This window comes from Marivita sp. GX14005 (assembly GCF_023370775.1).
In the GTDB taxonomy this organism is placed as follows: domain Bacteria; phylum Pseudomonadota; class Alphaproteobacteria; order Rhodobacterales; family Rhodobacteraceae; genus Marivita.
This window is the reverse complement of the sequence record NZ_JAMCCQ010000004.1, coordinates 113,914-170,567: the sequence shown is the minus strand read 5'-3', so window position 1 is coordinate 170,567 and position 56,654 is coordinate 113,914. Positions and strand designations below refer to the sequence as shown.

General features: G+C 66.0%; 52 protein-coding genes (2 of these 52 only partly in view). 28 read left to right on the top strand and 24 right to left on the bottom strand.

The window, feature by feature from the left end:
* The 5 genes from xdhC to M3465_RS12830 all read left to right on the top strand — a co-directional run.
* A protein-coding gene (xdhC, locus tag M3465_RS12850; RefSeq protein WP_249502165.1) for a xanthine dehydrogenase accessory protein XdhC crosses the window boundary here: on the top strand, positions 1 to 812 show its 3' portion. 7 nt of this gene lie to the left of the window's left edge; 812 of the gene's 819 nt are visible here — the last part of the coding sequence; the start codon falls outside the window, past its left edge; the stop codon is at positions 810 to 812.
* 74 nt (positions 813 to 886) lie between these two features.
* Positions 887 to 2,491 carry a xanthine/uracil/vitamin C permease gene (locus M3465_RS12845; protein ID WP_249502164.1) on the top strand — a complete coding sequence of 535 codons (1,605 nt, stop codon included), beginning with the start codon at positions 887 to 889 and terminating at the stop codon, positions 2,489 to 2,491.
* A gap of 46 nt (positions 2,492 to 2,537) precedes the next feature.
* Positions 2,538 to 3,836 carry a guanine deaminase gene (guaD, locus tag M3465_RS12840; RefSeq protein ID WP_249502163.1) on the top strand — a complete coding sequence of 433 codons (1,299 nt, stop codon included), beginning with the start codon at positions 2,538 to 2,540 and terminating at the stop codon, positions 3,834 to 3,836.
* 330 nt (positions 3,837 to 4,166) lie between these two features.
* Positions 4,167 to 4,481, top strand: coding sequence for a DUF1127 domain-containing protein (locus tag M3465_RS12835; RefSeq protein ID WP_249502162.1), 315 nt, complete (start codon positions 4,167 to 4,169; stop codon positions 4,479 to 4,481).
* A gap of 76 nt (positions 4,482 to 4,557) precedes the next feature.
* Positions 4,558 to 4,737, top strand: coding sequence for a hypothetical protein (locus M3465_RS12830; protein ID WP_249502161.1), 180 nt, complete (start codon positions 4,558 to 4,560; stop codon positions 4,735 to 4,737).
* A 6-nt stretch (positions 4,738 to 4,743) separates the two neighbouring features.
* Here M3465_RS12830 and mgtE read toward each other — a convergent pair whose 3' ends face one another.
* Both mgtE and M3465_RS12820 read right to left on the bottom strand, forming a co-directional pair.
* Complete coding sequence (mgtE, locus tag M3465_RS12825; protein WP_249502160.1) at positions 4,744 to 6,063, bottom strand: magnesium transporter; 1,320 nt, start codon at positions 6,061 to 6,063, stop codon at positions 4,744 to 4,746.
* Positions 6,064 to 6,170: 107 nt separating this feature from the next.
* A complete protein-coding gene (locus M3465_RS12820; RefSeq protein ID WP_249502159.1) occupies positions 6,171 to 7,073 on the bottom strand; it encodes a dihydrodipicolinate synthase family protein in 903 nt (300 codons plus the stop codon).
* A 147-nt stretch (positions 7,074 to 7,220) separates the two neighbouring features.
* Here M3465_RS12820 and M3465_RS12815 point away from each other — a divergent pair, with 147 nt between their 5' ends.
* From M3465_RS12815 to nagA, 8 genes are read left to right on the top strand one after another with little or no spacing between them, the layout of a single operon-like run.
* The gene (locus M3465_RS12815; RefSeq protein ID WP_249502158.1) at positions 7,221 to 7,949 is read left to right on the top strand and encodes a FadR/GntR family transcriptional regulator; all 729 of its coding nucleotides are present in this window, start codon (positions 7,221 to 7,223) and stop codon (positions 7,947 to 7,949) included.
* Positions 7,950 to 7,998: 49 nt separating this feature from the next.
* Positions 7,999 to 8,961 (top strand): sialic acid TRAP transporter substrate-binding protein SiaP, encoded by a 963-nt coding sequence (locus M3465_RS12810; RefSeq protein ID WP_249502157.1) that lies wholly within the window; start codon positions 7,999 to 8,001, stop codon positions 8,959 to 8,961.
* A gap of 60 nt (positions 8,962 to 9,021) precedes the next feature.
* A complete protein-coding gene (locus M3465_RS12805; protein ID WP_249502156.1) occupies positions 9,022 to 9,501 on the top strand; it encodes a TRAP transporter small permease in 480 nt (159 codons plus the stop codon).
* Positions 9,498 to 10,772 (top strand): TRAP transporter large permease, encoded by a 1,275-nt coding sequence (locus M3465_RS12800; RefSeq protein WP_249502155.1) that lies wholly within the window; start codon positions 9,498 to 9,500, stop codon positions 10,770 to 10,772. Before M3465_RS12805 ends, M3465_RS12800 begins: the two co-directional genes overlap by 4 nt.
* A gap of 2 nt (positions 10,773 to 10,774) precedes the next feature.
* Positions 10,775 to 11,464: an N-acetylmannosamine-6-phosphate 2-epimerase gene (locus M3465_RS12795; RefSeq protein ID WP_249502154.1), complete on the top strand. Its 690-nt coding sequence runs from the start codon at positions 10,775 to 10,777 to the stop codon at positions 11,462 to 11,464.
* Positions 11,461 to 12,369, top strand: coding sequence for an ROK family protein (locus M3465_RS12790; RefSeq protein ID WP_249502153.1), 909 nt, complete (start codon positions 11,461 to 11,463; stop codon positions 12,367 to 12,369). The genes M3465_RS12795 and M3465_RS12790 overlap by 4 nt, the downstream gene beginning before the upstream one ends.
* Positions 12,366 to 13,148, top strand: a complete 783-nt coding sequence (gene nagB, locus M3465_RS12785; RefSeq protein ID WP_249502152.1) for a glucosamine-6-phosphate deaminase — start codon at positions 12,366 to 12,368, stop codon at positions 13,146 to 13,148. The genes M3465_RS12790 and nagB overlap by 4 nt, the downstream gene beginning before the upstream one ends.
* On the top strand, positions 13,135 to 14,283 hold the full coding sequence (gene nagA, locus M3465_RS12780) for an N-acetylglucosamine-6-phosphate deacetylase (protein ID WP_249502151.1): 1,149 nt from the start codon (positions 13,135 to 13,137) through the stop codon (positions 14,281 to 14,283). Before nagB ends, nagA begins: the two co-directional genes overlap by 14 nt.
* Here the strand turns inward: nagA and M3465_RS12775 are convergent.
* Complete coding sequence (locus M3465_RS12775) at positions 14,280 to 15,629, bottom strand: sensor histidine kinase (RefSeq protein ID WP_249502150.1); 1,350 nt, start codon at positions 15,627 to 15,629, stop codon at positions 14,280 to 14,282. The genes nagA and M3465_RS12775 overlap by 4 nt on opposite strands.
* The gene (locus M3465_RS12770) at positions 15,626 to 16,294 is read right to left on the bottom strand and encodes a response regulator transcription factor (RefSeq protein WP_249502149.1); all 669 of its coding nucleotides are present in this window, start codon (positions 16,292 to 16,294) and stop codon (positions 15,626 to 15,628) included. The genes M3465_RS12775 and M3465_RS12770 overlap by 4 nt, the downstream gene beginning before the upstream one ends.
* A 150-nt stretch (positions 16,295 to 16,444) precedes the next feature.
* On the opposite strand from M3465_RS12770, the gene M3465_RS12765 reads away from it, so the two are divergent.
* From M3465_RS12765 to M3465_RS12745, 5 genes are all read left to right on the top strand, one after another.
* On the top strand, positions 16,445 to 17,521 hold the full coding sequence (locus M3465_RS12765; RefSeq protein WP_249502148.1) for a type 2 periplasmic-binding domain-containing protein: 1,077 nt from the start codon (positions 16,445 to 16,447) through the stop codon (positions 17,519 to 17,521).
* A gap of 73 nt (positions 17,522 to 17,594) precedes the next feature.
* Entirely contained in the window at positions 17,595 to 19,625 is a 2,031-nt protein-coding gene (locus M3465_RS12760; protein ID WP_249502147.1) for a tripartite tricarboxylate transporter permease, read from the top strand.
* Entirely contained in the window at positions 19,622 to 20,683 is a 1,062-nt protein-coding gene (locus M3465_RS12755) for an isocitrate/isopropylmalate dehydrogenase family protein (RefSeq protein ID WP_249502146.1), read from the top strand. The genes M3465_RS12760 and M3465_RS12755 overlap by 4 nt, the downstream gene beginning before the upstream one ends.
* A complete protein-coding gene (locus M3465_RS12750) occupies positions 20,680 to 21,765 on the top strand; it encodes a 4-oxalomesaconate tautomerase (protein ID WP_249502145.1) in 1,086 nt (361 codons plus the stop codon). Before M3465_RS12755 ends, M3465_RS12750 begins: the two co-directional genes overlap by 4 nt.
* Positions 21,765 to 22,733 carry a D-2-hydroxyacid dehydrogenase family protein gene (locus M3465_RS12745; protein WP_249502144.1) on the top strand — a complete coding sequence of 323 codons (969 nt, stop codon included), beginning with the start codon at positions 21,765 to 21,767 and terminating at the stop codon, positions 22,731 to 22,733. The genes M3465_RS12750 and M3465_RS12745 overlap by 1 nt, the downstream gene beginning before the upstream one ends.
* On the opposite strand, the gene M3465_RS12740 is transcribed toward M3465_RS12745, so the two are convergent.
* A complete protein-coding gene (locus M3465_RS12740; protein WP_249502143.1) occupies positions 22,705 to 23,724 on the bottom strand; it encodes an AbrB family transcriptional regulator in 1,020 nt (339 codons plus the stop codon). The two genes, M3465_RS12745 and M3465_RS12740, sit on opposite strands and share 29 nt — an antisense overlap.
* 125 nt (positions 23,725 to 23,849) lie before the next feature.
* Between M3465_RS12740 and M3465_RS12735 the strand changes: the two genes are divergently transcribed.
* The 3 genes from M3465_RS12735 to tcuB are packed head-to-tail and all read left to right on the top strand — an operon-like array spanning position 23,850 to position 26,969.
* On the top strand, positions 23,850 to 24,521 hold the full coding sequence (locus M3465_RS12735; protein ID WP_249502142.1) for a GntR family transcriptional regulator: 672 nt from the start codon (positions 23,850 to 23,852) through the stop codon (positions 24,519 to 24,521).
* Positions 24,518 to 25,906 (top strand): FAD-dependent tricarballylate dehydrogenase TcuA, encoded by a 1,389-nt coding sequence (gene tcuA, locus M3465_RS12730; RefSeq protein ID WP_249502141.1) that lies wholly within the window; start codon positions 24,518 to 24,520, stop codon positions 25,904 to 25,906. The genes M3465_RS12735 and tcuA overlap by 4 nt, the downstream gene beginning before the upstream one ends.
* Entirely contained in the window at positions 25,890 to 26,969 is a 1,080-nt protein-coding gene (tcuB, locus tag M3465_RS12725; RefSeq protein ID WP_349305042.1) for a tricarballylate utilization 4Fe-4S protein TcuB, read from the top strand. The genes tcuA and tcuB overlap by 17 nt, the downstream gene beginning before the upstream one ends.
* On the opposite strand, the gene M3465_RS12720 is transcribed toward tcuB, so the two are convergent.
* The 6 genes from M3465_RS12720 to M3465_RS12695 form a co-directional block, all read right to left on the bottom strand.
* Complete coding sequence (locus M3465_RS12720; RefSeq protein ID WP_249502140.1) at positions 26,966 to 28,048, bottom strand: DUF1513 domain-containing protein; 1,083 nt, start codon at positions 28,046 to 28,048, stop codon at positions 26,966 to 26,968. The genes tcuB and M3465_RS12720 overlap by 4 nt on opposite strands.
* A gap of 1 nt (position 28,049) precedes the next feature.
* Positions 28,050 to 29,066, bottom strand: coding sequence for an imelysin family protein (locus M3465_RS12715; RefSeq protein WP_249502139.1), 1,017 nt, complete (start codon positions 29,064 to 29,066; stop codon positions 28,050 to 28,052).
* Positions 29,063 to 30,595 (bottom strand): di-heme oxidoreductase family protein, encoded by a 1,533-nt coding sequence (locus M3465_RS12710; RefSeq protein WP_249502373.1) that lies wholly within the window; start codon positions 30,593 to 30,595, stop codon positions 29,063 to 29,065. The genes M3465_RS12715 and M3465_RS12710 overlap by 4 nt, the downstream gene beginning before the upstream one ends.
* 103 nt (positions 30,596 to 30,698) lie before the next feature.
* Positions 30,699 to 31,964: an imelysin family protein gene (locus M3465_RS12705; RefSeq protein ID WP_249502138.1), complete on the bottom strand. Its 1,266-nt coding sequence runs from the start codon at positions 31,962 to 31,964 to the stop codon at positions 30,699 to 30,701.
* Between the two features lie 136 nt (positions 31,965 to 32,100).
* Positions 32,101 to 32,265: a hemin uptake protein HemP gene (gene hemP, locus M3465_RS12700; protein ID WP_249502137.1), complete on the bottom strand. Its 165-nt coding sequence runs from the start codon at positions 32,263 to 32,265 to the stop codon at positions 32,101 to 32,103.
* Positions 32,262 to 32,423, bottom strand: coding sequence for a hypothetical protein (locus M3465_RS12695; RefSeq protein WP_249502136.1), 162 nt, complete (start codon positions 32,421 to 32,423; stop codon positions 32,262 to 32,264). Before M3465_RS12695 ends, hemP begins: the two co-directional genes overlap by 4 nt.
* A gap of 241 nt (positions 32,424 to 32,664) precedes the next feature.
* On the opposite strand from M3465_RS12695, the gene M3465_RS12690 reads away from it, so the two are divergent.
* The gene (locus M3465_RS12690) at positions 32,665 to 33,288 is read left to right on the top strand and encodes a SurA N-terminal domain-containing protein (protein WP_249502135.1); all 624 of its coding nucleotides are present in this window, start codon (positions 32,665 to 32,667) and stop codon (positions 33,286 to 33,288) included.
* A gap of 9 nt (positions 33,289 to 33,297) precedes the next feature.
* Here M3465_RS12690 and M3465_RS12685 read toward each other — a convergent pair whose 3' ends face one another.
* From M3465_RS12685 to M3465_RS12665, 5 genes are read right to left on the bottom strand one after another with little or no spacing between them, the layout of a single operon-like run.
* Positions 33,298 to 35,433: a phosphotransferase gene (locus M3465_RS12685; RefSeq protein ID WP_249502134.1), complete on the bottom strand. Its 2,136-nt coding sequence runs from the start codon at positions 35,431 to 35,433 to the stop codon at positions 33,298 to 33,300.
* Positions 35,423 to 37,246: an ABC transporter ATP-binding protein gene (locus M3465_RS12680; protein ID WP_249502133.1), complete on the bottom strand. Its 1,824-nt coding sequence runs from the start codon at positions 37,244 to 37,246 to the stop codon at positions 35,423 to 35,425. Before M3465_RS12680 ends, M3465_RS12685 begins: the two co-directional genes overlap by 11 nt.
* On the bottom strand, positions 37,243 to 38,394 hold the full coding sequence (locus M3465_RS12675; RefSeq protein ID WP_249502132.1) for a glycosyltransferase family 4 protein: 1,152 nt from the start codon (positions 38,392 to 38,394) through the stop codon (positions 37,243 to 37,245). The genes M3465_RS12680 and M3465_RS12675 overlap by 4 nt, the downstream gene beginning before the upstream one ends.
* Positions 38,394 to 39,626, bottom strand: coding sequence for a glycosyltransferase family 4 protein (locus tag M3465_RS12670; protein WP_249502131.1), 1,233 nt, complete (start codon positions 39,624 to 39,626; stop codon positions 38,394 to 38,396). Before M3465_RS12670 ends, M3465_RS12675 begins: the two co-directional genes overlap by 1 nt.
* 15 nt (positions 39,627 to 39,641) lie before the next feature.
* Entirely contained in the window at positions 39,642 to 40,874 is a 1,233-nt protein-coding gene (locus M3465_RS12665) for a glycosyltransferase family protein (RefSeq protein WP_249502130.1), read from the bottom strand.
* Positions 40,875 to 41,071: 197 nt separating this feature from the next.
* On the opposite strand from M3465_RS12665, the gene M3465_RS12660 reads away from it, so the two are divergent.
* Together M3465_RS12660 and M3465_RS12655 are read left to right on the top strand one after the other, a co-directional pair.
* Positions 41,072 to 42,694 carry a sensor histidine kinase gene (locus M3465_RS12660; protein WP_249502129.1) on the top strand — a complete coding sequence of 541 codons (1,623 nt, stop codon included), beginning with the start codon at positions 41,072 to 41,074 and terminating at the stop codon, positions 42,692 to 42,694.
* Entirely contained in the window at positions 42,691 to 43,401 is a 711-nt protein-coding gene (locus M3465_RS12655) for a response regulator transcription factor (protein WP_249502128.1), read from the top strand. Before M3465_RS12660 ends, M3465_RS12655 begins: the two co-directional genes overlap by 4 nt.
* Positions 43,402 to 43,407: 6 nt before the next feature.
* Here the strand turns inward: M3465_RS12655 and M3465_RS17085 are convergent, their stop codons facing one another.
* Entirely contained in the window at positions 43,408 to 44,124 is a 717-nt protein-coding gene (locus M3465_RS17085) for a phosphatase PAP2 family protein (protein WP_349305041.1), read from the bottom strand.
* Between the two features lie 86 nt (positions 44,125 to 44,210).
* Here M3465_RS17085 and M3465_RS12645 point away from each other — a divergent pair, with 86 nt between their 5' ends.
* The gene (locus M3465_RS12645) at positions 44,211 to 44,663 is read left to right on the top strand and encodes a hypothetical protein (RefSeq protein ID WP_249502127.1); all 453 of its coding nucleotides are present in this window, start codon (positions 44,211 to 44,213) and stop codon (positions 44,661 to 44,663) included.
* A 12-nt stretch (positions 44,664 to 44,675) separates the two neighbouring features.
* Here M3465_RS12645 and M3465_RS12640 read toward each other — a convergent pair whose 3' ends face one another.
* From M3465_RS12640 to fdhD, 7 genes are all read right to left on the bottom strand, one after another.
* Positions 44,676 to 47,747, bottom strand: a complete 3,072-nt coding sequence (locus M3465_RS12640; RefSeq protein ID WP_249502126.1) for an efflux RND transporter permease subunit — start codon at positions 47,745 to 47,747, stop codon at positions 44,676 to 44,678.
* A complete protein-coding gene (locus tag M3465_RS12635) occupies positions 47,744 to 48,847 on the bottom strand; it encodes an efflux RND transporter periplasmic adaptor subunit (protein ID WP_249502125.1) in 1,104 nt (367 codons plus the stop codon). The genes M3465_RS12640 and M3465_RS12635 overlap by 4 nt, the downstream gene beginning before the upstream one ends.
* A gap of 117 nt (positions 48,848 to 48,964) precedes the next feature.
* The gene (locus tag M3465_RS12630; protein WP_249502124.1) at positions 48,965 to 49,267 is read right to left on the bottom strand and encodes a cytochrome o ubiquinol oxidase subunit IV; all 303 of its coding nucleotides are present in this window, start codon (positions 49,265 to 49,267) and stop codon (positions 48,965 to 48,967) included.
* Positions 49,264 to 49,881: a cytochrome (ubi)quinol oxidase subunit III gene (locus M3465_RS12625; protein ID WP_249502123.1), complete on the bottom strand. Its 618-nt coding sequence runs from the start codon at positions 49,879 to 49,881 to the stop codon at positions 49,264 to 49,266. Before M3465_RS12625 ends, M3465_RS12630 begins: the two co-directional genes overlap by 4 nt.
* Positions 49,878 to 51,956, bottom strand: coding sequence for a cbb3-type cytochrome c oxidase subunit I (locus M3465_RS12620; RefSeq protein WP_249502122.1), 2,079 nt, complete (start codon positions 51,954 to 51,956; stop codon positions 49,878 to 49,880). The genes M3465_RS12625 and M3465_RS12620 overlap by 4 nt, the downstream gene beginning before the upstream one ends.
* Complete coding sequence (locus tag M3465_RS12615; protein WP_249502121.1) at positions 51,946 to 52,878, bottom strand: cytochrome c oxidase subunit II; 933 nt, start codon at positions 52,876 to 52,878, stop codon at positions 51,946 to 51,948. The genes M3465_RS12620 and M3465_RS12615 overlap by 11 nt, the downstream gene beginning before the upstream one ends.
* Positions 52,875 to 53,735: a formate dehydrogenase accessory sulfurtransferase FdhD gene (gene fdhD / locus M3465_RS12610; RefSeq protein WP_249502120.1), complete on the bottom strand. Its 861-nt coding sequence runs from the start codon at positions 53,733 to 53,735 to the stop codon at positions 52,875 to 52,877. The genes M3465_RS12615 and fdhD overlap by 4 nt, the downstream gene beginning before the upstream one ends.
* 121 nt (positions 53,736 to 53,856) lie before the next feature.
* Here fdhD and M3465_RS12605 point away from each other — a divergent pair, with 121 nt between their 5' ends.
* The 3 genes from M3465_RS12605 to M3465_RS12595 all read left to right on the top strand — a co-directional run.
* Positions 53,857 to 56,145, top strand: coding sequence for an FdhF/YdeP family oxidoreductase (locus tag M3465_RS12605; RefSeq protein WP_249502119.1), 2,289 nt, complete (start codon positions 53,857 to 53,859; stop codon positions 56,143 to 56,145).
* Between the two features lie 59 nt (positions 56,146 to 56,204).
* A complete protein-coding gene (locus M3465_RS12600) occupies positions 56,205 to 56,369 on the top strand; it encodes a DUF1328 family protein (protein ID WP_249502118.1) in 165 nt (54 codons plus the stop codon).
* Between the two features lie 220 nt (positions 56,370 to 56,589).
* Positions 56,590 to 56,654, top strand: the start of a protein-coding gene (locus M3465_RS12595; RefSeq protein WP_249502117.1) for an aminopeptidase P family protein. Its footprint extends 1,138 nt past the window's final position; only the first 65 of its 1,203 coding nucleotides appear in the window; it begins with the start codon at positions 56,590 to 56,592; its stop codon lies beyond the right edge, outside the window.

The window sequence follows — 56,654 nt, the reverse complement described above, 5'->3', positions numbered from 1 at the left end:
GGTTCGAACGCTTCCTGGACGCTGCGCCCGATGTGGTGCGGGTGCGGATCGTGTCGGTGCGCGGCTCCACCCCGCGCAACACCGATGCGGTGCTCTATGTGGCGCCGGACGCGGTGTTCGGCACCATAGGCGGCGGGCAGCTCGAATATATGGCGATCGACCGGGCGCGCGCGATGCTGCGCAACGGTGAGGCTAAGGCGCGCGAGGATGTCGCGCTCGGCCCCGATATCGGCCAATGCTGCGGCGGGCGTGTCGAACTGGCCTTCGATCGGTTGAGCCGCGCCGCGCGGCAGGAGGCCATTGCGCGCCAGGCGGCGGAACGGGCGGCGCGCCCCTCGGTCTATATCTGCGGGGCGGGCCATGTCGGGCGCGCATTGGCGGGGTTCTTCGCGCTGCTTCCGGTGCAGGCGATGCTGCTGGACAGCCGCGCCGAAGAACTGGCGCTGTGCGAGGCGGATGTGCGCAAAATCCTGACGCCGCTGCCGGAGGCGGAGATACGCGCCGCGCCGCCGGGATCGGCCTTCATCGTCCTGACGCATGATCACGCGCTGGATTACCTGCTTACTGCCGAGGCGCTGGCGCGGCCCGACGCGGCCTATGTCGGGCTGATCGGATCGGCCACGAAACGCGCGCGGTTCAACAGCTATTTCAAGGCGCAGGGTTGCGCCGGGAGCCTGTCGCGGCTGGTCTGCCCGATCGGCGCGACCGGCAGCGCCGACAAGCGCCCCGAAGTGATCGCCGCCTTCGTTGCATCCGAAGTGATGACCGCGCTGACGCGGCACGAGAACGGAGCCAAACAGCCCGCCGGATAGCGGCGGATCGCTGAAACGCGCCGCCGGAGGAGGGCGGCGCCAAACCCGATAGAACAAAAACGGGAGGGACAGACATGCCTGACACAACCTATCGCTACAACCTGTTCAGCAGGGGCGATTCCAGCGCCTTCTGGGCGCTTTTCACCGATAACCTCGTCAACCTGCTGATCCTGTCGGGGGTCTGCCAGTTCGTCTTCCAGATGCCGGCGGAGATCGTCTTCGGGCGGATCGTGCCGGGTGCCGCGATTGCGATCATCGCGGGCGTTGCGGTCTACACGCTGCTGGCCAAGCGCGCGGCGGAGCGGCTGGGCCGCGATGTGACCGCGCTGCCTTACGGGATCTCGACGCCGGTGATGTTCGTCTATCTCTTCGGCGTGATCGGTCCGATCTACTGGGCAACCGACGATCCGCTTCTGGCCTGGCAGGTCGGCATCGGCGCGGGCTTCATGGGCGGGATCGTCGCGGCGCTCGGCGCGGTGGTCGGCCCGTTCCTCAAGCGCATCACCCCGCGCGCAGGGATGCTCGGCACGCTTTGCGGGATCGCGCTCGTCTTCATCGGCGCCGTGCCGCTGGCCGAGATCTTCGAAAACCCGATCATCGGTTTCACCTCGCTGCTGTTCATCCTCTGGGGGCTGATCGGGCGCTTCCGGCTGCCGGGCAACGTGCCTGCGGGGCTGGTGGCCATCGCCGCCGGCACGATCATCGCGATTTTCCTTGGTAAATCGTCCTTCACCACCGACGGCATCGGGTTCTATCCGCCGGTCCCGTATCTGGGCGACATGATCGCCGGTATCCAGTATCTCTTCGCCAATCCCGAGCTGTTCCTCGTGCTGATCCCGGTGCAAATCTACAATTTCATCGAAACGATGAACAACGTGGAATCGGCCGAGGCGGCGGGCGACAGCTATCCGGTCGGTCTGTGCCAGGTCACGGACGGGGCGGGCACGATGCTGGGCGCGCTCTTCGGATCGCCGTTTCCGACGACGGTCTATATCGGGCATCCGGCATACAAGCGGCTGAACGGTCATGCGGGCTATATCATCGCGGTCGCGCTCGTCATCGGGGCGGCGGCGTTCATGGGGTTCCTGTCCTTCCTCGCCGGTCTCATCCCGATCGCGGCGGCAGCGCCGGTTCTGGTTTTCGTGGCGGTCAGCCTGATCACCAATACCGGCTATGCGGTGAAACCGGCGCATATGGCCGCCGTTGCCTTCGCCATCCTGCCGCATATCTCGGCCTTCCTGATGACGAAATGGGGCTCGATGATGAACGCGCTGCGCAGCGTGGGTGTCGAGGGGCTGCCCGATCTCGGCAATGCCGATCTCACCTCCGCGCTGCTGATGGAGGGCGCACATTACGAGGGGCATCTGGCGCTGAGCCAAGGAGCCATCATCACCGGGCTGGTCTGGGGCGCCATCGTGGCCGATGTGATCGACGGGCGTTTCCGCGTGGCGGGGTTCTTCGCGCTCGGCGCGGCGGCGATGTCCTCGGTCGGGATCATCCACAGCTTCACGCTTCAGGCGCCGCAGCTTGACGGGATCACCATTGGCTATCTCATCACCGGCGCGTTCATGATCTTCTATCCGATGATCGCGCCCGAGGAAGACCTGAAGCATCGCATCATCGTGCCGGACGAGCCGGACATGATCGATGACGACACACCCGCCTTCGACCGGGCCTGAGCGATCACCGCGGCGCCCCGCCTTTCCTTGCCGAAAAGAGCCGAGAATGACACAGACCCTTCTGCGCGGACGTATCCTGACCTTCCACCGCGAGCCGGAGGCGCCTGACGACACGGGCGCGTTCGATTACATCGAGGACGGTGCGCTGCTGATCGAGGGCGGGCGGATCGCCGCTTCCGGGGCTTTCGCCGAGGTGCAGGAACGCGCGCAGGACGCGCAGATCGTGGATCACCGGCCGCATCTGCTGATGGCTGGGTTCATCGATGCGCATATCCATTTCCCGCAGCTTCAGATCATGGCGAGCTGGGGCAGCCAGCTTCTCGATTGGCTCAACGGCTATACCTTCCCGGCCGAAGCCGATTTCGCCGATGCGCAGCACGCGCGCGCGATGGCCCGGCGCTTCTGCGACATGCTGGCGGCGCATGGCACGACCACGGCGGTTGCCTTCTGCTCTTCTCATCGCGCCTCTGCCGAGGCGCTTTTCGCCGAAGCGCAGAGCCGCGACATGCGCATGATCGCCGGCAAGACGATGATGGACCGGAACGCGCCGGAAGCGGTGCTCGACACGCCGCAATCGGCCTATGACGACAGCAAGGCGCTCATCGCCGAATGGCACGGGACGGGGCGGCTCTCCTACGCGATCACCCCGCGCTTCGCCATCACGTCGACGCCCGAGCAGCTTGAGATCGCGGGCGCGCTTGTGGGCGAGCATCCGGGTTGTTTCGTGCAGACGCATCTGTCCGAAAACCATGACGAGATCGCCTATACCGCCGAACTTTACCCCGATGCCCGCGATTATCTCGACGTCTATGAAGCCCGCGGCCTGCTGGGGCCGCGCACGCTTCTGGGCCATGCGATCCACCTCAGGCCGCGCGAGATCGACGCGATTGCCGCCACCGGCGCGCATCCGGTCTTCTGCCCGACGTCGAACCTCTTTCTGGGCAGCGGGCTTTTCGACGATGCCGGGCTGCGCGCGAGCAAGATCCATAGCGGGATCGCCACGGATGTCGGGGCAGGCACCAGTTTCTCGATGCTCCAGACGCTGAACGAAGGCTACAAGATCCTGCAATTGCAGAATCAGACGCTGCACACGCTGCGCGCCTTTCACTGGATCACGCGAGGCAATGCCGAAATGCTGGGCATGGCGGACAGGATCGGCACGCTTGCGGCTGGAACGGAGGCGGATATCGTCGTTCTCGACAGCCGGGCGACACCTGCGATGGCCCTGCGCATGGAGCGCGCGGAAACGCTGGCCGAGGAGCTTTTCGCGTTGCAGATGATGGGCGATGACCGTGCGGTCGTGCAGACCTATATCGCCGGGCGGGCGCAAAAGGCCGATGGTTGAGCCGCCATCGGCGCTTTCGCGCCGAGCGCGCACCGAAGCCGGGGCAGCCCATTGAAAGCCGCGCGGCAAACGGCCATATCAAGGGCATGACGATGTTCAGCCTTCATAAGAGGTTCCTGCGCTTCGCGGGAAATCTACTGAACCGCCGGTAGCCCCGGGCGGGGCAGGCCGTTGCGTGCCGCCTCACGCCTCGGGGTTCTTCCTGATCTCACACGATCACGAACAGACGACGGCCCATGCGCCGTGCCGCCTGCGATGCGCATCCTTGCATTCCGGGCGGCGCAGCGCGGGCGCGGTCGTCATGGCTTCAGTATCTTCATGGAGTATGACATGCATCCTTTCCTCTCCCATCACGATTACCTTTCCGCTTCGCCGGCCCACGCGTTGCCCCGCCATGAGCAGCCCCGCAAGGCGGGCACCCTGCGCCGCTGGCTGGGCCGCGCGTTCCGCCGCTGGCAGAGGCAGCGCATGATCGCAGCCTTCGCCGCAATGGACGACCGCCTCCTGCGCGATATCGGCATCTCGCGCAGCGACATTCCCCGTGTCGTCGACAGCCTCGACGATCGCGAGTTGCGCATGGTGCCGGTCGCGCGGGCGCCGAAGGCGGCGGGAACGATGGACGATCTTTACCGCCGCGCCGCATAGCGCCACGCCGCCGCGCGGGGCTCATCCCGCGCGGCGGCCGATCTTGCGTAGCGAACGATCCGAAGGAGATGGACCCATGATGATCTGCAAGGCCGATTTCGAAGAGCTTTTCCCCCACATCTTCAAGCCTGACATACCGGAGGACGAACCGGAGCAGCCGCGTGCCGCCATGAACGCCGCGCCGCAGGAGCCGGAGCCTTTTCGCGCCGACGATGCGGCCGGCAATGACGATGAGGACTTGCGGCCAGCGGCCTGACGGCGGTCAGAGGTCCAGCAGGGCGGACGCGATGGTGAAATAGATCAAGACGCCCGTCGCGTCCGAGATCGTCGTGACCAGCGGGCCGCTGGCCGTCGCCGGATCGAGCTTCAACCGGCTGAGCAGGAACGGCAGGGACATGCCCACGACCGAGCCGATGAGAACGACGACGAACATCGTCAGCCCGACGGTCATGGCGACATCCCAGCCGCCACGCCACGCGCCGAGCGGCACAACGACCGCCGCCATGGTCGCGCCCAGAGCGGCGGCGACGACCAACTCCCGCACGAGCAGCCGCCCCCAATCCGACATCTCCACATCCCCTGTCGCCAATGCGCGCACCATCAGCGTGGCCGATTGCGAGCCGGCGTTGCCGCTGCTGTCGATCAGAAGCGGCAGGAAGAACACGAGCGAGACATAGGCGAGGATCACATCCTCGAAATGGGCGATCCCCGCGCCGGAAAAGAGGTTCCCGACGATGAGCAGCGCCAGCCAGACGACGCGGCGCGAATAGAGCATCCCGATCCCGGCGTCCCGCATCGTCTGCTTGAAGGGCAGGACATGCGAGATCTTCTGGAAATCCTCGGTCGCCTCCTGCTGCATCACATCGGCGGCGTCGTCATGGGTGACGATACCCACCAGCCGCCCGCCATCGTCGACCACCGGGATCGCCAGCAGATCGTATCGCGCGATCAGCTTGGCGACGTCCTCCTGATCGGTGTGAACCGAAACGGAAACGGGCGCCTCCTCCATCAGCGCGGCGATTGGGGTATCCGCCTCCGCCAGGATCAGCGCGTGCAGCCGGACGGAGCCGGTCAGCCGGTGATGCGCATCGACGACATAGGAGCGGTAGATCGTCTCCGCCCCGGGCGCTTGTTCGCGCAGGGCGTCGATCGCCTCGGCCGCGGAGATTTCGGCGTTCAGGACCGCGTAATCGGAGGTCATGATCGCCCCGGCGCTTTCGCCGGGATGCGCGGCAAGACGGCGGATATCCTCGCGGTCCTCGGCAGGCAAATCGCCGATCAGGCCGTTCTGGTCCTCCGGCGGCAGCGCGCCGAAGAGATCGGCGCGGTCATCGGCATCCATCCGGGTGACGATCCCGGCCAGCACCGCGCCGGGAAGCGCGCGGGCCAGAGCGCTCTGCATATCGAGCGGCAGATGACCGAAAATCCTGGCCTGACGGGCCGGTGCGAGCGGCAGAATGAAGGGCAGCGCGTCCTCGGGTGCAAGGCGCGACAGCCAGACCGCCACATCGACCGGACGGCCGGTTTCAGCAAATCGCCGCGCGGCACCGGGATCGTGCGGGTTGGGGGCGGGATCGGACATGGGAACCTCTCAGAGACCTCATCCGCGCAACATCATGTGCACCGTGCAAGAGACCGAATTGCACGCGGTTTGTCGAGACATTCCAGCCAAGCCGACGCGCGGGCGCGTCAGATCAGCCAGGGCGCGATCTCGGGCCGCTCCAGCACCGCGCGCATCTGCGCCTCGGCGTCGTTTTCGGACATGCGCAGCGCCATCGGCGCGCGGGTGGGGCCGCATTCGATGCCGCGAAGGCGCAGCGCCGCTTTCATGCCGGGAAGAACGCCGGTGTCCAGAAGCGCCTCGACGAAGATTTGCGAGGCCTCCTGCAATTCCTGCGCGCGCGGAAGATCGCCCTGCCGCATCGCCGCATGGAGCGCGACATAGAGCTTGCCCAGAATGTTGTAGGTGGTGCCGATCCCGCCATCCGCGCCAAGCACCGCGCCGGTGGTGTAGATCTCGTCGAAGCCGAAGAAATAGGTCGCCTCCGGGCAGCGGCGGCGCAGCATGGAGAACTTGAACATGTCGGTCGAGGTGAACTTGATCCCCGAAACATTGGGGAAATTCAGGATCCGTTCGAGCGACGGGAGCGGAATGGGCCGTCCGGTGCGGATCGGCACTTCGTAGACGATGAGCGGCAGCTCCGTCGCCGCAGCGAGATCGCGGTAGTAGGTTTCGATTTCCGCATCGCTGAACGGGTAGGAATGGGGCGGCAGCGCCGACAGGGCGTGATAGCCCAGATCGCGGGCGCGTTCGGCAAGGCGGATCGAATCGCGCAGGTTGGGCGCGCCGACATGCGCGATGAGCGTGGTGCCGCGCCCCTTGGCGCAATCGGCGACGATGGCCTGCTGCGCCAGAAGCTCCTCGACATTGAGCAGCCCGGCCTCACCGCTGCTGCCGCCGACATAGAGCCCGGCGAGATCCTGTTTGAGAACATAGTCGGTCAGCCCGCGCTGGCGCGTCTCATCGAAGCCGCCGTTATCCGCAAGCCCGGTCATCAGCGCGGCATACATCCCGGTCAGTGTCTTGGTCATCGCGGTCTTCCCTTTGTCGATCCCGGCGCGGTGTCGGAGTTTGGCCTGACAAAACGCGCTTGTTTTTCGGTCCCACAAATACAGCCGGGGAATTTCGTTTGACAAGAAATTTTTTTGGTAATACCAAAATTGCAGGAGGATGGGCCGATGGCACAGACTGGCATTGCGGAAACCGCCCAGAAGCGCACGCCGGACGTGATTGCGGAGGCGCTGATCGCCGATATCCGCGAGGGCGGCTTCCCGCCCGAGACGCCCCTTCCGACCGAGCGCGACCTTTGCGAACGCTTTTCCGCATCCCGCCCGACGGTGCGCGAAGCGCTGGCCCAGTTGCAGATGCGGGGCTATGCGACCGCAGGCGCGGGCAGGCGGCCGCGCGCGTCATTGCCGTCCATCGCCAGCGTCCTGAAGGGAACGGGCGATCATATCCGCGAGATTCTGGGCGATGCCGAAAGCGGCGCGCATCTCGAACAGATGCGGCAATTCATCGAAACCGGCGCGGCGCGCGAGGCGGCCAAGCGGGCCGACAACGCGCAGCTGGCCAAACTGCAAACCGCGCTGGAAGACAATTTCCGCGCCATCGGCGAGGCGGAGTTCGCCCGCACCGATATCGCCTTTCACCGCGCGCTGGTTTCGGTCGTCGGCAACCCGGTGATCCTGACGCTGCACGATATGTTCGTCAGCACCATGATCGCGCACCGCCCGGCAACGGATGACGCGCTGCGCTATGACCGGATCGCCTATGACGAGCACCGGCAGATCTACCAGGCGATCCTCGATGGCGACGTTCTGGCCGCGACGGACGTGATGGATCGACACCTGATCCGCTCCTATCGCGCGCGGCTTCAGGCACCGGAGCTTTCGCCGGGCGCGGAGTGACACGGCAAAGGGCCGAACCGGCCATTCATCGACAACCAAGGAGGAACCGATGACATTCAAGACAACACTTCTCGCGGGGGCGGCAACGCTCGCGCTGGCCGCGCCGGTGATGGCCGAGCGGGAGCTGACGCTCGGGATGCAGGACAACGAGGCGAGCAACGTCTTTGCCGGCGCGCAGGAATTCGCCCAGACGCTCGAAGACGTATCGGGCGGCGAATTGACGGTTAACCTGTTTCCGTCCTCCACCCTCGGCGATTTCAAGGCGATGGTCGCGCAGCTTCAGGCCGGCGAGCTGGACATGGTCATCACCGGCTATCCCGACATGAGCTACATCATCCCCGAGCTGAACCTGATCGGCGCGCCCTATGTGGCCGATGATTTCGATCACCTTCAGCAGATCATCGCCGGCGATTGGGGTCAGGAGATGGCTGCCAAGTTCGAGGAGCAGGGCGTGCATCTGCTCGACGTCTGGTATTACGGCACGCGCCAGACCACCGCGAACCGCGCCATCGAAAGCATCGAGGACATGGAAGGCCTGCGCCTGCGCACTCCGAACGTGCCTTTCCTGATCGCCTATGCCGAGAATGTCGGCGCGACGCCCGCGCCGGTGGCTTTCGCCGAGGTGTATCTTGCGCTGCAGACCAACCAGGTCGATGCGCAGGAGAACCCGCTGCCGACCATCGACGCGATGAAGTTCTACGAAGTGCAGAGCCATGTCGCGATGACCAACCATTTCGTCGCTTCCGCCGCCGTGCAGATCTCGGACGATCTCTGGGACAGCCTGAGCGATGAGGAAAAGGGCTGGATCGATGAGGCAGTCGCCGCCGGCGGCACCGTCAACAACGAACGCACCGAGCAGGCCGAGCAGGATCTGATCGCGACTTTCGAGGAGCGCGGGCTGACCATCACGCGCCCCGATCTTGCACCGTTCCGCGAGGCGATGCAGCCCTACTACGACACGCTGGAAGCGGAGTTCGGCGAAGGCGCCATCGCCCGCGTGCGCGGCGAGTAAGCCACCCCAGGGCGGGCGTTCGCGCCCGCCTGTCCCGCTCGGATCAGGAGGCGATCCCCGATGAAACCGCAAGGTAAATACAGTGTCGAAGGGATCGTCGCCTCGATCCTCTTCATCGCGTTGATCGGCATAGTGCTGATCCAGGTCTTTGGTCGCACGCCGCTCTTTCGCGGCCCGGTCTGGACGGAGGAAGCCGCGCGCTGGATCTGGGTCTGGATGGCCTTCGTGGCGATTGCCGAGGTCGAGCGGAAGGACGGGCAGCTCAAGATGGCCTTCCTGGCCGATCTGATGCCGGGCAAGGTCCGGCTGGTGCTTTATACGCTGATCGATCTGGTGTTCCTCTGGATCGTCGGCCACCTGATCTGGATCAGCTACAAGACGGTTCTGCGTACATCGAACAACATCACCGTCACGCTGCCGACCGTTGATGCGGTGCTCTATGCCTCCGCGCTGGTCGGGTTCGTGCTGATCCTGCACCGGATCGTGCGCCGCCTCATCTCGCGCCGAGAAGTGACGGTCAAACGGGAGCCGACGCTATGACGCTTGCCGCTGTCGGGATCCTGTGGCTGATCTTCGTCCTGATCGGCGTTCCCATCGGTATCGCGATGATCTTCGTGTCGATGGGGTATTTCTATTATACCGGCATGGGCATCAGCTTTGCCGCGCAGCGGATGGTGGATGGGCTCAACAGCTTTCCCCTGCTCGCCGTGCCGCTTTTCATCCTCGCCGCCGGGGTGCTCAATTCGGCCGGGATCACGAACCATCTCTTCGGTTTCGCCCGTTCGCTTGTCGGGCATATCACCGGCGGGCTGGGGCATGTGAACGTGCTGGCCTCGCTCTTTTTCTCGGGCATGTCCGGCTCGGCGCTCGCCGATGCGGGGGGTCTCGGCAAAATGGAGATCGAGGCGATGCGCAAGGCCGGCTATGACGACGATTTCGCCGGAGCGGTGACCGCCGCGTCGTCGATGATCGGCCCGCTTGTGCCGCCGTCGATCACGATGGTGCTGTATGGCGTGATCGCCAATGTCTCCATCGGCAAGCTGTTCCTGGGCGGGATCGTGCCCGGCGTTCTTTGCGCCATCGCACTCATGAGCATGGTCTGGTTCATCGCCCGCAAGCGCGGCTATCCGACCGACACGCGCAGCAGCGCGGGCGAGATCGGAACGCTCTTCGTCAAATCGCTGCCGGCGCTCCTAACTCCGGTCGTCATCGTCGGCGGCATCTTCTCGGGGCTCTTCTCCCCGACCGAGGCGGCGGCGATCACGGTGCTTTACGCGATCCTCATCGATCTGGTGTTCTACCGCGAACTGACATGGCGCAAGCTCTGGGATTCGATCTACGAGACAACAGTGACCTCCGCCTCCATCGCGACCATCGTGGCGGGCGTTGCGCTTCTCAGCTTCATCATGGCGCGCGAACAGGCGCCGCAGCAGATCGCCACCTTCTTCCTGTCCATCGCCGACAGCCCGATCACCTTCCTGATCGCGGTCAATGTGATGATCTTCTTTCTCGGCTGCTTCATCGAGGCGCTGGTGATCCTGCTCGTCGTGGTGCCGATCCTCGTGCCGGTGGCGATGGGCTTCGGCATCGACCCGGTGCATTTCGGCATCATCACGGTTCTGAACCTGATGATCTCGATTCTCACCCCGCCGATGGGCATGGCGCTGTTCGTTGTCGCGCAGGTGGGAGAAATTCCCTACCAGCGGCTCGCCAAGGCGATCCTGCCCTGGCTGATCCCGCCCTTCGTGGTGCTCATCCTGATCTGTGCCTTCCCGATCCTCGTGACCGGCTTGCCGAGCCTGATGGAGTGACGATGATGGATGCCTTGACCCTTTTGCGCGGCGGGCTCGTCGTGTCGTGCCAGCCCGTCGATGACGGCCCGATGGACCGCCCCGAGATCGTCGCCGCGATGGCGCAGGCCGCCGCGGCCGGCGGGGCGCATGCGATACGGATCGAGGGGGTGGAAAACCTGCGCGCCGTGCGCCCGCATGTCGATGTGCCGATCATCGGCATCGTGAAGCGCGATCTTGAACGCAGCCCGGTGCGGATCACGCCTTATCTTGAAGATGTCGCCGCGCTGGCCGAGGCGGGCGCGGATGTCATCGCCTATGACGCGACGGACCGCGCGCGCCCCGAAACCAGCGCGGCGCTCGTGCGGGCGATCCGCGAGGCCGGTGCGCTGGCGATGGCCGATTGCGCGACGCTGGCCGATGGAAGCCGGGCGCAGGCCGAAGGGGCGGCGATCCTCGGCACGACGCTGTCGGGCTATACCGCCGAAACCGAGGGCCGGGGCGACGGCGTCGATTACGAGTTGATCGCGGGATTCCGCGCGCTTGGCGGGTTCGTCATGGCTGAAGGGCGGGTGAACACGCCCGATCTGGCGGCGCGCGCGCTTGGCGCCGGAGCGGATGCGGTGACGGTCGGAACGGCGCTCACCCGGCTGGAGATCATGACGGGCTGGTTCGCGCAAAGCATTGCCGAGGCGAAGGAGCGCGGGGCATGACCGCGCTGCACAAGCAAGACCTGACGGGGTTCGCCGCCGATCTTGGCGGCACGAAGATCGCCGCCGCGCGGATCGAGCGGGGCGAGGTCGTGGGCCGCCGTCAGATGCCGACCGATGGCAGCGCCGGGCCGGAGGCGCAGCTTGCCGCGATGCGCGAGTTGCTGACCGGGCTCGGCCATGCGCGCGGCGCACCGCTGGGGATTGCCGTTGCCGGGCGGATCGACGCGGCAGGCAAGTGGCACGCCGTCAATCACGGCACCTTCTCCGCGATCCGCGATTTCGATCTGGGCGCAGCTGCCGAAACGGCGTTCGGCGGCGCGAGTTGCGTAAACGATGCCGCCGCCGCCGCGCTTGGCGAGGGGCTGTTCGGCGCGGGGCGCGACAGCGAGGCATTCGCCTATATCACCGTCTCCACCGGTGTCGGCGGCGGGCTGGTGCTGGGCAAGCGGCTTGTCACCAGCGCGAACGGGTTGGCCGGGCATGTCGGTTTCGCCTCCAGCCCGCTCGGGCGCGGGCCTTGCGGCAGCGGGCGGCGCGGCACGGTCGAGAGCGTGGCCGGCGGGCGGGCGATTGCCGCCGCCGCCGCCGCTGCGGGCAATGAGGGCTGCGATGCGCGTGCCGTCTTTGCCGCCGCAGCGGACGGGGCGGGCTGGGCGGAGGAGATCATCGGCCACTCGGCCGAGGCCATCGCCTGCCTGATCGCCGATCTGGGGGCCATTCTCGGGCTCGACACGGTCGCGCTTGGCGGCAGCATCGGGCTTGCGCCGGGCTATCTGGACCGCGTGCGCAGCGCGCTTGCGCAAGAGCCCGAACCGTTCCGCCCGCGCGTCTTGGCGGCTGAACTGGCGCATGACGCGCCGCTGATCGGTGCGCTTGCCGCCGAGACTGGAAGGAAACACGCATGAAAGTCTTGATCCTGCCGGATGAAGGCGCGGCGATCCTGCGCGCCGCCGATATCGTCGCGCGAACGGTGGCGGCGCAACCGAAGGCCGTTCTGGGGCTGGCGACCGGCGGCACGATGCTGCCGCTTTATGAGGAACTGGCGCGCCGGCACCGCGAGGAGGGTCTGTCCTTTGCCGGCGTGACCAGCTTCAATCTCGACGAATATATCGGCCTCGCGCCGGATCATCCCTGTTCGTATCATCACTACATGGAAAAGGCGTTCTTTTCCCATGTCGATATCGACCGCGCGCGCGCGCATTTGCCCAAGGGCGATGCGCCCGATCCGCAGGCGGCATCGGAGGCCTATGAGGCGCTGATCGCAGACGCCGGCGGGATCGATCTGCAGCTTCTCGGGATCGGGCAGAACGGGCATATCGGCTTCAACGAACCGACCGCCAGCCTCGGCTCGCGGACGCGGATCAAGACGCTGACGCAAAGCACGCGCCGCGCCAACCAGCGGTATTTCGCGTCTTTCGAGGACACTCCGCAATATGCGATCACCACGGGCGTCGCGACGATCCTGGAATCGCGCAAATGCCTGCTGATCGCGACGGGCGCCGCCAAGGCGCGGGCCGTGCGCCAGATGGTCGAAGGGCCGGTGAGCGCGGTTTGCCCGGCCTCCGCGCTGCAGCTTCACGCGCGGGCGACGGTCGTGCTCGACGAAGAGGCGGCGGCGGAGCTGACGTTGAGGGATTACTACGAAACCGTGCATCCGAGGGGGCAAGACAGTGTCTTCGACTGACCAGGGCCGCAGCGGCCGCATTTTCGCGCGCGACCTGTTCGACGGGACAGGGGGGCCGGCGCTCAGGGATCGGATCGTCCATTTCGATGGCGGACGGATCACCGAAATCCGGCCAGCCAGCGCAAGGGACGACGCCCCCGAGGTCGATATCCTCGCGCCCGGCTTCATCGACATGCAGATCAACGGTGCCGCCGACACGCAGTTCAACTTCGATCCCAGCGCGGCGGCGCTGCGGCGGATCGCCCACGGTTCACGCGAGGGCGGGACGGCCTATATCCTGCCGACCTTCATCACAGCGGCGGGAACCGATTACGCCCGCGCGCTGGATGCGGTGCACAGCGCCGTCGAAGAGGGCGTTCCGGGGATTCTCGGTCTTCATCTCGAAGGCCCGTTCCTGTCGCATCTGCGGCCCGGCATCCACGATCCCGTTGCGATCCGGCAGATGGACGAAAGCGATCTGGACCGGCTCACGGCGGCGGATGTCGGCACGGTGCTGCTCACCCTCGCGCCCGAAGCGTTGCCCGCCGGTATGCTCAAACGGCTGACGCAGGCCGGTCTGCGCGTCTTTGCCGGGCACACCGAAGCGACAGCGGACCAGATCGCGCAGGCAGAGGCCGAGGGGCTTGTTGGTGTCACGCATCTGTTCAACGCGATGTCCCAGATGACTGGCCGCGCGCCCGGCGTTGTCGGCGCGGCGTTCGCGTCCGAGACGCTTTTCGCCGGTATCATCGCGGACGGGCACCATGTCGATTGGCGCAATATCGCCGTCGCGGCGCGGCTCATGCCGGATCGGCTTTGCCTCGTGACCGATGCGATGCTGACATTGGCCGGGAATCTGACGCAGTTCGAGCTGCACGGCGAGGTAATCACGCAAAGCGGGGGCCGCCTGACCAATGCGGCGGGCACCCTGGCCGGGGCGCATGTCAGCATGATCGAATGTGTCCGCAACATGCACGATCATACAGGTGTGCCGCTCGAAAGGATCATTGCCATGGCGAGCGGCAATCCCGCCCGCGCGCTGGGGCTGGAGCGCAGCGTCGGCACCATCTCCGAAGGGGCGCGCGCCAGCTTCACCTGCCTGACCGGCGATCTGGGTGTCGCCGGCGTGATCGTCGACGGGCGGCAGGAACTCTAGCGCCGCATGCGCAGGCTGACCGAGGCGCCGGGGCCGGTCGCCTCGATGATGACCGCGCCGCCATGCCGCCGCGCGACCTGATCGGCGAAGGCAAGGCCAAGCCCGCTGCCCTCCCCCGGCTGTAGCTGGCTGAACCGGCCGAGCGCGAGATCGACCTGATCGGCGGGGATGCCCTTGCCGTCATCCGTGACGGTGAGCACGACATCCCGTCCGGCTTCGGCGATCGAAACGTCGATCCGGCCCAGCCTCGCGCCGCCATGTCGGATGGCGTTGTCGACAAGATTTCCGAGCGCCTCGGCAAGCAGGGTGCGGTTTCCGCGCACATCGAGCCGGTCCGGGGGCGCGACGAAGGAGAACTCGATGCCCGCCTCCATCGCCTGCGGCGCAAGGTCGTGGCACACCTCCTTGGCCATATCGACCGCGTCGAACGCGGTTTTCGGGATCGTGTCGCCGTAACGCAGCCGTTCCATCGACAGAAGCTGGTTCGCCAGACGTGCCGATTTGCGCGCTGCCCCGATCAACGCGCGCTCGCGGCGCTGGCGCTCTGCGGGATCATGCGTGCCGGGCAGGCTTTCGGCCAGTGATAGCAAGGCCGATGCCGGGTTGCGCAACTGGTGCGCCGCGTCGGAGATGAAGGCCTGATGCGATTGGATGCTCTGCTCGACCTGCCCGAAGAGCCGGTTGAGCGTGGCGACGATCCCGGACACCTCGACGGGAACGGGGCGGCGGATGCGGCTGAGATCGTCGGGCGTGCGCCGCTCGATCGCGTCCTGCAGATCGCTCAGCGGGCGCAGGCCGCGCTTGACGCCGAACCACACCACCAGCGCCAGCGTCAGCATCAAGGCCCCGATCAGCGCGAAGGCGCGCCATGCCAGATCGGCGGCAAAGCCGCTGCGGTCGGCGACTCGCTGCCAGACGGTGACGACCGACTCGCCGGTCAGATTGCCGATGGTCGCGGTTTCGGCCAGCCGCAGCACGCGCACCGGCTCGCCGCGATATTCGGCGATGCGGTATTCCGGCTCGCCCAGCCCAGCGGTCGGGCGGAAGGCGGGCGGGTAGGCATAGCCGGTGACATAGATGCCATCGGGCGCGGCGACATGGTAGAACACTTCGCCGCCCCCCGCATCCGAGACAAGCGCACGGGTTTTCGGTGACAGCGCATCGCCGCCCGAGCCGGCCACATCGCGCGAGATCGCGAGCGCGGCGGCCAGGAGGCCGCGGTCGAAGAGCGCTTCGGCGGTTTGCTGTGCGACGGAGTAGCGCCAGAACCCCAGCAGCAGCGCGACGGCAAGCAGCGGAGTGAGGATCAGCGCGAAGAGCCGGAGCCGTAGCGACGTGGCGGTCATTCCTGCGATTCCAGCATGTAGCCGAGCCCCCGCGCGGTCTTGATCCGCACGCCGTAGCCATCGAGCCGCCGGCGCAGCCGCGAGACATGCGGCTCTATCGCGCTTTCCTCAACGTCGGCGCCGGTGCCGTAGACATGCGCGGTCAGCGCGGGTTTCGACACGATCCGGCCGCGGCGTTCGATCAGACATTCCAGCAGCGCGACCTCGCGCCGGGGCAGATCGAGCGCGCTTTCGCCGTCCATCACCTGCCGGCTGCCCCTGTCGAAGACAAGGCGGCCCAGCGGCTCGCGCGCGACGAAGACCAGATCGCGCCGACGGGCCAGCGCCCTCAGCCGCGCTTCGAGCTCGTCCATCTCGAAGGGTTTGACGAGGTAGTCGTCCGCCCCCGCATCGAGCCCGGCCACCCTGTCCTGCGTATCGGAGCGCGCGGTGAGCAGGATCACCGGCACGCCATCTCCCCGGCCGCGCAGTGAGCGCAGCACATCGAGCCCGCTCTGCCCCGGCAGGTTGATGTCGAGCACGACAAGATCGGCCCCTTCGCGCGACAGGAAATCGGCGGCCTCCAGCCCGTCGTGCAGGATATCGACGGAATGTCCCCGGTCGCGCAGACGGTAGGCGATCCCGTCCGCCAGTTCGCTGTTGTCTTCGATCACCGCGATGCGCATGGACGCTCTTTCTCATGTTGCGCAAGTTTCGCGCAAGGTTGGCACGGCAGACTGCCCCGCGTTGGAGGAGGGATTCGATCCCTTTTGACAGAATCGAAAATTCCGGCGGGTCGGTGCCCGACCGGACTCAAGGTCTACGGGAGGACACCAATGACCATCAAGCAAATCGCAACATCCCTTGCCGCCGCCGCGATGATCGCATCGCCCGCCGCCGCCGAGGTCGATTTCTCGGGCGAAACCATCGAATGGGTGATCCCGTTCTCGGAAACCGGTGGATCGGCCAAATGGGCAAACTTCTTCGCGCCGCTGCTGTCCGAGGAGCTGCCCGGCAATCCGACTGTCGTGGTCAAGTTCATGCCAGGCGCCGGCTCCACCAAGGGAGCCAACTGGTTCCAGGAGCAGGAACACGAGGACGGCACGCTGCTTTTCGGCACATCGGGATCGACGCAGTTTCCCTATCTGCTCGACGATCCGCGCGTGCGTTATGAATACAGCGATTGGAATCCCGTCATGGCGACGGGCACGGGTGGCGTGGCCTATCTGCGCCCCGAGGATGGCGAGAAGTTCGACGGCTCGGCCAACAACCTTCAGGACAAGGATTTCATCTACGGCTCGCAAGGCGCGACGCGGCTCGACCTGGTGCCGCTGCTGGCCTGGAAGATGCTTGGCATGAACGTGGAGCCTGTCTTCGGCATCAAGGGCCGGGGCGATGGCCGCCTGATGTTCGAGCGCGGCGAGGCGACGATCGATTACCAGACCTCGTCCAGCTATCTCGGTGCCTCCGCCGATCTGGTCGAGCAGGGCAAGGCCGTGCCGATGATGACCTGGGGTGCGTTGAACGAGGATGGCGAGATCGTGCGCGATCCGACCTTCCCCGACATTCCGACCTTCAAGGAAGTCTGCGAGGCCACCGATGGCTGCGAGACCAGCGGCGAGGCATGGGACGCGTGGAAGGCGTTTTTCATCGCCGGCTTCCCGGTGCAGAAGATCGCCTTCTTGCCCCAGGGCACGCCGCAGGAGGTGATCGACACCTACACCGCCGCCTTCGATGCCGTGCGCAAGCGCGAGGATTTCCCGCAGATCGCCGCCAAGCGCGTCGGCAAGTATGACGTGTTCATCGGCGAAGGCGCGCAGAAGGCGACGAAAGCCGGCACCAGCGTGTCGCCGGAGGCGAAGGCATATGTGAAGGACTGGCTGCAGGACGCCTACGGCGTATCGCTGCAATAAGCCTTTCTTGCGCGGCCCCGGAGGGAACTTCGGGGCCGTTCCGTTTCCGCCCCCCACATAAGGACGCCACGCGATGGACCTCTTCGCCACCGCCCTGCCGGCCCTTGCCGATGCCTGGGCCTTGATCCTGCAACCCCTTGTGCTGGGCTATCTCGTGCTCGGCGTCGTGATGGGGCTGGCCGTCGGGGTCTTTCCGGGGCTCGGCGGGATCGCCGGCCTGTCATTGCTGTTGCCCTTCATGTTCGGGATGGAGCCGGTGCTCGGCCTTGCGCTGATGATCGGCATGGTGGCGGTCGTGCCCACTTCGGACACCTTCGCTTCGGTGCTGATGGGCATCCCCGGATCCTCGGCCAGCCAGGCGACCGTGCTCGACGGCTTTCCGCTCGCCAAGAAGGGGCAGGCGGCGCGGGCGCTTTCGGCGGCCTTCACCTCGTCACTCTTCGGCGGGCTGGTCGGCGCGGTGTTCCTGACGCTTTTCATCGTGGTTGCGCGGCCGCTGGTGCTGGCCTTCGGGCTGCCCGAGATGCTGATGATCTCGATCCTCGGCCTGTCGATGGTCGCCATCCTCGCCGGGCGCATTGCGCTCAAGGGGTTGGCTGCGGCGGGACTCGGCATGCTGATCGGCACCATCGGAGAGGCCGATGCGGGCGGCTCGCTGCGCATGGCGACCTATGACATTCCCTACCTGACGGACGGTCTCAAGCTTGTGATCGTCGGTCTTGGCATCTTCGCCGTGCCGGAAATCGTCAGCCTGCTGCGGCAGGACAGCTCCATCGCCAAGGACGCGAGGCTGGGCGCGGGCTGGGGCGCCGGTGTGCGCGACTGGGCGGCGAACAAATGGCTTTCGATCCGATGCTCGCTGATCGGCGTGGTGGTCGGGGTGATCCCCGGCCTTGGCGGGTCGGTCGTGGACTGGATCGCCTATGGCCATTCGGTGCAGACGACCAAGGACAAATCGAATTTCGGCAAGGGCGAGATTCGCGGCGTGATCGGGCCGGAAAGCTCCAATAACGCCAAGGAAGGCGGCGGGCTGGTGCCGACACTGCTTTTCGGGATCCCCGGCTCGGGGTCCATGGCGATCTTCATCGGGGCCATCGCGCTCTTGGGATCGGGCGATATCGAGGTCGGCCCGACCATGCTGCGCGACAATCTCGACATCACCTATTCCATCGTCTGGCTGCTGGCGCTGGCCAATGTCGTCGGCACGCTGCTTTGCATCGCCGCCTCGGGCGGGATCGCGCGGCTGACGACGATCCGCTTCACCTATCTCGCGCCGTTCCTTTTCATGCTGATCTCCTTCGCCGCGTTCCAGTCGGGGCAGAATTTCGAGGACATTCTCGCGCTCTTCGTGATCGGGCTGATCGGCATTTTTCTGCGCCGCTTCGACTGGTCGCGCCCGGCTTTCCTGATCGGTTTCGTGCTGTCCAACCCGGTCGAGAAATTCTCCAACCAGGCGTTCCAGATCGCGTCCTTCCGGTTCCGCAGCAGCGTCGAGGAAGGTCTGAACTATATTTTCTCGCCCATCGTGATCGTCCTGCTCATCATCACGCTCGTGTCGATCGTTTTGGGCATCCGGCAATCCAAGAAGATCATGGCCGAGGGCGATGTGGCCTCCGGCTCCAAGCGCGCGCCGATGGTGTTCCTGCTGGCGATCACCGCCTATGTCACCGCCGCGCTGATCAATGCGTCCATGATCCCCGACTACAATATGACCGACAAGATCGTGCCTCTGGTGATCGGAGGCATCACATTGGCGGCCTGTCTGATCCTGCTGGCGCAGATGATCCTGCGGCCCGAGACGGATCCCATTTTTGCCGACAAGGAAATCGCCGGGGAGGAGGCCGAAGCGCCCTTTGGCCTGTGGGGCACATTGGCATGGTTCGCCGGCCTTATCGCGGCGACCTATGTGGTCGGCTTCATCCTCGCGCTGCTGGGCTTTCTCATCGCCTTCTTCCGGTTCCGTGCCGGGGCGGGGTGGGGCAAGACGCTGATTTTGACCGCTGCCGGTATCGCGCTGATGTGCGTCATGGCCGGTGCGCTCGGCCGTGACTTCCCGCCGGGGCTGCTTCAGGGGATGGTGGATCTGCCATGGCCGCTCGGATGAGCCCGCTGCGTCTGCTTGCCTTGCCCGGCGACGGGATCGGCCCGGAAATCACCGCCGCCACGCAGCAGGTGCTGCGCGCCGCCGCGCCGCTGATGTCGCGCGAGTTGGAAATCGCGGAAGCGCAGATCGGCTTCGCTGCGTTGGCCGCGTCGGGCACGACGATCCCCGATGACGTGATCGCACAGGCCAAAGCCGCCGATGGCGTGATCCTCGGCCCCGTGTCGCATAACGACTACCCGCCCGTCGCCGAAGGCGGGCGCAACCCGTCCGGCGTGCTGCGCGTCGGGCTTGAGCTATACGCCAACATTCGGCCGGCGCGGACCTATGACGGGCTCGATGCACCCACGCGCCGCCCCTTCGATCTGGTCGTCGCGCGCGAGAACCTCGAAGGGTTCTATGCCGACCGCAACATGCACGAGGGCGGCGGCGAGTTCTGCCCGGTGCCCGGCGTCGCGCTGGCGATGCGCAAGATCACCGAAGAGGGATCGCGCCGGATCGCCCGCGCCGCGTTCCGCCTTGCCGCCGAACGGCAGGGTCGCGTGACGGCCATTCACAAGGCGAACGTGATGCGGATCACCGATGGGCTTTTCCTGCGCGTCTGCCGCGAGGAAGCGGCGCGGCATCCGAAGATCGCCTATGACGAGCTTCTGGTCGATGCCGCCGCCGCCCATCTGGTGCGCCACCCGGACCGGTTCGACGTGCTGCTCTGCACCAATATGTTCGGTGATATCCTGTCCGATCTGGCATCCGAGCTGTCGGGCGGGCTGGGCCTTGCCGGCTCGCTCAATGTCGGAGGCACCCACGCGGTGGCGCAGGCGCAGCACGGCTCCGCGCCCGATATCGCCGGGCAGGACCGCGCCAATCCGACGTCGCTGATCCTTTCGGCCGCGATGCTGCTGCGCCACCTTGGCGAAGCGCCCGCCGCCGATGCGATAGAGGCCGCCGTCGCGCGCGCGCTGGCCGCGCCCGAAACCCGCACCGGCGATCTGGGCGGCGCGCTCGGAACTGCCGGGTATACCGAAACGCTCTGCACCCTGATCGAAAAGGCACCGAGATGAGCCAGACCGCCATTCCCTTCCTCTTCATGCGCGGCGGCACATCGCGCGGGCCGTATTTCCGGCGCTCCGATCTGCCCGGCGATCGGGAAACGCTGTCGGACGTTCTGATCGCCGCGCTCGGTGCGGGCCATCCGCTCAATATCGACGGCATCGGCGGCGGCGCGGCGGTGACGACCAAGGTGGCGATGCTGTCACCCTCCGAGGACGGTTGGGCCGATGTGGATTACTTCTTCGCGCAGGTGTCGGTGGAGGATCGGCTGGTCGATTACCGCCCGACCTGCGGGAATATCCTCTCGGGAGTCGGCCCCGCCGCCATCGAGATGGGGCTGGTCGCGCCGCAAGGCGATGTGACGCAGGTGAAGATCCGCGCGGTCAACACCGGCGCGCGCGTGGTGGCCGAGGTGAAGACCCCCGGCGGCGCGCTGACCTATGAGGGCGAGGCGGCGATTGCCGGCGTCCCCGGCAGTGCCGCGCCGATTGCGCTCAACTTCATGGGGGTGGTCGGATCGTCGACCGGGGCGTTCCTGCCCACCGGCAACCTGCGCGATACCATTGATGGGCTGGAGGTGACATGCATGGATGTCGCCATGCCCATCGTCATCGCCCGAGCGTCGGATTTCGGGCTGACGGGGCATGAAAGCGTATCGGCTCTGGACGGCGATGCCGCCTTCTTTGCGCGGATGGAAGCCATCCGCATCGAGGCGGGCGCGCGCATGGAAATGGGCGATGTAAGCCAGTCGGTGACGCCGAAATTCGCTCTGCTCGCCCCGGCGCAGGGCGGCGGCACCATCGCCGCGCGCTATTTCATGCCGTGGAAGACGCATCCGTCCATGGCCGTCACCGGCGCGCAATGCCTTGCCTCCTGCGCGCTGACGCCGGGGACGGTGGCCGATGGGCTGTTGCAACGGCCCGAAAGCGGGCCCGCCGAAGTGGTGCTGGAACACGCCTCGGGCACCATCGAGGTGCTGGTGGATTACGAGACCGAAGGCGGGTTCGATCTGAAATCGGCCGGTCTCATCCGCACCGCGCGCAAACTGGCCGAAGGTCACGTCTTTGTGCCGCGCGCCGTCTGGGCGGGTTGATGCGGGTTCATATCCTCGATGACTGGTTCCACACGCTGCGCGGGTTGCCATCATTCGGGATGCTGGACGGGCATGACGTGACCGTCTGGACCGATCACATGGAAGGACATGCGCTGGCCGGACGGATCGCCGATGCCGAGGCGCTGGTGCTGTTCCGCGAGCGCACGCCTGTGACCCGCGCACTGCTCGAACGGCTACCGAAGCTGCGCCTGATCTCGCAGCGCGGAGCCTATCCGCATGTCGACGTGGCGGCCTGCACCGATCACGGCGTCGCGTTTTGCTCCAAGACGGGCGGGGAGGGCGCGAACCATGCGGCAGCGGAACTGACGATGGCGCTGATCCTGTCGGCGATGCGTCAGATTCCGCAGCAGATGGCCTCTGCCAAGGCCGGCAACTGGCAGATCGGCGTCGGCAAGACGCTGCGCGGGCGGCGGCTGGGGATCTACGGCTATGGCCGGATCGGGCGGGCTGTGGCGGATCTGGCGCGCGCTTTCGGGATGGAGGTGCTCTGGTGGGCTTCCCAAGCAGGGCGCGCGCGGGCTGTGTCGGAAGGGCAGCGCGTGGCCAAGAGCCGGGAGGCGTTTTTCGAAAGCTGCGACGTGACCTCGCTGCATGTGCGCCTTGCGCCCCAGACGCGCGGGATCGTGACGGCAGCCGATCTTGCCCTCATGCCGCAAGGCGCGGTTCTGGTGAACACGTCGCGCGCCGGGCTGATCGCACCGGGCGCGTTGCTGGGGGCGCTGAACGCCGGTCTGATCGCGGCAATTGACGTTTTCGACACCGAGCCGATGCGCGATCCCGCCGATCCGTTGCTGGCGCATCCGAACCTGATCTGCACGCCGCATATCGGGTTCGTCACCGAAGACGAGTTCGACCGGCAGTTCACCGATATATACGCCCAGATCAACGCCTTCGCGGCAGGCGCGCCGATCAATCTCGTCAATCCGGAGGCTTTGCGCCCCGCATGAACCGCGCCGCCACCGGCGCGCCGATGATGACCAGAACGATCCGCGTCAGGTGATGGGTGATGACGAAGCCCAGATCGGCCCCGGTGACGATGGCGAGCACCGTCATCTCCGCCTGTCCGCCCGGCGCGAAGGCGAGAAACGCATCGACCGGCACGGCCAGCCCCAGCCCCGTCACCGCCGCCGCGAAGCCCGCCGCGAGCACGGCAAGCACGAGCACATAGGCCATCCCCGCCGCGACGATCCGCGTCAGCTCGCCCCACGTCACGCCGAGAAACTGCACGCCGATGCCGCAGCCGATGAAGAATTGCGCGAAGAGGATCGCTTCGGCGGGTGGGCGAAAATGGATGACATCCGCCAGCGACAGCGCCGACGTCACGATCATCGGGCCCAGGATCGCCGCACCGAACAGGCCCAGCCGCTCGCCGCCCTTCCAGCCGACGAACGCGGCGGCGGCCATCAGAGCCAATTCGTGCAGCGGCAGCGACGCGGTCGGCACACCGATCGGATTGCTCAGCGCTGCGCCGTAGACCTGCGTGAGCAGGATCGGCGCCAGCGTCACGACGATCAGAACCCGCGTGGCATGGATGAGCGACAGCGCGCGCGGATCGCCGCCCGCTTCGATGCCGAAGAGGATCATGTCCTGCAACCCTCCGGGCATGGCCGCGTAATAGGCTGTCGGAGCGTCGAAGCCCCAGATCCGGCGGAAAAACGGCACACCGATCAGGGCGATCAGACCGATGAAGATCGGGATCAGCGCCACCGATAGCGCCATACGCGGCAATTGTCCGACGACTTCAGGCGTGATCGACGCGCCGACGGCTACGCCGAGGATCGTGCGCGCGGCGACGGAGATTTGGCCGAACCCCTTGAGCGGAACGTGAAGCAATGCGCCGGCGAGACAGAAGGCCATCGGGCCGAAAAGGAAGGGCAGGGGCACGCCGAGCAACCAGAAGACCCCGGTGCCGGTCGCGGCCAGTGCAAAAGTCGCCATGCGGGGGCGATGCCGGGTAGGCAAAAGAGGGATCAAGCGTGGTTCCTCCTCGGGTTGACAGCTATTGTATACGTTTGTATCCACGCGGATACAACAATCGATTGGTAGCGACCGGAGCCCCCGCCATGGCCCATGACGAAGATCATACGCCGCAAGGCAACGCTGTTTACCTGCGCCTGATGGACGAGCTGCGCGAGGGCGTTCTCAATCCCGGCGACCGGTTGCGCGAGACCGAACTGGCCGAGCGGCTGGGCGTCTCCAGAACCCCGGTGCGCGAGGCGATCCGCCAGATGGAAGCGGATGGCATCGTCACCCATGTGCCGCGTCAGGGGGCGAGCATCCGCACGCTCGACTATGCCGAGGTGATGGACCTTTATGAAATGCGCGCCGTGCTCGAAGGCACCGCGGCCCGTCTCGCCGCCCGCGCGGCCTCGGATATCGAGATCGCGGAACTGATCGACATGAACCACGCACTGGCCGAAAAGGGCAGCAGGCCGGACGCCTTCGCGCTCAACCGGCAGTTTCATGCGGCGCTGCTCGATGCGGCCAAGAACCGGTTTCTGACCCGCTCGATCACCGCGCTGCAAAAGGCGCTGATGATCCTGGGGCCGACCACCCTGACCGAACCCGATCGCGCCGAGCGGGCGGTGGAGGAACATCGTGCCGTGCTCAGCGCCATAGAGGCGCGCGACGGCGCGGCCGCCGAGGCGGCAATGCGCGCGCATATCGAGGGCGCGCAGCGCGTTCGCGTCCGCGCGCTTCGCTCGCGGCCCAGCTATGACGGAGACCTGTTATGACCGACCCCGATATCGTCATCATCGGCGGCGGCAATGCCGCGCTTTGCGCCGCGATCACTGCTGCGGAGGCCGGCGCGCGCGTGCTCATTCTCGAAGCTGCGCCGAAGCCCTATCGCGGCGGCAATTCGCGCCACACGCGCAACTTCCGCTGCATGCATCACGGCCCGCTCGGCCCGCTTGTCGAAAGCTATACCGAGGAGGAATATTTCGCCGATCTGATGAAGGTCACAGGCGGCAAGACCGATGAATATCTCGCCCGGCTCGCGATCCGAACCTCCGAGGAGTGTCTGCCGTGGATGGAAGAACATGGCGTGCGCTTTCAGCCCTCGCTGTCGGGCACGCTGTCGCTCGCGCGCACCAACGCCTTCTTTCTGGGCGGCGGCAAGGGGCTGGTGAACGCCTATTACCGCACCGCCGAAGCTCTGGGCGTCGTGGCGAAATACGACGCGCCCGTCACCCACCTAGAGCTTGAGGACGACCGCATCGCCTTTCTCGACTATACCTGCGAGGGCGAAACCCGCCGCGTCGCGCCGAAATCGGTGATCGTCGCCTCGGGCGGGTTCCAGGCCGATACCGATTGGCTCGCCCGCGCCTGGGGGCCGGCGGCGAAGAACTTTCTCATCCGGGGCACGCCCTACAATCGCGGTGTCGTGCTGGCCGATCTTCTGGATCAGGGGGTCGAGCAGGTCGGCGATCCGACGCAGTGCCACGCCGTCGCCATCGACGGGCGCGCGCCGAAATTCGATGGCGGCATCGTCACACGGCTCGATTGCGTGCCGTTCTCCATCGTCGTGAACAAGGAGGCCGAGCGCTTCTATGACGAGGGCGAGGATGTCTGGCCCAAACGCTACGCGATCTGGGGCAGGCTGGTGGCGGCGCAGCCCGATCAGGTGGGCTATGTCATCATCGACGCGAAATCGCTGGAGCTTTTCATGCCCTCGCTCTTCCCGCCGATCAAGGCCGATACGATCGAGAATCTGGCGGTGCAGATGGACCTGCCGCCGGACAAGCTGGCCCGGACCGTGGCCGAGTTCAACGCCGCGTGCGGCGATACATCGGGCTTCCACCCGACCGAGCTCGATGGCGTTGCCACGACCGGCATCACCCCGCCCAAGACGAACTGGGCCCGTCCGATCACCGAGCCGCCCTTCTATGGCTACTCGCTCAGAACCGGCGTGACCTTCACCTATCTGGGGCTCAAGGTCGACGAGCGCGCGCAATGTTCGGTGGGCAACCGCCCCGTGTCAAACCTCTGGGCGGCGGGCGAGACGATGGCCGGCTCGATCCTCGGGCAGGGCTATTTGGCCGGGTTCGGCATGACCATCGGAACCGTCTTCGGACGCATCGCAGGCAAGGAGGCCGCTTCCCATGCAAATGCAAACTGATCTTCTTCGGGAAGCCCGCCGGCAGGCCGAGATCTGCAATGCCTGCCGCTATTGCGAGGGCTATTGCTCGGTCTTTCCGTCATTGCACCGCGAGCGCGCCTTTGCGGATGGCGATCTGACCCATCTGGCGAACCTGTGCCACAATTGCCGGGGCTGCTACTATGCCTGCCAATACACCGCGCCGCACGAGTTCGACCACAACCTGCCGCGCGCCTTGGCCGAAGTGCGGCAGGACAGCTGGAAGGCCCACGCCTGGCCCCGCCCCTTCGCCGAGCTTTTCGACCGCGCGGGCGTTGCGATGGCGGTGCTGCTGACGCTGTCCTTCGCCACGCTCTTCGCGCTGGCGCAGATGATGCGGCCCGAAAGCGGCGAGGGGTTTTATGCCTACATGTCCCATTCGCTGATGGTGGCGATCTTCGCTCCGGCCTTTCTGCTGCCGCTGGCGGCGCTGGCCGTGTCGCTGCGTGGCTATTGGAAAACCACCGGCGCCACCCGCCTGCGGCCGCGCGATCTCTGGGCCGCGCTGCGTTCTGCCGGACGGATGCGCAACCTCGAAGGCGGGCATGGCGACGGTTGCAATTTCGAGGAAGAGGATCGCTTCAGCCACGCCCGGCGCATCGCGCATCAGGCGGTGCTTTACGGCTTCCTTCTGTGCTTTGCGGCCACCAGCAGCGGCACGATCCTGCATTATGTGTTCGACATGCCGGCGCCTTACAGCCTCTTCAGTCTACCCAAGCTCTTCGGGATTCCCGGCGGCATCCTGCTCGCTCTGGGCTGCGCCGCGCTGGCATGGCTCAAGACGCAGGCCGACCCCGAACTGGGCGCGGCGCATGTCTGGGGCGGGGAAATGGCTTTTATCCTGCTGCTCGAGGGAACGGGGCTTTCGGGGCTCGCGCTTTATGCGGCTGCCGGCACCTCCGCGGTCGGCGCGCTGCTCGCGCTGCATCTGGGGCTGGTGCTGACTTTCTTCCTGCTCACGCCGTTTTCGAAGATGGCGCACGGGTTCTACCGCATGGCCGCGCTCACCATCGAGGCGGCCAAGGCGGATCGTCGGATCGTCTAGGACAGGCTGACGAGGTGATTGTCCCAGCGCAGCCCGTCATGCGCGGCCGCGCCGGGGCCGCTGCCGATCCGCGCCACTGCGCCGGTGCCGGACGTCGCCGTGAAACCCGCGCCGCCGCGTGCGATACCGCAGGCATCGGCGATGCTCTGCGCGCTGGCGAAGCGGCCGTCCCGCGCATCGAAGATCTGCACCTGCCCGCCGCGCGGGGAGGTGGCGGCGATGCGGGTGCCGTCTTCCGAGAAGGCGATGCTGCCGACATAGCCGTTCATCGCGCGCACCCTGTCCTCGGGTGCCTCCAGCAGCCGGATCGACGCGCCGCGCTCATGTGTGGCGACCAGCGCCGACGGGTCTCGATCGCCCTGCCATTGCATCCCGATCGCCACCTGCCCCGAGCGGCTGACATCGAGATGCCGGATTGAATTCTTGTGCAAGGCAGCGTCGAGTTCGACCGTTTCCACGATAGCGCCGTCCGAGATGTAGCTCAGGTTCGGGCGCATCGTAGGAATGTTGAGCTTGGCGCGACCGCTGTCGGGATGCGTGTCGATCCCGCCATTGGCGACGACCAGCACATCGCTGCCGGGCAGGCGGCGAATTTCATGCGGGCCAATCCCTCCGCTGGCCCATTCGCCGATGCGGCGATAGCCCTTTTCCGCATCCCAGATGCCGATGCGCCCTTCTCCGGCCTCGTAGTCGTTTTCGGTGGTGAAGAGCCGCGTGCCATCCGCCGAAAACGCGCCGTGGCCGTAGAAATGCCGGCCCTCCGGTGCGGTCAGCGTGGCAATGCGCATGCCGAGTGCGCAATCGATCACCAATGCGAAGGTGCCGGGGCGACGGGCAAAGGCGACGGCTTCGGGACGCGCGGGATGGGCGGCGGCGGCATGGCCGCGTTCGGGAAGCGGAAGCTGGAACGCAAGATCCAGATCCGCGCGGATACCGCAGAGCACATAGCGCCCATCGCTCAGCGCGGCGGCGGAGAGATAGCGCGGCGCGCCCGCGTCCGCCCAAGAGGGTTTTGGCACGATCCCGGCCGCAAGCAAGCCGCCGAGAAAGCCGCGCCGTCCGGTTCGGTGCGTCGTCATCTCAATCTCCGTCGAGCGAATTGAACCCGGCGGCAACGCCGAGCGACGGGCCGAGGTCCTGCTCGGCCGTTTCGCGGATCGCGTCTATCGCCTGCTGCACGATTTCGAGCCTGAGCCGCGACTGGGGATCGGCGACACCGGCGAAGACCGGATCGTCTGCCGCGTCGAGCCTGTCGAGTGCGGTTTGAAACTCTTCCTCGAATCGGGTTCGCAGCGTCTCATTGCCCGCCGACAGCATCAGCGCCAGATCGCGCAGCGATGTCAGGCTGAGCCGCACATGGCGGGCCGAACGCATGGAGCGGCGCGCTTCGGCGCGGGTGGGGCGGGGTCGGTCGAAACTGCCCAGGGGCCGGCCGAGCCGCGTTTCGGAGGTGAATTGCAGCCCGGCGGTAAGGGTCTTGAACAGCTCCTGCACCGTTTCCTCGCCGCTGCGATAGCGCGCCTCCGGCCCCGGCGTGAGCATCGTGTCGCGGAAGCCGTCATGCCAGTCGGCGGCGATATCGGCGGCGGTTTGCGCGATGTCGGCAGTGACGGTGCGCACCAGCATGCAGCGGTAATCGGGATCGCCAGCGGCCATCAGCGTATCGTCGTAAAGCAGGTATTCCAGCGCATAGAAGCCCCGCGCCGCGATGGACATATCGGCATAGGTGTCCGCCGATTGCGCCACCGGATCGCGGCTCTCGATCAGTTGCCCCAGCGTGCGCGGCGTCGCGCCCCGGCTATCGGGCCAGAAAGCCAATGCGAAGGCGCGGTCGCCCTCCTCGGTCGGGCCGAAGCGCAGGTGGCTGGCCTTGACCCATGCGTCGAACGCTTCGTGATATGCCTCGCGCAGCGCAAATGCATCGGGCGCGCAATCGGCCTCAGCGGCCTCGGCCAGATCGCGACTCTCTAGCGCCAGCGCATCGATGCGCGGCAGCACATGGGTATCGATCACGCGCGGCAGCAGCGGATCGGGTTCCTCCGCCCCGGCGAGCATCGGCAGGCAGGTCAGGGCGGCGGCAAAAAGCGTGCGGATCATAGGCTCTCCAGATAACGGATCAGCGCCTCGCGATCCTCGGTGGCCATATGAACCACCGCTTCGCGATGCGGCGCGGCCTCCCCGCCATGCCACAGGATCGCCTCCAGAAGCGAGCGGGCGCGGCCGTCATGCAGGAAATAGGTATGCCCGCTGACCTGCTGCGTCAAACCGATCCCCCAAAGAGGCGGCGTGCGCCATTCCTGCCCGGTCGCCCGCGCTTCAGGGCGATTATCGGCCAGCCCCGGCCCCATGTCATGCAGCAGCAGGTCGGTATAGGGCCAGATCAGCTGGAAGCTCTGTTCGGGCTGATCTTCGAGCCTGTGGGTGACGTAGCTCGGCGTATGGCAGGAGGTGCAGCCGGTCTCGTAGAACACCTGCTTGCCCCGCAAGACCTGCGGATCGTCCAGATCGCGCCGCGCCGGCACGGCGAGGTTGCGCGAATAGAATGTCACCAGATCGAGCCCCTCCGCATCGATCTCGAATTCGCGCTCATCGCCATCGCCGTGCAGCGCGGCGATGCAATCGGCCTGAAGATCGGTGCATTCGCCGCTGCCGGCGGTGAAGAGCGGGTTGGAGATGCCGATATCGCCCACGAAGGCCGAGGCGGATTGTTCCTTGATCGTCGGATTACCGGCCTTGTGTCCGAAGCGGCCCAGCATGGGCTGTTCGAATTCCTTGGACCAGACGACATTCGGCCGCCCGGAGATCCCGTCGCCATCGGCGTCCTCGGGGTCGGCCTTTGCGAGGATGTCGGCCGCCGGGATCGCTTCGAGCAGGCCGAGGCCGATCATCTGCGGGGCCACGCGCGGGCTGAGCATCGCATTCGGGTGCAGCGGCCCGTAGCCCAGATCGGCGGCCTCATAGGTCGGGCGGCGGAGCGATACCTCGGTGCCATCGGCCAGCGTGACGGGCTCTTCCTCATAGGTGATCGACAGCCGGTATTCCGCCGGATGGCCCTGCACCGCGAAATCCTGAAGCTGGGTGCCGTAATTCGGATCGGGGAGCGTGGCGATGTAGTCCTCTATCTCATGCCCGAGCGCCGCATCGTCGCCCGGGATCGAGATGCGCAGGAACACCGAGATCGCGTTATCCTCCGGCCCTTCGGGCGGATGGCCGCGCCCGTCCTTCAGGTGGCAGCGCTGGCAGGAGCGGGCATTGTAGAGCGGGCCCAGCCCGTCCGAGGCGAGGGTCGAGGACGGGGAGGACACCCACAGCTTGCGAAACAGCCCGTTGCCGACGCGAAAATCGAGCTGTCCCTCGAAGGGGATGTTCGCCGAAGGTTGCGAGAACGCATCGGCATTGGGAAAAACGCGCACCGTGGCTGCGCCGGCGGGGCGTTCCTCGAATGTCTGCGGCGCGGTGAAATCGGTGGGCGGCGCGAGCGCGGCGGCGATGCGCTTCTTCTCGGCGTCGGTGCGCGGGACGACGTTCAGATGCGGATCGCCCAGATTCCAAGCCGGTGCGCCGGTATCGGCGGCGAGCGCCGCGCCCGCAAAGAGCGCAAGCGCGGCGGCTCCGAGGGGTTTCATCCGTTTTGGGGGGAATGTCTTGCGCATGGGTCTCAGCCGTCTTGCCGTGGAGGTGGCGCCGGGGCAGGGCGGACGCATCCGCCCCCGGCCATGTCGGAGCGCGTTACTGGAACACGGCGTCCGGATTGTCGAGGCTGTCGGAGCCTTCGATGGTGATCTGATCGACGCCAAGCGCGGAGACCACCCGCTCGATGGAACGCGTCTGATCGATCAGCCCATTGACGCCGCCCATGATGAGCGCTTCGCCCGCCGCGTTGCCGCGTTCGAGCATCTGGTCATAGGCCATGCCCGATTCCGCCGCGATCTTGATCCGGCCAAGCGCGTTGACCGCGTCGTTCAGCTTCGCCCGCATTTCCGCGTCGAGATCGCTGTCGGTATCGCGCACCAGATCGGAGAGCGACGGGCCGGACACGACGGTGCCATCGGTGCGCACATAGACGCCGTCATAGACGTTCCGGATGCCGATACCGTTGTAGTAGTGATCGTTATGCGTGTTGTCCGCAAAGCAGGAATGTTCCTCCTCGGGATCGTTGAGCATCACGCCAAGGCGCATCCGTTCGCCCGCGGTTTCGCCATAGGAGAGCGAGCCCATGCGGGTCAGCATCGCCGACAACCCGGCATCCGGATCGGAGAGCAGCGCCTCGCGCGCCGCGCCGCCGTCCTGCCATTGCGCGACCATCCATTCCAGGTCGGAGACCAGAAGATCGGTCGCCGCCGACAAATATTCGGCGCGGCGGTCGCAATTGCCGTTGGTGCAGGCCTCGCCGGAGGCGTAATCGGTCCAGGGGCGTTCGCCCGCGCCGTCGCCATGCGGATGCTTGTCCTGCCCCCAGAGCAGGAATTCCACCGCGTGATAGCCGGTGGCGACATTCGCCTCCACGCCATCGGCCTCGTGCAGCGTTTCGGCCAGAAGCTCGGGCGTGATCTCGGTCGCGTCGATCTCCTCGCCGGAAAGGGTGAATGTCGGGTTGGCGATCACGTTGAGCGCGGCGAGTTCGTTTTCATCCGACGGCCCGCCATAGGCGCTGCTGTCGACATAGTCGATCAGGCCCTCATCGAGCGGCCAGGCATTCACCTTGCCCTCCCAATCATCGACGATCGGATTGCCGAAACGGTAAACCTCGGTCTGCTGATACGGCACGCGTGCTTCGAGCCAGGCCTGCCGCGCGGCGGTCAGGTTCTCGGCCGACGGATCGGAGATCAGCTGGTTCACCGCGTCTTGCAGCCGCTTGGCGCCGGTCAGGCTGTCCCCGTAACCGGCGGCGGCGATATCGGCATAGGTGTCCAGCACCTCGGCCGTCTCGACGGCGAAGGCCGGGGCGGCCAGAACGCAGGTGAGGGCGGTCGAAAGCAGCATGTGTCTTGTCATGAAGTATCCTGTTGGTTTGAAGTGGTGAATTGGGATCAGCGCGATGCCGTTCGGGGCATGCGCGCTGGAGCCGGGGGCTGCCCGGAAGCGGAAGGGAATGACCGCGGCGCACGGGCGCTGCCTGCGGCGCAGGGCGCTATTTCGTCAGAATGAGTTTCCCGGCGCGGGTGATGCGCAGAACGTAGGTCTGATCGCCGAGGGTGATCTGCGCCAGATCGCCCCCTTCCGTCAGATCGCGCGCCGCATAGGTCGGCAGAACCGGCGCGGGGGTTTGCTTGGGCGGGGTGGAATGGAAGGTCATGTCCGGCCCTCCTCTCGGGTCTGTGCCCGATCGAGAAGCCAGACCAGATCGTTCTGATCCGACGCAGGCTGGCAGGCCAGCAATTCGAAAGCGTCGTTCTGGTGTGTCCGGTCCGTCGTGCGATCCCTTTCGGACCTGGGCTGGGCGGTGTGCTGCATGGCGACATCCTCGCATGAAATTCGGTTCGGTCTCTCATGTCGGGCTTTCCCAGCGCTTGGATTCGGGATGGCTGAACGTGCCTGACTCCTGAGTGAATTTGTCGGAAATGTCAACCCGACAATTTAACTCGGCTATCTCGGCGGCCTTTGCCGCCCGCGTGAACTCTGGAACATGAAAACGGCGCTCGTGTTTCTTACCCAAGGTGCCGATCCCCGGCGCTTGAACGACAGGAGGATACCCATGCGATATCTCGCACTGACCACGGCCACCGCACTGATCGCGCTTGCGCCGCTCGCGCAAGCGCAAAGCGAAGACGCCCAGGCGGATACCGGCAACGCCGTCGCGGACGACACCAGCGGCGGGATTCCGAGCGTTCTGCTGGTTACGGTCGGCAATTCCGAAATCACCGGCGAGGATGTCCAGGCGGTGATCGACGGGCTGCCCGAACGGCTCAGATCGCAGCCGCAGGACATGCTCGTGCCGATGGCGCTGGATTCGCTGATCTTGCGCGAACTGGTGCTCCAGAAGGCGCGCACGACCGATCTTGCCGACGATCCGGAAGTGAAGAGCCTTGTCGCAGAAAAGAGCGAGATGGCCGAGGAGGACGCCATGTTGCAGGTCTACCTCCAGCGCGAACTCGACACGCGCGCGTCGGACGAAAAGGTGCGCGAGATGTATGACGCGCTTCAGGAGAATTCCGATACCGAACTGCCGCCTTTCGAGGACGTGCGCCTTCAGATTGCGCAGCAGCTGCGGCAGCAGGCCTTGCAGGGGATCAAATCCGACCTGCAGGACGAGATCGAAATCGTGTTCTACGGCCCCGATGGCAAGCCGATGGAAGCTCGCGCCGATGTAGAGCAATAGGCGCCAAGCTCAGGCCGCGAGATCGGCCAGCGCGGCGCTGCAATGCGCGATCAGCGGTCGGGTCGTCTGCTCGCGGCCCGGCAGCCTGAGGCTGATCGCGATGTGCCGGGCGAGGGAAATGAGCCGGAGGCTCTCCACCCGCGCCCGGTTCAGCGGTGCCCGGCTGGCATAACCTTGCAGAAACGCCTCCGCTTGCATCTTCAACGCGCCGATATTGCCGTGAAAGCGCAAGCTGTGTTCATCGAGATGGGCGAGGAAGTTGCCCAGATCGATGGCCGGATCGCCGTTTGCATAAAGATCCAGATCGAGGAGCCAGGTTGTCTGCCCGTCGATCAGGATCTGATCGGGATAAAAGTCGCGGTGGATGCCGGTTGGCGCGACCGGCGGCAGGGTTGAGAGGATGTCGGACAAGCCGTGAAGGACGTGCGCGATCTCGTCCGCCTCGTTCGGCAGATGCTCTATCGCTTCTGACAACGCGCGCTCCAGCACCTCGCGTTCATCCTGCATCGACCAGTCGCGCCGAGCCGGAACCTGCGCCTTGTGCAGTTCCGCGAGCGCCGCGCCGGTTTGGCGCAGCGGAGCGGTGGCGCCATTCGGAGCAAGGCAATCGGTCAGCACCCGGCCCGGCACCTCGTCCTGCAGCCACAGCGCGGGATCGGAAACGATGCCCCGAGTGGCCGGCACGCCGACACGCATAGGCGCGGAGCCATCGAACCCGGCCGCGCGCAAAGCGTCATGCAGCGCAGGCGTGCGCGTGTCGGCCCCCTTGGCACGCAGCTTGCCAAGCGTGGGCGCGCGGCCGTCGATGCGATACCGGATCAAGGCCCGCCGCCCCGGTTTGTGACGCAGCAATTCGGCGCTGACGCTGCCCGGATGGTACCCCAGCGCATCGGTGAGCCGCAAGCGCATGGCAACCGGATCGAGCGCGGTGGCGAGCCGGGGTAATTTTGGATCGCGCAACAAGGCTTCGGCGCGGCGCAACAGGGCGGCGGCTTGATCCGGCCAATCCGCCCGGCGGCTGCGAAACGCCTCCGGCGCAAGCGCGATGAGCGCGCGGGCGTGTTGGGCGGGGATGGCTCGCGAGCGGGCCGGGCCATCCGCGTTCCGGTAGCCGTTCAGGAACGCATCTGCCGCGGCGTCGCGCCGATCCGGCTCAAGTGTGCCGCCGATCACCTGCGCGTCGAGCCGGGCGAGGAAACTGCCCACATCACGCGCCGGATCGCCGCTGGCGGCGCGATCCCAGTCGATGATCGTGGCCCGCGCGTCGTGAATGATCACCTGATCGGCGCTGAAATCGCCGTGGATCAGCGTTGCCGGGGCATCGTCAAGGGCCGCGGCTAAGCGCGAAGCGACGCTCTGCGCGAGGGAAGCCAGATCGGGATCGAGCGCGGCGAGCATTTCCACCTGCGCCGCGATTTCGACCGATGCATCGGGAGCGCGCCGGTGTGGCGCAATAGCAGCACTCTGTGCCTTCGCCAGCGCCTCACCGGCCATACGCCACGCGACGCAAGGCTGCGCGCTGCCCTCTTCGGGGCAAAGCGATGCGCCGTCCAGCCAGCGCCAGGCAAGGCAATGATGCCGCTCCGACGCGCCGATGAGCGGCGCGCTGCCCAGCGTTTCGGCCAGACGCGCGGCCTCATATGCCGGGCCGTAGTCCTCTGCCGTGTAGCATTTGATCAGCGCGTCGCCCGCGCGCAGAACCGCTCGCCGACCGGCCTTGTAGCGCAGCAGGCGTGGCGGGGTGCCGGGCTGGCTTCCCAGTAGTCTGCGCAACAGGCGCGGCGCGCGGTCAGGATCGGCAAGCCGTCGCGCTCCCTTGAGCGCCCTGTCCCGCGCCAGCGGCACCAGCGCGACGCAGGCATCTTCCAGCAACACCGCAGGGTTCGGCCCATCCAGCCACTCGGGCCGCGAACGGGCTTCCGCAAAGCGCGGTGGCGTGTAGGCCATAACGGCCAGCGCGTCCAAACCGCCATTCTCGGGGATCAACGACGCCACGCAACTCGTGCCGGGCTTGTAGCGCAGATAGGCCGCGCGCATCGGCGGCAGATCGCAGCGCGAAGCCAGCGCGCTTGCATCGAGCGCAAGGCGCAGGCCAGGCAGCGCGGCATCGCGGGCGATGAGCGCGAGATCCGAGTCAGGCAGCATCCGCACCGCCCCCGTGGCTGGCGCGGAACATCGTGGAATAGGCGCCACCCTTGCGCATCAGCGCATCATGCGAGCCGTCCTCGGCGATACGACCGCCGGTCAGGTGCAGGATGCGCCCTGCCCGCGCGGCGAGCGCAAGATCATGCGTGACAAGGAACGTCGTGCGCCCCTGCGCCAGCTTGCGAATGGCATCCACCACGGCGGCCTCGCTTTCGCGATCGAGGCCCACGGTCGGCTCGTCCAGCACGAGGATCGGCGCGCGGCGCAGCGCGGCGCGGGCGATGGCGATGCGCTGGCGCTGACCGGCCGACAGTGTCGCGCCGCGTTCGGCGATCTCGGTGTCGAAGCCCTCAGGCTGCGCCATGATGAACGCATGCGCATTGGCCAGCTTGGCGGCGGCGACGATTTCGTCCCGCGTCACCTCCCGCCCCACGCCAAGGGCGATATTCTCGGCCAGCGTGCCGCGAAAGATCAGCGTTTCCTGCGGCACCAGCGCGATATTGGCGCGCAGGCTGGACAGCGTGACATCGCGCAGATCCTGCCCGTCGATGGTGATGCGCCCCTGAGCCGGATCGTAAAGGCGCAGGAGCAGGCTGATGAAGGTCGATTTGCCCGCCCCCGAAGGGCCGGTGATCGCCACCGATTGCCCCGGCGCGATATCGGCGCAAAGCCCCGTCAGCGTTGGCCGGGCGGTGTCATAGCCGAAGGTGACATCCTCGAACCTGACCGCCCCCGGCGTGCCGTGCGGCAAGCGCTTGGCTCCGTCCGCATCGCGCACTTCCGGCATCTCGTCGAGCAGCGTGACCACGCGTTCGCCCGCCGCCGCCGCTTTGGCCAGACGCGCGGTGTATTTGGCGTATTCGCGCACCGGGCGGAAGGTGTTTTTCAGGTAGGTGATGAACACCAGCAGATCGCCGGGGCTGATCCGGCCCTTCATCACCTGAAGCGTGCCGAACCACAGAACGATCGCCAGCCCGATCCCGGTCAGCAGATCGACGGAGCGTTCCATCCCCGCCGCCAGCCGCTTGCCCTTCACGCCGGCGCGCAGGTCGCGGGCGTTGGCAGCGCCGAAATCCTGCGCCGCGCGCTCTTCGAGGCCGAGCGCCTGAACGGTGCGGATGCCGGCCATCGTTTCGGCCCCTGTCGCGGCCAGCTCGCCCTCACGCTTGCGCTGGCTGCGGCTGACCTCCCGGATGCGGCGCGTCAGTTTTAGCGAGACGATCCAGAGGATCGGCAGCGGCGACAGCGCCAGCAGCGCCAGCCGCCAGTCGAGCCACAGCATGACGCCGAGCATTCCGCACAGCACCAGCAGGTTCGCCGCCAGCGGCAGCGCGGCGGTGACGGCGGTTTCCTTGAGCATGCCCACATCGCTGACCAGCCGCATCGTCAGATCGCCGGTGCGCGAACGCGCGTGAAACCCCGGCGACAGGGTTTGCAGGTGTCGAAAAAGATCGCCCCGCACGGCCGTCAGAACGCGGTTGCCAACAATGGCGAAGCCGACCGTGGAGAGATACTGAAAGAGCGCTTTCAGCCCGATCACCGCAATCAGCCCGAGCGCGCAGAGCGCCAGCAATGTCGTCGGTTCGAGCGCGCCCAGCTCGGCGGTTTCACCGGCAGTCGATGGCACGATGCGGTCGATCACGAATTTGAGCGGCCACGGCTCCAGAAGCTTCATCGCCGTTGCGGCGAGAAGCGCAAGAACGGAACCGGCCAGCGTTGCGCGGTGCCCGCGCATGTAGGGCGCGAGCCGTGCCATGATACGTCCGAGGCTCGGAAAGACCTCTGACATCTTGTCCTTGCGCCCCGTGCTCATGCCGCCTCTGCCATGAAGAACCCCGCGCAGCGGAAGATCTGCGCGGCGACGTTGTCCCACGTGTGGTGCGCCAGAACTTCGGCCCGCGCGGTGCGACCGAGCCGGGCGCGCATGTCGGGAGCTTCGGCCAGACGGGTGAACGCAGCGGCCAGCGCGTCCGCATCGTCGGGCGGACAAAGTAGTCCGGTCCGTCCATGCGCGACGACCTCGTCCAGATGGCCGACGCGGCTCGCCACCACCGGAAGGCCGGCGGCCATGTATTCATAAAGCTTGAGCGGGGAGAAATAGAACTCCTGCGCGCCGGAATAGGGCGCTGCGGCAACATGCATCCGCGACAGTGCCTCCGGCACCTCAGCCGCGCCAAGCGCGCCGGTGAACTCGGCGGCATGCGCCAGCCCCAGCGCGGCGAGCCGCGCCTCGTAGCCTGCGCGCTCCGGCCCGTCGCCGACGATGAGCAAACGCGCGTCCGGCGCCGGCCCCGCGCGCAAGAGCGCGAAGGCGTCGATCAGGGTGGCGACGTCATGCCAGGGCTTGAGCGTGCCGAGAAAGCCCACGGTGAATGGCCCCTCTGCCGGCTGGCGCGCCGGAAACCGCGCCGGGTTCACCGCATTGGGGATCACCCGCACATTGAGAGAGCCGAGGCTGCGCGCATAGCGCCCCACTTCGGGAGAGACGGCGGAGACCGTCTCCGCCGCCGTGATCGCGCGGCGGGCGCTGGCTTCTGCCTCCGACGGGAGGGCAAGCGAGCGATGGCGCTGTTGTTCCTCGATCAGCGGCGCGTTGATTTCGAGAATGCCGGGAATCCCGCTTTGCGAGGCCCATTCCATCGCCGCGTGGGCAAAGAGCGCGTGGCGCTCGTAAACCATATCGAACGGCCCCTGCGCAATCAGCGCGGCCTCGACAGCGCCGTTCAGCTCGATCAGCGCGCGCTCGCGTGCGGCGCGGTCGCCCTTGGGCAGCCCGGACAGCGCTACGTGCCGAACGGCTCGCAGGTCGGCGGGCACGGTGCCCGAGAGGTTGGGCGAGATCAGCGTGACCTCGGCCCCGCGCGAAACGAAGGCGCGCAGCATTTCCTGAACGTGGATCGACGCGCCTTTGGTGCCGAAGCAGGGGATGCCGGGGTCGGTGCAGACATAGGCGATACGCATCAGGCGGCTCCTTTTTGCGGGGTTTGCGAGGCGATGCAGGCGGCGAAGAGATCGCGCAGATGCGCCGCGTTACGGGTGATGTCGAACTCCGCTTCGATCAGCGCGCGTGCGGAGCGCGAAAGCCTCGCGGCGAGCGCCGGATCGCCGGAAAGCCGCGCCATCGCGTCCGCCAGCGCCTCTGCGTCGCGTTCGGGAACGCAAAGCCCGGTATCGTTGTCGCGCACCAGCTCGGGGATGCCGACGACATCGGTCGAGATGCAGGGCGTTCCAAGCGCCATCGCTTCAAGCAGCACGGTCGGCAGGCCATCGCGGTTGCCATCCGCGCCCACCACGCAGGGGCAGACGAGCATCGACGCCCGGCGCAGCGCGTCGAACACCTCGGCTTGCGGGCGCGGGCCGTCCAGGCGCACCACGTTCTGCAGGCCGGCGGCGTCGATCCGGGCGCGCAGCGCCGCTTCCTGATCGCCGGAGCCGATGATGCGGCAGGGCACGGTATGGCCCGCATCGCGCATGAGCGCCATCGCGTCGATGAGAACGTCAAAGCCTTTCTTTTCGACCAACCGGCCAATGGCGAGGATCTCGCCGCCCGAGTTCGGCGCGGCATAGGGCAGGCGGGTCAGATCGAGCCCGTTATAGATGCGCGCCACATGCGCCGCATCGGCGCCGAACCGGTCGCGCAGATAGGCGCGGTTGTAATCCGACACGGTGACGGCCCCGGCGGCATCGCGCAGTTTCTCGTCGAGGTGAACCGGGGTGTCGTAATCGTGGTAGATATCCTTGGCATGCATGGTGAAGCTGTAGGTGATCCCCGCCAGAGCGGCCGCGAGCCGCGCAACGGAGGTGGACACGGTTCCGAAATGCGCGTGCAGATGCGTGATACCGCGCTCATGCGCGGTTAGCGCGACGATGATCGCCTGCGCCACGTCGCGCCCTGCCGCGCCGGTCATGGCGTGCAGCGCCGTCCAGCCGCTGGGCAGCGTATCGCGCGCGCGTTCGATCAAGGACCAGAGCGCATCGGCGTTGCGGAAACTGTCGGGCACCCGCGTCACCGGCGCGCGGACGCGGCCCAGCATGTCCTGAAAATGCGTCTCCTCGACGGGGCGCAGGGCGAAGATCTCGATCTCCTGTCCCGCTGCCTCATGGGCGAGGATCTCGGTCACGATGAAGGTTTCGGAAAAGCGGGGATAGCGCTTGAGAACGTAGCCGATCTTGCCTGCGGGTGAATGAGTCATGGAGAATTCCTTTGATCAAACGGCAGCGCGCAGGGGGGTGCGCTCTGTCAGAAACGCCTGCGCAAAGCGGCGCACGCTTTCGCACGCGCCCATGTCGATATCGGGCAGTGCGGGGGCGGGGGCGTCTTGGGCCAGCCATGCACCGAGCGCCTTTGCATCCAGCCGGTCGGGATGCAGAACCGACACCAGCCCCTTGTCCGCCAGCATCTCGGCGCGGATGAGTTGTTCGGCACGGGGGCGCACGCGCGGCACGATCAGCGCGGGGCGGCCCAGCGAGAGGATTTCGCAAGTGGTGTTGTAGCCGCCCATCGCAACGATCTTCTCCGCGCCCGCCATCAGCGCGATGGGTTCGGCCATGAAATCGACGATGGTCATGTCCGCGCGCGCTTCGGCGATGCCGCGGATCCCGTCGCGCATCAGGCCGGGCATCTGGCTGCCGGTAATGAGGATGCCGCGATGGCCCTCGGGGAGTTTGGCCTGCACGAACGCCTCGCAAAGCGCGATCCCGTCGCGCCCGCCGCCCACGGCGCAAAGCACATAGGGGCGGGGGTCATCACCCAGCATTGCGTCGCGGGCGGGTGCGGCAGAGGGCAGCGCAAGCCGCGCGCGGTGGTCGAGATAGCCGGCGAAGCGGCCCTTGCCGCCAAGCTGCGGCGCGAGCGCGCAATCCTCCAGAAGGTTGTAGAACACCGGATCGCCGTAGACCCAGACATCGTCATAGTGCCGCCGCACCGCCTCGAAATTGCGTTGCTGCGCCCATTGCTTCTGCACCGCATCGCGGCGGTCGATCACGTCGCGCAGGCCCAGAACCAAATGGGTGCGCCCCTGCGCGGACAGCGCGTTCAGCAACGGATCAAGCTCCTCCTGCGCGCCGCGCGGGACGTTGTCCACAATCATCAGATCGGGATCGAAGGCGAGCACCGCCGCCTTGATCGTCGCGGCGCGCAGCGCGACAAGCGCGGACAGATCGCCGCCCAGATCGCGGGGCGCATAGCTGCCGTCGGCGCGCTTTTCATACGCGGGCAGGGTCAGGCAATCGACGCCCTCGGGCAACTCGAACGCGCCGGCCTCGCGCATGCCGGCGATCATCAGGATCTGCGGCGCAGGGCTCATGGCACGCAGGGCATCCGCGATCAGGAGGTTGCGCCGCAGATGGCCGAAGCCGAGCGTGTCATGCGAGTAAAGCACGATGCGCGGCGCCGCGCCGATTGCGGGCTCTGCACCATTCCAATGCCTGATATCCAACATCGCGTTTCCCCGGTTCGGCCGATGCACATGCATCGGGACTGCGCCTCATAGGTGGCGGGGCGGGCGCGTTTCTTCAAATTAGAACCCACTAATCGCCATTAGAATTTCATTAGAGAGGACGCGCCGCGTTCCCCACCGGCTCCCGAGATGGTAGCACCGGGCAGCTATCGCCCTTTGCCACCGACCGGACCGGCCCCATGCGCATCCGAACGAAAATCCTGCTCAGTCACGCGGTGCTCGCGCTCAGCGTGGCGCTGATCTCGGCGGTCATCATCGTCATGCTGAGCGCGGCCGATCATAACCGGCGCGAGCTTGGCGCCTCCTACGAGCAGTTGCGCAATATCGACCTGATCGCAACGGAGGCGAACCACTATATCGAACAGATCGCCGAGCTCATCATCATCGGTCCGCAAGCCGCCGATATCGACCATGCGCGCAGCGCGCTTCAGGATCATATCGAAACACAAAAGCGGCTGATCACGGCCGAGATCGACTGGCTCGACGCGTTCGATGCGCGGGCCGAGGAGGTGGAGGAGCTGCGGCTCATCAACCGGATCGAGGATCTGGTGTCCGAGCTTGACGGCGTGTATCTGCGCCTGTCCAGCGAATTGCAGCAGGGCAATCGCGAAACCGCCGATGCCATCTATCGCGACGAGGTGGAAGAGCGGCTCGATGAGGAGCTGGGCGACGTGATCGAGGCGATCCTGAACCGCGAGTTGCGCGAGGTCGAACAAAGCCTTGCGGAATCCGAACGCCTGTCGCGTCAATCCATGACCTTGGCGATTGGCGTGATCTTCGTCGTCGCCGGGGTCGGGACGGGGGTGGTCCTGATGCTCAACCGGACGGTGCTGCGCCCCGTGACCGACCTTGCCGAAGCCGCCGATGCCGTGGGCCGCGGAGAGCTTTCGCAAATCGTCGAAACGGGAAGCCGGGACGAGCTTGGCAATCTGGCGCGCAGGCTCAACCGCATGACGGCGCAGATCCGCGAGCAGCGCGATGCGCTCAAACGCTCGAACGAGACGCTGGAGCGGCAGGTGGCCGAGCGCACGCGCGAGCTTCTGGACCGCTCCGAAGAGCTGGAGCGCGTGAACAGCCGTCTGCGTGAGATCGACAGCACCCGCACCAAGTTCTTCGCCGATATCAGCCACGAATTGCGCACGCCGCTGACGATCCTGCGCGGGCAGGCCGAGGTCGCGCTGCGCCGCCGCGAGCCGGACCCGGAGCAGCTGCGCGAAACACTGGAGGCGGTGGTGCGCAAGGTCGGGCAGATGTCGCGGCTGGTCGAGGATCTGCTGTTTCTCGCCCGGTCCGAACATGGTGCGATCGAGATCGATCTGCGCCCTGTCGTGCTTCAGGATTTCATCGGCGACGTGCTTCTCGACAGTCAGGCGCTGGCCCGCGCCAAGGGGATCGTGATCGCGCCGCGCCAGCCCATCGATCCGCTGATCGTGCGTGCGGATGCAGACCGGCTGCGGCAGGTTTTGCTGATCCTGCTCGACAACGCGATCAAGTTCAGCCCGGAACGCAGTGCGGTGACGATCACGCTCACATCGGAGGCAGGATGCGCCATCATCGAAGTGAGCGATGAAGGGCCGGGCTTTACCGCAACGGAACGTGAAAACGCCTTCGCGCGGTTTTATCGCGGCGAGATCAGGCGCGGCGAATCGCGGCGCGGTGCGGGGCTGGGGCTTGCCATTGCCAAGTGGATCATCGACCGTCATTCCGGCCGGATCGAGATCGGCTCCGCCCCCGGCGGGGGCGCTGCGATCACGATCGCATTGCCGCTTGATACACCGCTTGAAACACCGGGGAACACATGACAGCGCCGCGTCTTCTGATCGTCGAGGATGACACCGAGATCGCCGGGTTCCTCGCCGCCGGCCTCTCGGCCGAGGGCTATGAGGTGACCGTTCGTTCCGAAGGGGCGGGGCTGCTCGATACCGTGCGGGATGGAAGCTTTTCTGCCGTGATCCTCGACCGGATGCTGCCCGATGCCGAAGGCGCCGATCTGTGCCAGAAGCTACGTGCGGCGGGCGAGGATGTGATGATCCTGATGCTCACGGCCAAGGATGCGCTGGACGACAAGCTGGAGGGGCTTCGCGCGGGCGCCGACGATTACATGACCAAGCCCTTCGCCTTCGAGGAATTGCTGGTGCGGCTCGAAGTGCTGCTGCGCCATGCCAACCGTTCCCAGCCCGTGCAGGAGGAAATTTCCGTGGGCGATATCCGGCTCGATCTGCCGCGCAAGGTGGCGTATTACCGGGATGCGGAGCTTGGCCTGACGGCGACGGAATTCGCGCTGCTCATCTATTTCGCCGAAAACGCGGGACGGGTCGTCAGCCGACCTGACATCCTGCGTGCGGTCTGGGGCTACGATTTCGATCCGCATACCAATATCGTCGAAGTGTATGTCGCCTATCTGCGGCGCAAGCTGGATCGCGCCGGGGCTGAAGGGGCGCTGCGCACCGTTCGCGGCTTCGGCTATGTGCTAACGTCAGAAGATGGCGGAACGAAAGCGTCGTCTTGATGCCGATCACCGCGCGGGTGGTGCGCCTTCCTCGGGCTCGATCACTCCGCGCCGGTCGAGCCATCCCGCAAGCACCGCGCAGGCCAGCGCCCATCCCGTGCCCAGCATCCAGCCCGCGAGAACGTCCGTCGGCCAGTGAACGCCGAGCCAGATGCGGCTGAAGCCGACCGACAGCGCGAGCAGAATCGCCAGCGCGGTGACATAGACCTTGGCCGCCCGCTGCTTGAGCGACCGGGCCAGCATGACCGCGAGCGTCATGTAGACGAGCGCGGCCATCAGCGAATGACCGCTCGGGAAGCTGGCGGTATGCACGTAAGAGCCGTGCGTGATGAAATCCGGTCGAGGCCTGTCGAAAAGCCCCTTGAACCATTGGCTCATCGCAAGGCCCGTCGCCACGGAGATCAGCAGGAACACCGTGGACCGGCGCTTGCCTGCGAGCCATAGGAAACCCGACACCGCGATCACGACAAAGCCAAGCACCGCAATTCCGCCCAGGGCGGTCGTGTCGCGCATGATCTCGCCCATCAGCGGCGACGAGGTGCCGGCGGCCACCCCCGTGATGTCGAGGAGCGCGCGCATGAGATAGGCGTCGTATCGATGCGTCGCGCCTTCGGCGACCTCATCGGCAAGCTCGATGAAGCCCCAGGCCAGCGCGGAAACGAGGATGAGCCCGACCAGGAGCCAGGATTGCGGCAGGCGGTCGATTGCGGGTTTCAGGCGCACGGATCTCCTTTTCATCCCGTTGTGAGCTTTGGAGTAAGACGCTTGTCGCGCGTTTGGGTTCCCACCTGGCGGGCGCGGCGCGCGAAATGTCGCGGCGCGACCGCGTGCCGGTTGATGCAAGACCGTTTGACGATCCCGGCGAAACCGCCAAGGGTGCGGGCGATACCGTATCGAAAGGCGAGACCATGTTGCACACCGTTCTGATCGTTCTGACGCTCGGACAGGGCGACGCCATCCATCTCGCGGTCAGCGAAGCCGAGACAATGGCCGACTGCGAGGGCAAGGCCGAGGTCGTGAGCCAGATCCTTTCCGGCGCCGGATACACGATCGAGGCGATGCGCTGCGGGCAGACCGATATGATGTTCACGCCCTACACGCATGAGCACCATCCCGAGGATTATCGCTGGCACTATCACGTCGCATTGAAGGGCGCGGCGCTGACGGACGGCTTTACGCTCCGCAAAACGGATTCCGGTGCCTGCACAGCCGATGGCGCGGGCGAATACTGCACCATCTCGGCGCAGGGTCCGGCGCAGTAGCGCCGGCCCGATCTAGGCGCGGCGCGGCTCGCTTTCGGTGCTCTCCGGCTCGACGGGCCTACGCTCCTTGGCGGTGAAGTAGGTGTAGAACATCGGCACGACGAACAGCGTGAAAAGCGTGCCGATCACCAGACCGGTGAAGATCACCAGACCCATCGCCTGACGCGCCGCGGCGCCCGCGCCGTCGGCGGTCATCAGCGGCACCATCGCAACGGCGAGCGCCGCTGTCGTCATCAGGATGGGGCGCAGACGCGTTCGGGCGGAATCGACGATGGCTTCGCGGATCGTCATGCCGCCGTCACGCCGCTGGTTGGCGAATTCGACCAGAAGGATGCCATGTTTCGTGATGATCCCAATCAGCGTAATCAGCCCGACCTGCGTATAGATGTTGAGCGTGCCGAGCCCGAGATTGAGCGGCAGGATAGCGCCGAAGATCGACAGCGGCACAGACATCAGGATGATGAGCGGATCGCGGAAGCTTTCGAACTGCGCGGCGAGCAGCAGGTAGATCACGACGAGCGCGGCGGCAAAGGCGACGAGGATCGTGTTGCCCTCCTCGACTTCGAGCCGGGACTGGCCCGCATAGTCGATGAAGAAACTCTCGGGCAGGTTCTCGCGCGCGATCTCCACGATTGTATCGAGCCCGGCGCCCGTCGTCACGCCCGGCAGCGGCAGCGCCGAAATGGTCGCGCTGTTGAGCTGGTCGAACTGCTCGATCGCGGCGGGGGCCGCGTTGGTCGAGACGGTGATGACCGACGACAGCGGGATCATGTCGCCGCTGGCCGAGCGGATGAAGTAATCGCCCAGCCGTTCGGGGTTTTCGCGGAAATTCTGCGGCACCTGGGTAATGACGTCATAGCTTTGGGAATCGCGGTCGAACTTGCTGACCGCGCCGCCGCCGACAAGCACGGCAAGCGTTGTTCCGACATCGCGGATCGGCACGTTGAGCGCGGCGGCCCTTTCGCGGTCTATGGTCACGGTCACCTGCGGCGCGTCGAAGGACAAGGAATTCTGCACGACGATGAACCGTCCCGACGCCTGTGCCTTGAGGCGGATTTCCTCGGCGACCTCGTAGACGCGGCTGGCGTCGTCGGTGGATTGAATGACCACGGAGATCGGCAAGCCGCCCCCCGCACCCGGCAGCGACGGCGGCGCGAAGACGAGCGCCTCGACCCCGTCGACGGCGGCAACGCGCGCCTGGATGTCTTCCTGCACCTGTTTCTGGCTGCGCTCGCGATCCGCCCAATCCTTGAGCGCCCAGACCGCGAAGCCGGTATTGGTGGCCCCGCCCATGCCAACGATATGGAAGCGGTCGCGGACCTCCTCGATACCGGCGGTGCGCGCGTCGATCTCGGCGGCATAGCGGCTGGTATAGTCGCTTGTCGCGTAGCGCGGTGCGGTGATGAGCGAGAAGAGCGCGCCGGCATCTTCCTCGGGGGCAAGCTCGCTCGATGTCTTGAGGAACATATAGCCGGTCAGCCCGGTCAGCACCGCAACGATGAGCAGCGTGACGGGGCGGTAATCGAGCGAGCCATCGACGCGCCGGGCGAACCAGTTGGACACCCTGTCCGAGGTGCGATCGACGATCTTCTGAAACTGGCTATGCTCACCCGCCTTGAGCAGCCGCGCCGACATCATCGGCGTGATGGTCAGCGCGACGACACCGGAGATGAGCACCGATCCGGCCAGCGTGAAGGCGAATTCGCGGAAAAGCGATCCGGTCAGCCCGCCGGCGAAGCCGATGGGCACGAACACCGCAACCAGCGTCAGCGACATGGCAACGATGGCAAGCCAGATCTCCTGCATCCCCTTGATCGCGGCGGCAAGCGGTTTCATCCCGTCCTCGATATGGCGATGGATGTTCTCGACCACGATGATCGCGTCATCGACCACGAGACCGATGGCCAGAACCATCGCCAGCAGCGACAGAAGGTTGATCGAATAGCCCATCACCGACAGGAAGAACGCCACCCCGACAAGCGAGAGCGGCAGCGTGACCATCGGCATCAGCACCGAGCGGAAGGAGCCGAGGAAGAGCAGGATCACCACGATCACGATCACCACCGCTTCGGCGATGGTCTTGAACACTTCCTCGATGGATGCGCTGATCGTTTCGGTCGCGTCATAGACCATGGAGACGGTCATGCCTTGCGGAAGGCTGTCGCGGATCTCGGGCAATTCGTCGAGCACGCCGCCCGCCACGTCGAGCGGGTTGGCGGAGGGCGTCGGGAAAATGCCGACGAATGTGCCGGGATCGCCGTTGAACCGGACAACCGTATCGGTGCTTTCAGCCGCAAGCTCCACATCCGCCACATCGCGCAGGCGCACCACATCGTCGCCCTTGCCGGTGATCGGCAGCGCGCCGAAGGCTTCGGGGGTCTGCAAGGTGGAGCGCAGGGTGATCGAATAGGTCACGTCCTCGTTGCGCGTGCGGCCCGGCGCAGAGAGGAAGTTGGACGAATTGATCGCCGCCAGCACTTCGGAGGCGGTCACACCCCGGCTGGCAAGTCGTACGGGATCGATCCATACGCGCATCGCGTAGTTCGCGGCGCCTAGGATCTGCACCTCGGCCACGCCGTTGATGGTCGACATGCGCGGCCGGATCACCCGTTCGAGATATTCGGTCAGTTCCTCGGGTGTCATGTTCTCGTTCTGGAAGGCGAGATACATGATCGCGAATTGCTGCCCGGTGCCTTTCACTATCACCGGATCCTCGGCCTCGCTGGGCAGCGAGCCGCGCACCTGCTGCACCTTGGACATCACCTCGGTCAGCGCGATATCGGGATCGGCGCCGAGCTTCATGTTGACGGTCACGGTCGAGGAGGAGGGCCGGCTTGCCGAGGTGACATAGGCCAGATCCTCGGTCGTGGCGACGGCGGAGGCGATGGGCGCGGTCACGAAGCCCTGCATCAGGTCGGCGCTGGCGCCGGGATAGACCGTGTTGATGGTGATGACGGTCTCTTCGACCTCGGGATATTGCCGGATCGGAAGATCGAAGAGCCCTTGCAGGCCCACCAGCATGATCAGCGCGCCGAGGACCGTCGAGAGGACCGGGCGGCGGGTGAATAGCTCCGGCAGGCTCATTGCGCATCTCCGGCATCGGCGGCTTCGGTCTCTTCCTCGAGCGTCACGGGCGAGCCGTTCGACAGCCGGTTCTGTCCGGCGGTGACGATGAGATCTCCGGCCTTCACGCCCTCGGTCACTTCGACGAGCGTATCCTGCCGCAACCCGGTGCGCACGAAGACCTGCCGCGCGACGAGCGACTCGCTATCGTCTTCGGCCGGCCTGACCGCGTAGACGTAGTCGCCGTAAAGGCTTGTCACGACGGCGGTTTGCGGCAGCGCGATCACCCCGTCCTGCGCCGGAAGCGCGATGCGCACGCGCACGAACTGGCCGGGATTGAGCCGCCCTTGCGGGTTCTCGAGCTCCGCCCGGACTGAGACGAGGCGCGTCACGGGATCGATGCGCGGCTCGATGGCGGTGATCCGGCCTTCTGCCCGCACGCCCTCTTCGGAGGTGACGGTCACGCTCTGGCCAATGGAGAGGCGCGGGCGCTGCTGTTCGGGCAGCGAGAATTCGACGCGCAGCATCGACAGATCCTGCAGCGTGGCGATCGGCGCGCCGGGGGCGACGAATTCGCCGATCTCGACCTCGGGAATACCGATTTCGCCGCTGAAGGGTGCGCGGATGACCTTCTGGTCGATCTGCGCCTGGATCCGCTCCACATCCGCTGTCGCGGCGGAGAGGTTGGCCTGCGCCTCCTGCACAGAGGCATCGGCGGCGACACCGCGTTCGCCGAGCGATTGCACCCGGTCGAGCGATTGGCGCGCCAGATTGGCGCGCGCTTCGGCGGCGTTCTTCTGTGCCAGTTCGATGGAATCCGAAATGCGGACCAGGATCTGGCCTTCCTCCACCTTGTCGTTGCCCTCGAAATTCACCGCCTCGACCACGCCGCCCGCTTCGACGGAAAGCTCGATGCCGCGTGCCGCATAGATCGTGCCGATGGCTTCGAGCGCGGGAACCCATTCGCCCGGCGTCGCTTCGACCGTTGCAACCGGCACGGCGGGGGCAGTGCGACCCGAGAAGATCTGGGCGATCATGTTGTCGCGGAACAGGTTGAACCAGATTACGCCCCCGGCGATCGCTGCGAGAAGGATGATGGCGATAACGAGGCGCTTGATCATGTCCGGTCCTTTTTCATCGGCCCGTCTTGATGGCCGGTCATCGGTTGAGGATCAACTGTTCCTCCCGGCTCCTATTGTCAAGGACATGGGCCGGGCGGGCACAGGGTTGACCCTGGGTCAGTGCATCCGCGTCTGCAGGCTGGCCATGATCCAGATCGTCCCGCCGATCATCAGTCCGGCCAGCAGCACCGAAAAGAGGATGAGATAGAGATCCTCGCGTTTGGTATGGGCCCCGATATGCAGAAAGAACCGAAGCTGCGCCGCGATCTGCGCCAGAGCGCAAAGACCGACGATCCAGAGCGCCGTTCCGCGCGTCACGCCATCGGAGACAACCGCCCAGAACGCCGCTGCCGTCAGCAGGGCAGACAGCGCGGCGCCGGTGATGTAGCGGCGAAGCTCGCTGCGGGCGTCCGTTTTCATGCCAGACCTCCAAGATAGACGACCGAAAGGATGCCGATCCAGATCAGGTCGAGGAAATGCCAGTAGAGCCCGAGCAGCAGGAGCCGCGTCTTGATCTGAGCGGTCAGCCCGCGAAGGGCGAGCAGCGCCAGCATCAGGCCGATCCAGATCATGCCCGCGGTGACATGAAGCCCGTGCAACCCAACCAGCGCCCAGAGCGCGGAGAGATAGCCACTGCGCTGCGGCGGCGCGCCCTCGTCGATCATGCTGGCGAAATCGCGCAGCTCCAGCCCGAGGAACGCAGCCCCGAGCAGGGCCGTGACCACGAGCCAAAGCATGACGGGCGCAGGACGGTCGTGATGCTTCATCGACAGGCTGACCATGCCATAGGTGAAGGAACTGGCGAGCAGAAGCGCGGTTTGCATCGCCACGCTTTTAAGATCGAACAGCTCTTCCGGGCCGGGCCCGCCTGCGCGCGCGTCCTGCATGACGACGTAATGCGCGAAGAGGATCGCGAAGATGATGAGATCGCTCATCAGGAAGACCCAGAAGCCGAAGGCGGGCGTCTCGCTGCTTTCATGCGCTTCGGGATGCGTCGCGCCGAGGTTCAGGCCGGGATGCTTCGCCTGTGTCATGCCGGCACCTCGGGATCGGCGAGGCCCATGTTTGCGGGCGCGGTTTCCTTGTCCCGGTCGACCGGGCGGGCGCGGCGGACGCGGCTCAGGAAGGCCATGTGATCGCGTTTCACCTGGGCCGCCGGGATCGTGCGGGTCGTGTCGGTGACGAAGGCACGGGCGATGAGCCCTCCGATGATGGCCAAAGCGCCGAGCGCCGCGAGCCACCAGATCCACCAGACCATCGCGAAACCCATGATGCCGGAGGCCGCGCCGATCCAGAGGCCGAGCGCGGAATTGCGCGGCAGTTCGACATCCTCGTATCGCTCGGCGGCGCAATAGGGCGTGCCTTCGGCCTTTTCGATGGTGAAGGGATCGAGGGCCTTCACGTAGGGCAGCGCGTGAAAGTTGTAGGGTGGCGGGGGCGCGGGCATGGCCCATTCGAGGCTGCGCCCGTCCCACGGATCGCCAAGCGGGCAGGCCAGTTCCGCGCGGTCGCGCGCGCTGGAGTAGAAGGTCCAGAGCGTGAGCAGAAGCGCCGCGACGACAAGCATCGCGCCACCGGCGGCAACCCACATCACCGGCTCGAAGGCCGGGTTGTCATAGCTCGCCGCCCGGCGCGGCATGCCCATCAGCCCCAGCCAGTAGAGCGGCAGGAAGGCGAGCGAGAACCCGGCGAACCACAAATAAGCGGCCCATCGCGCGTGACGTTCATGCAGGCGGAAGCCGAAGGCCTTGGGGAACCAGTAATGGATGCCTGCCAAGACGCCGAACAGCACGCCGGGGATCAGCACGTTGTGAAAATGCGCAACGAGGAATTGCGAATTGTGCACCTGGTAGTCGATGGTCGGGTTCGCCAGGATCACGCCGGTCAGCCCCCCGAAGACGAAGAGGAAAAAGAACCCGACAAGGTAGATGATCGGCACCGAAAGCCTCACCCGGCCCCGGAACATCGTCGCCATCCAGTCATAGACCTTCACGCCGGTCGGCACCGCGATGATCATCGTGGCGATGCCGAAGGCCGCGTTCACATTCGCGCCCTGACCCATGGTGAAGAAGTGATGCAGCCAGACGGTGAAGGAAATCACCGCAATCGCCATCGTTGCGATGACGAGGGAATTGTAGCCATAGAGCCGCTTGGCCGAAAAGGTCGCCGAGACTTCGGAAAAGACGCCATAGGCGGGCAGCACGACGATATAGACCTCCGGGTGGCCGAACATCCAGAAGATGTTGGCATATTGCATCATGTTCCCGCCCAGATCGTTGGTGAAGAACCGGAAGTCGAGATAGCGATCGAGCATCAGCATCGCGCTGGCGACGGTCAGCGCGGGGAAGGCGTAGACCATCATGATCGAGGTGCAAAGCGCCGTCCACGTGAACATCGGCATCCGCAGGAACCGCATCCCCGGCGCGCGGTTCTTGTAGATCGTCACGGCGATATTCAGCCCCGCAAGCGTGGAGCCTATGCCGGAGATGAAGATCGCCCAGACCCAGTAATCGACGCCGGGGCCGGGGCTGAAGGCCTTGCCGGTATAAGGCGGATACATCGTCCAGCCACCGGTGCCGAACTTGCCGATCACGAGCGAGACCATCACCAGCCCCGCGCCGGCCGCCGTCAGACCCAGGCTGACCTGGTTGAGCACCGGGAACGCGACATCGCGCGCGCCGATCTGGAGCGGGACGGCGAAATTCATCAGCCCCGTCACCAGCGGCGTTGCGACGAAGAAGATCATGATCGTGCCATGGGTGGAGAAAAGCTGCGCGAAATGCTCGGCCGACAGCATCCCGCCATCGAGCGCCGTGACCTGATGCGTGCGCATCACCGCGCCCTCGGCCACTCCGCGCAGCAGCATCACGCCGGCCAGAACGATATACATGATACCGATCTTCTTGTGATCCGCGCTTGTCAGCCAATCGCGCCAGAGCGGCCCCCAAAGGCGCTTCCACGTCAGGAACGCGATGACCGCCAGCGCGCCGAGCGGAACCATCGCCGCAGCAGCGGTCGCAACGAATTCGTTGAGAGAAGGATCGGCGGCAAAATCGTCGAAGGGCGTGACGCTCCAGTCGAGCCGCCCGAAGATCGGGTCAGTTCTCATCAGGCACCTCGTAGGTCGGCGCGCCGGGTTGCTCCGCGGCGGGAAGCGGCTCGCCGGTGTGATACCGGGCGATCACCGCATCGAAGAGATCGGGACGGTCCAGCCGGAACCGCGCCGCGCTGCCACCCGCAAGGCCAAGCGCCTCGCGCGCCTCCTGCGCCGTGCCGCGCCGGGCGATAAGGCGATAAGCACGCGCGTCCAGTGTTCGTTCAGGGGTCTCGGCGGCCCAGCCTTGCCAATCCTCGTCGCTCAGCACATCGACGGCGAAGGTCTGCCCGGCAAAGCCTGTGCCGTTATATTGCAGGTTCTCGCCGCGCAACCGGCCGGGCCGGTCGGCGATCAGGTTCACTTCGGTGCGCATCCCCGGCATCGCATAGATCTGCCCCGCCAGCGCCGAGACACGGAAGCTCTGCATCACGGTATCGGTGGTCAGCGCGATCCTCACGGGCCGGTTTTCGGGAAGGACAAGCCGGTCGAGCGTGGCAAGCCCCTGATCGGGGTAGAGAAAAAGCCATTTCCAATCGAGGCCGATGGCCTGCACCTCCACCGGATCGGGACCAAGCGCGCGGTAGGGATCGAAACGGTCGGTTTCATTCCAGAGCGTCCAGCCCAGAAAAACGATGATGAGAAACGGCACGCCCCACATGGCCGCCTCCAGCGGGCCGGAGAATTGCCAATCGGGGCGATAGAGCCCGTCATGCGGCTTGTAGCGCCCGCTGCCATGCACCCGGTGATAGCGCCACAGGATCAGCGGCACGCCGATAAGCACCGGAACGATGGCGATCATGGTGATAGCTGTCACCTTGATGAGGTGATCGCGCTGCGCTTCGGCGACCGGGCCGGCCGGATCGAGAAAGCTGATCTCCGCACCCGCGCTGCCCGCGACCAGCGCGAGCGCGGATATGACGATGAGCCGCGTCATTGCGCGGCGATGCGGTCGGCGTGATCGTCCGGCGCGGGGGCGGGGCGGCGCATGCCGCCGGGGCGCGCGCGGACGATGACCGGAAGGCCGGCCTCCTCCGCCCGGTGAAGCGCCATGGAAGTGGGGGCCGAGATCGACACCAGCCCACCGATCCCGGCGCGGACGGCCTTTTCCACCAGTTCGAAAGAAAGCCGCGAGGTCATCAGTGCGAACCGCCCGCGCAACGCGATGCCGCTTCGCATCGCTCCGCCGACGAGCTTGTCGAGCGCATTGTGCCGCCCGACATCCTCGCGCACCAAGAGGATACGTCCGTGCATGTCGCACAGCGTGGCGGCGTGGGCGGCGGCCGTCTCGCGCGAAAGCGGCTGATGGGCGCGCAGATCGCGCAGCACGCGGCGCACCGCCGTGTCATCGGGGCGCACGGGATGCACGACGCGCGGCAACGGCTTGGCGAGCGAATTAAGGCTTTCCATTCCGCAAAGCCCGCACGCGCTTTCCGACACGCGCGTGCGCACCCGCGCCGCCAAATGCGTTGCGCCCTCGGCACCCGGCGCAAGGCCAAGCCGCACGATCACTCCGCCCGGAACGCGCGCGACTTCGGTGAAGCGGGGGGTCTCATCGGGGCAAAGCAACCCTTCGGCCACGGCAAAGCCGGTGGCGAAATCGTCGAGATCGGTCGGCGTGGCCATCATCACCGCAAGGCCGAAGCCGTTGACCTCGATCGCGACCGGCTCTTCGGCAGCGACGGCGCGCGAGACAGTGGCATCGGCGCGGGCTTGCGAACTCTCGTGGAACCATCGCGGCTGCCGATCGCTATTGTCAGACGGAAGCACGGGGGCAATGGCGGGTCCGGTCATGGGGTCGCTCCTTACGTTCGGCGCGGCGGTGACGCCGCACAACCGGGCGGCTCTTCGCCTTTAACGAGGCGCGCCGGTGCGGGGTTCCGTGCAATCTTGACCTTCTCGCGGGAGAAACGACATGGCAGAGGACAGACATCGCAAGACCGCTCACGATAGCGATACACCCGAATACGACAACTCTACGGGCGGTTGGGGCTCGCTGAAGGGCGTGGCGCGCATCTTCGGCGAAACCCATGCCACGCCGGTCGCGCTGTCGATCCTGGCCAAACAGAACAAGCCGGGCGGCGTCATGTGCACCTCCTGCGCCTGGGCCAAACCGGCCAAGCCGCACGCGTTCGAATTCTGCGAAAACGGCGCGAAGGCAACGCTCTGGGAGTTGACCCCGGAGCGCGCGACGCCAGAGTTCTTCGCCGAGCACACGCTAAGCGAATTGCGCGGCTGGCATGACCACGAGCTTGAGAAGGCGGGCCGGCTGACGCACCCGCTCCGCTACGATCCGGGCAGCGACCGCTATCTGCCGATCCCCTGGAAGGACGCCTTTGCAGAGATCGGCGCCGAGTTGCGCGCGATGCGGCCCGAGGAGGCGGTGTTCTATTCCTCGGGCCATGCCGGGCTGGAGGCAAGCTACCTCTACGCGCTTTTTGCAAGGGCGATGGGGCATAACAACCTGCCGCAATCGTCTAACATGTGCCACGAGACGACATCGGTGAACCTCAAGAACCAGATCGGCGTGCCGGTCGGCACCTGCACGCTCGACGATTTCGAGGAATGCGACGCGATCTTCTTTTTCGGGCAGAACACCGGCACCAATTCGCCGCGCTTTTTGCATCCGCTCAAGGCGGCGGTGGAGCGCGGCTGCCGGATCGTCACCTTCAACCCGGTGCGGGAGCGCGGGCTGATCGAATTCGTCGATCCGCAAAACCCCGCGCAGATGACGGTCGGCAAGCCTACGAAAATCTCCGAGGAATATTTCCAGGTCCGCCCCGGCGGCGATATCGCGGCACTGGCCGGGCTGATGAAATGCGTTCTGGCCGCCGAGGATGCCGCCCCCGGCACGGTGCTCGATCACGCGTTCATCCGCGATCATACCGAAGGGTTCGAGGCCACCGAAAAGGCCGTGCGCGCCATCGGCTGGGAGGAGATCGAACGCCATTCCGGACTTACGCGGGAGATGCTGCAACGGGCTGCGGATATCTACCTGTCGTCCGAAAAGGTGATCGGCATCTACGGCATGGGTCTCACGCAGCATGTCGAAGGCTGGCTGAACCTCGGGATGCTGGTGAACCTCTTGATGATGCGCGGCAATATAGGGCGCCCCGGCGCGGGGATTTCCCCGGTGCGGGGCCATTCCAACGTGCAGGGCCAGCGCACCGTCGGCATCGCAGAGCGGACGGGCAGCGTGCCGCTGGACAAGCTGCGCGAGATGTTCGGCTTCGAGCCGCCTGAGAAGAACGGGCTGAACGCGGTTCATGCCTGCGACGGCATCCTCGATGGATCGGTCAAGGCGATGATCCAGCTTGGCGGCAATCTCGTGCGCGCCCTGCCGGACCGCGCGCGGATGGAGGACGCGTGGCCGAAGCTGCGGCTGACGGTGTCCATCGCCACGAAGCCCAACCGCTCGCATCTGACGCCGGGCGAGGTGTCCTATATCCTGCCCTGTCTTGGCCGCACGGATCGCGACGAGCAGAACGGGGTGCCGCAGGCCGTCACGATGGAGGATTCGCTCAGCCATATCTACGGCTCCATCGGGCGGGCGGACCCGCCAGCCAAGACCTGCAAATCGGAGCTTGCGATCATCGCCGGCATCGCCGAAGCGACGCTCGATCCCAACCCGCAGCTGAAATGGGGGGAGTGGACGAGGAATTACGATCTGGTCCGCGATCTGATCGAAGAGACCTATCCGGACGATTTTCGCGATTTCAATGCCCGCATGATGGAGCCAGGAGGCTTCTATCGCGGCAATGCCGCGCGGGAACGCGACTGGCAAACCGATAGCGGGCGCGCCAAGTTCGTCGCCCCGACCACGGTCTCCGCGCTTGGGCGAAACACGGATGGGGCCGAGATGACGCTGGTCACGCTGCGCTCGAACGATCAGTTCAATACCACCATCTACGGTTTTTCTGACCGCCTGCGCGGCCTTGAAGGCAGCCGGGATGTCGTGCTCATCAACCGGGACGAGATCGCGCGGCTTGGCCTGACCGAAGGGCAGGAGGTGACATTGCAATCGGCGATCGAAGATGGCGTCACGCGCAAGGTCGGACCGCTGAAGATCACCGCCTTCGATCTGCCCGCCGGATGCGTGGCGGGCTACTATCCCGAACTCAATCCGCTGGTTCCGCTCTCCTATCACGAGCGCAATTCGCAAACCCCGGCCTATAAGGGCGCGCCGGTGCGGATCCTTTCGTGATCTGGCGCGTTTGCCTTGCGAAACCGGCGCGCGCCGGAGAAACAGGAAAGGACCAAGCTATGATCAAGTGGATTTTCATCCTTCTCGCCGTTGCCGCCATCGCGGCGCTTCTGGGCTTCGGCACCATTTCGGGCGCAGCCCTGACCGGCGCGAAAATTCTGATCGGAATCGTTCTGGTGCTGTTCATTCTCGTCCTGCTGGGCGTGATCGCGATATTCGATTGACGTTTTGCTCGCGCCGCTCCCACGGGCGGCGCGAGTTTTTTCTTGCCAGAGCGTGATTTTTCGGGCCAATACATCGTTACTGACGGGGCGATGGCGTCGCCCTTCATCACATCATTCATGTTTCAACCGTCCTGAACGCCGGGATACTGCTTTGCCGCTGACCCGGTGAGGGGTTTCCCTTTCCCGTGCCATCGGCAGGCACAGGAGAGGGATCTGTCTCATGGAGCGTCCGCAGTTCTACCGTTTTCACCAGGGCGAGAAGGTTCTGCCCTTCGATCCGTCCGA

Coding starts and splice junctions, on each gene's coding strand:
- M3465_RS12695 (WP_249502136.1), bottom strand. CDS start 32,423: ATGCAGCACACCGCCCAGCCCAGGTCCGAAAGGGATCGCACGACGGAC.
- hemP (WP_249502137.1), bottom strand. CDS start 32,265: ATGACCTTCCATTCCACCCCGCCCAAGCAAACCCCCGCGCCGGTTCTG.
- tcuB (WP_349305042.1), top strand. CDS start 25,890: ATGCAAATGCAAACTGATCTTCTTCGGGAAGCCCGCCGGCAGGCCGAG.
- nagB (WP_249502152.1), top strand. CDS start 12,366: ATGAAAGTCTTGATCCTGCCGGATGAAGGCGCGGCGATCCTGCGCGCC.
- M3465_RS12630 (WP_249502124.1), bottom strand. CDS start 49,267: ATGAAAACGGACGCCCGCAGCGAGCTTCGCCGCTACATCACCGGCGCC.
- M3465_RS12755 (WP_249502146.1), top strand. CDS start 19,622: ATGAGCCCGCTGCGTCTGCTTGCCTTGCCCGGCGACGGGATCGGCCCG.
- M3465_RS12615 (WP_249502121.1), bottom strand. CDS start 52,878: ATGACGCGGCTCATCGTCATATCCGCGCTCGCGCTGGTCGCGGGCAGC.
- mgtE (WP_249502160.1), bottom strand. CDS start 6,063: ATGTCCGATCCCGCCCCCAACCCGCACGATCCCGGTGCCGCGCGGCGA.
- M3465_RS12645 (WP_249502127.1), top strand. CDS start 44,211: ATGTCGCGGCGCGACCGCGTGCCGGTTGATGCAAGACCGTTTGACGAT.
- M3465_RS12795 (WP_249502154.1), top strand. CDS start 10,775: ATGATGGATGCCTTGACCCTTTTGCGCGGCGGGCTCGTCGTGTCGTGC.
- M3465_RS12635 (WP_249502125.1), bottom strand. CDS start 48,847: ATGATCAAGCGCCTCGTTATCGCCATCATCCTTCTCGCAGCGATCGCC.
- M3465_RS12625 (WP_249502123.1), bottom strand. CDS start 49,881: ATGACACAGGCGAAGCATCCCGGCCTGAACCTCGGCGCGACGCATCCC.
- M3465_RS12720 (WP_249502140.1), bottom strand. CDS start 28,048: ATGACGACGCACCGAACCGGACGGCGCGGCTTTCTCGGCGGCTTGCTT.
- M3465_RS12620 (WP_249502122.1), bottom strand. CDS start 51,956: ATGAGAACTGACCCGATCTTCGGGCGGCTCGACTGGAGCGTCACGCCC.
- M3465_RS12790 (WP_249502153.1), top strand. CDS start 11,461: ATGACCGCGCTGCACAAGCAAGACCTGACGGGGTTCGCCGCCGATCTT.
- M3465_RS12815 (WP_249502158.1), top strand. CDS start 7,221: ATGGCACAGACTGGCATTGCGGAAACCGCCCAGAAGCGCACGCCGGAC.
- M3465_RS12675 (WP_249502132.1), bottom strand. CDS start 38,394: ATGCGTATCGCCTATGTCTGCACCGACCCCGGCATCCCCTGCTTCGGC.
- M3465_RS12800 (WP_249502155.1), top strand. CDS start 9,498: ATGACGCTTGCCGCTGTCGGGATCCTGTGGCTGATCTTCGTCCTGATC.
- M3465_RS12640 (WP_249502126.1), bottom strand. CDS start 47,747: ATGAGCCTGCCGGAGCTATTCACCCGCCGCCCGGTCCTCTCGACGGTC.
- M3465_RS12710 (WP_249502373.1), bottom strand. CDS start 30,595: ATGAAACCCCTCGGAGCCGCCGCGCTTGCGCTCTTTGCGGGCGCGGCG.
- M3465_RS12775 (WP_249502150.1), bottom strand. CDS start 15,629: ATGACCGCCACGTCGCTACGGCTCCGGCTCTTCGCGCTGATCCTCACT.
- M3465_RS12705 (WP_249502138.1), bottom strand. CDS start 31,964: ATGACAAGACACATGCTGCTTTCGACCGCCCTCACCTGCGTTCTGGCC.
- M3465_RS12820 (WP_249502159.1), bottom strand. CDS start 7,073: ATGACCAAGACACTGACCGGGATGTATGCCGCGCTGATGACCGGGCTT.
- M3465_RS12655 (WP_249502128.1), top strand. CDS start 42,691: ATGACAGCGCCGCGTCTTCTGATCGTCGAGGATGACACCGAGATCGCC.
- M3465_RS12680 (WP_249502133.1), bottom strand. CDS start 37,246: ATGAGCACGGGGCGCAAGGACAAGATGTCAGAGGTCTTTCCGAGCCTC.
- tcuA (WP_249502141.1), top strand. CDS start 24,518: ATGACCGACCCCGATATCGTCATCATCGGCGGCGGCAATGCCGCGCTT.
- M3465_RS12670 (WP_249502131.1), bottom strand. CDS start 39,626: ATGACTCATTCACCCGCAGGCAAGATCGGCTACGTTCTCAAGCGCTAT.
- M3465_RS12750 (WP_249502145.1), top strand. CDS start 20,680: ATGAGCCAGACCGCCATTCCCTTCCTCTTCATGCGCGGCGGCACATCG.
- M3465_RS12685 (WP_249502134.1), bottom strand. CDS start 35,433: ATGCTGCCTGACTCGGATCTCGCGCTCATCGCCCGCGATGCCGCGCTG.
- M3465_RS12770 (WP_249502149.1), bottom strand. CDS start 16,294: ATGCGCATCGCGGTGATCGAAGACAACAGCGAACTGGCGGACGGGATC.
- M3465_RS12735 (WP_249502142.1), top strand. CDS start 23,850: ATGGCCCATGACGAAGATCATACGCCGCAAGGCAACGCTGTTTACCTG.
- M3465_RS12600 (WP_249502118.1), top strand. CDS start 56,205: ATGATCAAGTGGATTTTCATCCTTCTCGCCGTTGCCGCCATCGCGGCG.
- M3465_RS12805 (WP_249502156.1), top strand. CDS start 9,022: ATGAAACCGCAAGGTAAATACAGTGTCGAAGGGATCGTCGCCTCGATC.
- guaD (WP_249502163.1), top strand. CDS start 2,538: ATGACACAGACCCTTCTGCGCGGACGTATCCTGACCTTCCACCGCGAG.
- M3465_RS12740 (WP_249502143.1), bottom strand. CDS start 23,724: ATGGCGACTTTTGCACTGGCCGCGACCGGCACCGGGGTCTTCTGGTTG.
- M3465_RS12845 (WP_249502164.1), top strand. CDS start 887: ATGCCTGACACAACCTATCGCTACAACCTGTTCAGCAGGGGCGATTCC.
- M3465_RS12690 (WP_249502135.1), top strand. CDS start 32,665: ATGCGATATCTCGCACTGACCACGGCCACCGCACTGATCGCGCTTGCG.
- M3465_RS12745 (WP_249502144.1), top strand. CDS start 21,765: ATGCGGGTTCATATCCTCGATGACTGGTTCCACACGCTGCGCGGGTTG.
- M3465_RS12810 (WP_249502157.1), top strand. CDS start 7,999: ATGACATTCAAGACAACACTTCTCGCGGGGGCGGCAACGCTCGCGCTG.
- M3465_RS12605 (WP_249502119.1), top strand. CDS start 53,857: ATGGCAGAGGACAGACATCGCAAGACCGCTCACGATAGCGATACACCC.
- M3465_RS12715 (WP_249502139.1), bottom strand. CDS start 29,066: ATGATCCGCACGCTTTTTGCCGCCGCCCTGACCTGCCTGCCGATGCTC.
- fdhD (WP_249502120.1), bottom strand. CDS start 53,735: ATGACCGGACCCGCCATTGCCCCCGTGCTTCCGTCTGACAATAGCGAT.
- M3465_RS12760 (WP_249502147.1), top strand. CDS start 17,595: ATGGACCTCTTCGCCACCGCCCTGCCGGCCCTTGCCGATGCCTGGGCC.
- M3465_RS12665 (WP_249502130.1), bottom strand. CDS start 40,874: ATGTTGGATATCAGGCATTGGAATGGTGCAGAGCCCGCAATCGGCGCG.
- M3465_RS12765 (WP_249502148.1), top strand. CDS start 16,445: ATGACCATCAAGCAAATCGCAACATCCCTTGCCGCCGCCGCGATGATC.
- M3465_RS12830 (WP_249502161.1), top strand. CDS start 4,558: ATGATGATCTGCAAGGCCGATTTCGAAGAGCTTTTCCCCCACATCTTC.
- M3465_RS12835 (WP_249502162.1), top strand. CDS start 4,167: ATGCATCCTTTCCTCTCCCATCACGATTACCTTTCCGCTTCGCCGGCC.
- M3465_RS12660 (WP_249502129.1), top strand. CDS start 41,072: ATGCGCATCCGAACGAAAATCCTGCTCAGTCACGCGGTGCTCGCGCTC.